Raw genomic sequence first — 55,506 nt, 5'->3', positions numbered from 1 at the left:
CGAATTCCTCGGCGCAAACGCTGCTGGCGATGTCGTCGCGAACAAAGTCTCGTTCTCACCAAACAACGATGGTAGCGCAGATGAAGCCTTCCCGATCATCTCGTTCCTCCGTAATGCGAAAAAAGTCGAGTACTCGATTCTTGACCGCAACAAAGCAACGCTTCAGAAGCTCGATACGCAAACGGACGTCGTCAAGAACTACTATGATAGTGGTTCAGAGGACGGATACACACCAGTCACAAGCGCTGCTTGGGACGGAACGATCAACGGGAAACCGGTCAAGGATGGTCTTTACTACTATAAAGTCAAATCCGTGATCGATTATCCGAATGCAAAATGGCAGTCGAACCTCTTCCCAGTCTATGTCGATACGAAAAAACCAGCCGCAACCGTGAAATGGGATGCGTCGAAATCAACGCTCTCATGGACAGCAGGTGACCAAGGAACAGGTGTCGCGTCATACGATATCCTCGTCAATGGTAAGAGTGTCTTGAAACAGCCGCTTGCTGCAACAGAAAAAGCGTACACGTTGACGGATCTTCCAGAGCGCGCGAAGATTGCCTTCGTCGTGAAGGATTATGCAGGAAACAGTGTGAAAAAAGACGTCAACACGACAGGTGTCGATAAAGCGGTACCGAACGTTCAAATCGATACACCGGTCGCACTTGGTCTTGCGACATCAAAAGTCATCAACATCGCAGGTCACGTCTCTGATGAATCAGGCATCAAATCGTTCAAAATCAACGGAAAATCCGTTAAATTGCGTTTCGATGCAGCCCAGCAAAACTATGCCTTCAGCCACGACGTGACGTACACGACGGATGGCGTCAAGTCATTCAAGGTCGAAGCGTATGATGGTAAAGGAAACCGTGTGGCGTTCAGTCGTCAAGTCATCATCGACACAGAATTACCGACGATTCGCGTCACTGCACCAAAAACCGTTTCAAGCAAAACAAAAACAGCCGAGATGAAGATCGTTCTTCGCGATAACTACAGCGAATTACGCTTTGACTTCAACGGTAGCGCGGAATACCGCCGGGCGTTCAAAGAGCCGTACGAGATGAAAGCCTTCAAAAAGACAATCACGAAAAAAGTGACGCTCAAGAAGGGGAAAAACACGTACAACTTGAAACTGAAGGACCTCGGTGGACACGTTGTTACGAAAACGGTCGTCATCACGAAAAAATAAGGAACAAAAGATGAAGTCAGGCGGAAATCCGTCTGGCTTTTCTTGCGTGCCGAAGCGCCTTGAAGGGTTTATGAGATGAGAAGAGGGGGAATTTTAAGAACAGAAACAAGTCAGAGGGGGAACAACCATGAATCCGTTCACGACCTTAATCGCCTTCATTGTAGGGTGTCTCGTCTTATATCTCGGTATCCGCGACAAAAACGGTTGGCTGATCGGTGTCGCGATGATACCGCTCGCGATCGTTGCCTATAGCGTCATCTATCTGATCATTCAGGTCAGTGCGTAGTCTTCATGGAAAACGTCTTACCCTAAGCGGTAGGACGTCTTTTTTTTCGAAAATCGTACTACAGATGAAACCAATCTAGTAAAATGTAAGTATATGACAGTATAGAGAGGTGGATGATCATGGAACACGTACATACACAAACGGATGCATTGGCAGCGCTGTACGAAGAGATGCATCAGAAGACGAAGACCGTCATGTGGGTCATGCTTGCAGCATTCTTAGCGCTCAGTAATACACTCGAGAAACCAATCTACGCGATGATCGTCCCGTTATTGTATTTTGGCTATGACATGTTACTACAACGGAAGCGGTTCGCGCTTGTCGCGGAATACACATCAAAGGATTCAGCAAGACGGCTCTATCAGGTGCATGTGTTGATTGGCATCTTACAGTACGGAGCACTCGCCGGTCTGATCGTTTGGGCAGTCGATCGCCCGAATACATCTTTCTTGATCGGTCTCGTCATCGTCGTCATTCCGTTCTACTGGCTCTGTCGAAAAACGTTAGAGTTCATCTCACGAAAGATTGATCCAACGTATATCACGGAAAAAGAAATTCACAAAGCGCGCTAAGGGAGAAGAGGCTATGCAAACGGCTCGTGAAGAACGTCTACAAAAACTTGCGCTCGCGTACCGGGATGTCGAGTGGCTCGGCACACGCTGGTACTGGAACGTGCTCTTATTCATAACAGTCGGTATCCTGATCGAGTGGACCGACATCCCCTTGTTGATTTTGACGATTCCAGCCCTTTTTCTCGGCTCTGATTTTCGCTACCAACTAAAAAAACGAAAAATTTTAGACGGCTACATCTCAAAAGCGCAGGTCCGTCGCCAATTTTTACTACGCATTGGTAGTCACGTCCTGCTGTACGCGATCTTAACGATCGTCATCACCCAGACGATCGAAGGACCGTTTTGGCAGATGCTTGTGGCAATTTTTACGATTTTAACACCGCTCTATTTCATCAGCGAATGGATCATCCGACGCGACGGAGCGCGTGATCCCGATTATATCAGTGACGGAGAAGTAGCCCGCTTCGTCAGACAGAAAGGAACATCGCAATGGAACACCTATTCGAGCGACAAGCACGTCTGAATGTAATGAAACGTCCGGTGCGTGTCGTCGCCTATTTCTTTTTGATTCCTGGACTAATTTTTGCGATACCCGCTTGGTTTGTGCCGGCGATTGCATCCGTCTTTTTCCCAATCATGCTCTTTTGTCTTTGCGCGACGGCAGTCGCTCGAGAAATCGTCCGGCTACGACTCATGAAGTCGTATTTAACAACGACTATCTATCAACAGACTGTTCAAAAAGTAGCTCGTCTGACAATCATCGGTTATGTTGTTGCGTGGCTAATTGCCGTCGTCATGCTGTCGATTCCAAGTGCCCCTGGTTATTTATTTGTCATCTTCCTCTTTTGGGTTGGGGGAGTCAGTTTCAGTGTCAATCGAATGAATTGGACAGCAAAACAAATCGATCCGGCGTACGTGACGATGGGTGAAATCGAACGTGCGTGGTGGAAACGATAAAATCAAAAAATCCGCATCAATCAGCGAAAAAGAAGCTGTTTGATGCGGATTTTTGATTATTTCTTCAACAGTAGATAAATGAAGTACGGTGCTCCAATCAAGGCGACGACAATCCCAGCCGGTACGCCGTCTGGTCCCGCGATGTTGCGTCCAATCGTATCAGCGAACGCAAGCAACCAGCCGCCGAGTAAGAGGGCAATCGGCAGAAAGAACTGATGCCGTGGTCCGACGAGGGCGCGGGCGATATGCGGCGCCATCAGACCGATGAAGGAAATTCCACCGGTGACAGAGACGGCAGCAGCGGCAAGCGCGACGGCTGTCAACAAGAGTTGGATCCGTTCTTTTTCAATCGCGACGCCAACACCGATTGCGACCGGTTCATTCAAGGCAAGCAGATTGAGCTTATTCGCCTTATAGAATGTCAGTGGAATCAAGACGAGTAACCACGGTAAGAGTGAGTAAACGAAAATCCAGTCCGTTCCCCAGATGTTACCGGCAAGCCATTTGGCGATGAAGTCGACCTTCTCGCGACGCGTCGATGAAATCAGGATGACCATGATTCCGGAGAGCGCCATCGAGAAGCCGACACCCGTTAAGATCAAGCGAATCGGTTGGAGTCCTTGGACACGGTCGTACGAGAACAGGTAGATCGCTGTCGCGGTGACGAGTGCACCGAAGAAGGCAGCGATCGGTAACAGATAGATGAATGACCCGACATCGGTCGGGAAGTACAGGAAGAACAAGGCGACGGCGACGCCAGCTCCCGTATTGATGCCGATGATACCAGGATCAGCGAGTTCATTGCGGGTGATTCCTTGGAGAATCGCACCGGATAAGGCGAGTGCCATTCCTGCCATGACGGTGATGAGCAGTCGGGGCAAGCGGAGCGAATACAGGACGAACTCCTCTTTGAATGATCCGTTTCCAAGTAACGTCGGCAGTAAACGATCATACGACAGGGAAGCAGGTCCAAGACCGATGCTGACGACGAGTGTTGCGATCAATAGTGCCAGTAACGTCCAAAACGTCAGTTGCTGGCGACGGCGTAAACGAGATTCCATCATGAGAAAGCACGCCCTCCTTTCCGAACGATCAAGAGGAAGAATGGTAGCCCGAGCATCGAGACGATTGCGATGACCGGCGTCTCATAGGGCGCGTACAGCGTCCGTCCGATCGTATCGGCAAGCAACATGAACGTCGCACCAAAGATCGCAGTCATCGGCAGGATGAACCGATAGTCCGTCCCGACGATCGCGCGGACGATATGCGGAATCATCAGCCCGATGAACGCCATGTTACCGACGAGTGCTACGGCAGCACCGGCAAGCAGGATGACGACGACGTAAAGCACCGCTTTGATCCGCTGGATGTTCTGTCCGAGTCCGAGCGCGACTTCTTCCGAAAGACTGAGGATCGTCAATTGCCGCGAGAAAATAAACGCAATCACGATTCCAATTGCGATGACCGGCGCGATGATTTGCAGTTGTCCCCATGTCGACCCGACGAGTCCCCCGGACGTCCATTGTGAGACATCTTGGGCAATCTTGAAGTAAATCCCGATCCCTTCCGCAATCGCGTACAGAAACGCTGAGATTGCGGAACCGGCAAGGACGATCCGGAGCGGAGAGAAGCCGCCTTTTTTCGAAGCGCCGATTCCAAAGACAAGTGCTGCCCCGAGTGCTGCTCCGACGAAACACGCGATCATGATCCCGAAGTAGTCAATTTTCGGAAAAAGGACGATGACGAGCGCCAGTGCCGCATTTGCTCCTGCCGTCAGACCGAGCAGACCAGGATCGGCGAGGGGATTACGTGTCATCGCCTGCATGATGGCGCCAGAGACACCGAGTGCCGCTCCAACGAGGATTGCTGCCAGTTCCCGTGGCAAGCGGATTTCTTGGACGATTTTTGCTTTTTCATTCAACGGTCCGAACGTCAAAGCGTTCCAGACTTCGCGCGTCGTCGTATCGGCGGCACCGAACGTCATCGCGATCCAGAACATCCCGAAAAAGAGGACGAGACCGAGTGTGATTTTAATGCCGAACGGAATTCGACCAGCTGACATGAATGTCGCCTCCATTTCTGATTCAGTGAGTGAGCCGCAAAAAAAGGGAGGGATCCCGCAGGTTCCCTCCCTTATTCATTATGCGCCAAGGAAACTTTTCTTGAAGAACTCGAGTTGACGTTCGAGTGTGAGCGGATCGTTGAAGTAGAACTCCTTCGAATCGACTTCGAAGACACGATCGTTTTTGACGGCTGGAATGTTCTTGAACGTATCCGTTTTCGTGAATGAGTTGTCCGCTTCCGCACTCTTACTGAAGACGAGGTAGTCGCCTGCGTATTCAGGAAGGACTTCTGGTGACAACGCGTAGTATCCGTCTTTTAATGCCATCTTCGTGACTTTATCCGGCATTTTCAATTTCATTTCCTGATAGAGAATCTCTGTTCCACGACCCCAGTTATCGCCGAAGACGTAGAGTTGTTTATCGAAGCTTTCGATGACAGACACAGTAGCATCTTCACCGATTTTTGCTTTGATGTCTTTACCGGCAGCAGCAGCGCGTGTTTTGAAGTCTTTGACCCAGTCGCGTGCTTCTTGCTCTTTATTGAGCAATTTACCGATTTCGATGTGTTGCGTCAAGTAGTCGACTTTTCCGTATGTGTACGTGACCGTCGGAGCAATCTTTTTGATTTTATCGAGGTTTTTCGTTGTCGAGTAGCCGATGATCAAGTCGGGTTCGAGTTCGATAATTTTTTCAACGTTCTCTTCCGATACTTCCGTGACATCTTTGAGCTTGTCGAACTTCGGATTCGCTTTTGACCACGAATCGACACCAACGACAGGTACGTCGAGTGCCATGACGTTGCCGGCAAAACCAGCGAGGACGACGACACGTTTTGGATTAGCCGGAACTTTAATGTCACCATTCTCCGATTTGTACGTGATCGTCTCGTTTTTCGACCCAGATGCTGCATTGTCCTTCTTCTCTGTATTGCCACACGCTGCGATGACGAGCGTGAGAATGAGTAGAACCGGTAAAAGTAGTTTCTTCATGATTCAATCTCCCTTGATTAAGTTGTAGGTGATACACATCGGCTTGTTCGTCCGCGGATCGCGTCCGATTTCAGCATCGATATGGAATACTTCTTGTAAGACGTCTTTTGCGATGACTTCCTCACACGTTCCGGCTTTGACAACTTCACCGTTTTTCATGGCGATGATATAGTCGGCGAACCGTGCCGCTTGATTCAAATCATGCAGGACCATGACGATCGTCCGTCCTTCGGTCCGGTTGAGATGTTCGAGCAGTTCGAGCACCTCGAGTTGGTGGGCGAGATCAAGATAAGTCGTCGGCTCATCGAGGAAGATGATGTCCGTCTCTTGGGCGAGTGCCATCGCAATCCAGACCCGTTGACGTTGACCACCCGACAGCGCATCGACCGGACGGTGTTTGAATGCCATCGTATCCGTTGCTTCGAGTGCCCAATCGATGATCTCGTAATCGTGTTTCGTCAAGCGTCCGAATCCTTTTTGGTACGGGAAACGACCGTATGAGACGAGCTCTGCGACCGTCAGACCACTTGCGCTTTCTGGAGTTTGTGGCAGAATAGCCATCTTCCGGGCAAGTAGCTTCGTACTTTCCTTGGCGATATCGAGACCATCGAGCAATGCACGTCCTGATTGATGAGGAATGATCCGTGTCATCGCTTTCAATAAAGTCGATTTGCCACATCCATTCGCCCCAATGATCGTCGTGATTTGTCGATCGGGAATTTGGACGGACAAGTCTTTGACGATGGGACGATCACCGTAGCCGATATTGATTTCTTCTGTTGCTAGACGTACCATACGCGACGACTCCTTCGTTGTTCTCTCCGTTTTCAATGATAATGATTATCACTATCGTCTCATTAACCATACCAGTCCTGTAAAAACGCTGTCAACATTTTTTCTTGTGTTCAAGAGATGTTCACGTTATCATGAGGTAGTGAGAATGATAATCAATCGTAATCAAAGACGAGGAGTGAGTGAGATGAGGGAACAGGAGTTGTTCGACGTAACAATCATCGGCGGAGGACCTGCAGGGTTATATTCGACGTTCTATAGTGGTCTTCGGGGCATGAAGACGAAATTGATCGAGTATCAAGCAGAACTCGGAGGAAAATTGCACGTTTATCCGGAAAAGATGATCTGGGACGTCGGCGGACAACCACCGATCACTGGTGAAAAACTCATGGCTCAACTCGTCGAACAAGGACTGACGTTCCAACCGACTGTTCAATTGAATGAAAAGATCATCTCGATCGCAAAAGACGTCTTCGGCAACTTCGTCTTAGAAGCAGAATCGGGTCGGATCCATTATTCGAAGACGGTCATCGTCGCGGTCGGCGGCGGCATCCTCAATCCACAAAAATTAAAAGTCGAGGGCGCGGAGCGCTTTGAAGTGTCGAACTTGAACTATACGGTCAAATCGATTGAACGCTTTAAAGGAAAGACCGTCATCGTCTCAGGTGGTGGGAACTCGGCCATCGACTGGGCGAACGAGCTCGAACCGGTCGCGAAAAAAGTCTACGTCACGTATCGCCGGGATTGTTTCTCGGGGCACGAGGCGCAAGTTGACCAGCTCGTCAAAAGTTCTGCGGTCTGTCTCCTCAACACGACGATTCACAAGCTGATCGCAAGTCCTGATCATCAACGGATTGCATCGGTCGAATTGATCGACTGTCAAACAGAGGAAATCGTCGAGATTCCAATTGATGAAGTCATCATCAATCACGGCTACGAGCAGGACGCGGCACTGCTTGACGCGTGTGACCTCGATATCGCACGGGTCGATGACTTCTATATCGCAGGGAACGCGGCGAGCGAGTCGAGTGTACCGGGTCTATATGCTGCCGGAGATATTCTTTCACACGACGGGAAGGTTCACTTGATCTCAGGTGCCTTCCAAGATGCAGCGAACGCTGTCAATCGGGCGAAACGCTTCATCGAACCGAAAGCGCCAAAAGTGGCGATGGTCTCGTCACACAACGAAGTCTTTAAAAAACGCAATCGGGCGTTGATTGAGGAACGCGTCAATCAACAATCTTGAATAATGTTTAAACGTCCAAAATGCTTGGAAACAAGCGGATTTTGGACGTTTTTTTGTATGAATTTCATTTTTGTACTATAACAGAACGATTTGACAACGTACTGTATTTAGGACAAAATTCTACTTATGTTCCACTACATGTAGGATACAAGTAAGATGGATGTATAAGGAGGAAGGGTATGACAACTACGAAACGTAAGCCAATTGGCCTTGCCTGGCAAATTTTAATCGGCTTGATTCTCGGGATCACAGTCGGTGGTGTATTTTATGGGAATCCCCATGTCGCGGAGTGGCTTAAGCCAATCGGTGACATCTTTATCCGGATGATGAAAATGATCGTCGTTCCGATCGTCTTCACGACGATCGTCCTCGGTGTCTCATCAGTCGGTAGTCCGAAAAGTCTCGGACGTCTTGGTGTCAAAACGCTCGGTTACTTCACGATCGTGACGATGATCGCCATCTTCACGGGGCTGTTCGCAGCCAATCTCGTTGAACCGGGTGCTGGTATTAACATGTCGACACTTGATAAAACGGACATCTCGACGTATGTCGAAACGGAAGAGACGACACAAGATGCAGGACTCGTCGACAAAATCGTCAACATTGTTCCGACGAACATCTTGGACGCGATGGTCCGCGGTGATATGCTTGCCATCATTTTCTTCTCGGTCTTATTCGGACTCGGTGTCGGTTTTGCAGGAGAGAAGGGCCAACCGGTCGTTCGTTTCTTTGAAGGCGTCGCAGCAGCGATGTTCAACCTCGTTAACATCGTCATGAAATTCGCGCCGATCGGTGTCTTCGCCTTGATCGGTGTCACGGTCTCGACGTTCGGGATTGAATCGCTCGGTTCATTGTTTAAACTGATTGCGACGTTATACGTCACAGCGCTTCTCTTCATGGTCATCGTCTTCGGTGCCATCATGAAATGGGTTGGTATTCGGGTATCTGATTTCACGCGTATCTTTAAGGATGAGCTCTTGCTGACGTATTCGACGGCGTCGTCTGAGACGGTACTGCCACGGATCATGGAAAAACTCGAGAAGATGGGTGTTCCGAAATCAATCGTTAGCTTCGTCGTACCGACGGGTTATTCGTTTAACCTTGATGGATCTGCGCTTTATCAAGCGCTCGCAGCCTTGTTCATCGCACAGATGTACGGGATTGATCTCTCGATCGGAACACAGCTGACGCTTGTCTTCGTCTTAATGCTGACATCAAAAGGGATGGCTGCCGTTCCTGGCGTCTCATTCGTCGTTTTACTCGCAACACTCGGTACGGTCGGTATCCCGGCAGAAGGACTTGCCTTCATCGCGGGGATTGACCGAATCATGGATATGATGCGCTCGGTCGTCAACGTCACAGGAAACACGCTCGCTTCACTCGTCATCGCGAAGTGGGAAGGTGTCCTTGACGAAGACCAACTCGAGACGTTCATGTCGACAGAAGGTAAAAAAGACGACGTCCGCAGTGCGTGACTATCGTAAATACAAGGAAGGACTGAATCGTCAGTCCTTCTTTTTTTCGTCCTTGAAAATAGATTAAAGTCGATTGTTTTTAAATAAAATCCCTTATTTTTGATTATAGTTAAAATTATGTTGAATATTATTAATTATAAAGTTAATATTATTGATATAATCATAGGGGAGAGGCGATAGGATGGAAACGGTAGGAATCGTCATTGGTATTGTCACAGTCTGTATCGTACAATTTTACTTAGCACGGCGAGGAAGAGTCTGGAGCCTCATCATTCCAGCGATCATCATTGGGCTCGGAATTTACTGGTATTTCGGAACAGGACCACACTCAGCGGATCGAAAATCGGTGATTCGGATGGGAACATTTGCCGGTATATGTTTGATGATCTCAATGGCTGAGATGGGTGTCGACACGCGCCGCAAGCAACTGAAGCGTGAAAAAGAACGAATGGAGATTCAAGATTTGTAAGAGAAGTGAGGGAACACGATGGAACGACAAGACGTGCCCGCTTGGGTACTGGCACTCGAACAGGAACATCTCGAGTTCATCCGGAAGTTCGTCTTGAGCTCCGGTTCATTGAAGGATATGGCAACGGCTTATCAAGTATCCTACCCGACCGTCCGGGCGAAGTTGAACCAGTTGATCGAGCGGATTGATTCGGTGCAGCAGGAAGATGTCGAATTCGTCAACATGATCAAGAACTTGGTCTTAGATGAACGGTTGAGTCTCGATGTGGCGAAGACGATCATCGATTCCTACCGTAAAGGTCAAGCGAAAGAATAAACCAAAAAACGAGATTTCCGCATGACGGAAATCTCGTTTTTTTTATTGCTTGTCGTTCTTTTTGTCCTGTTCCTTCTTGATCATCTTCTTTGCTGCTGCGCGGAAGCGGAAGATCAAGTAGAGACGGTAGAAGTCGATTGCGGCAAACAACGTCAGGAGGATTGTCCAGAAGTTGAAGACCGTTCCCGCTTCGACCGAGTTGTTGTAGGCAAGGAACATGAAGAGAACACCGAATATGGCATAGAACACTGCCATGAAGTTCGAGCTTTGACGCATGAAAACACGACCTTTCGTAAATTAAGACATCGCGTAGATGGCGAGTACGACGATTCCGTTGTTAAAGACATGGATGGCGATCGGAGCAATGATCCGGCGCGTCTTGACGAAGACGAGCGAGAAGACGAAGCTCATCGCGACATAGATTAAAAATTTGTTGTCTAGGTGGATCAGTCCGAACAAGGCACCCGTCAAGATGAAGCTGAAGAAGAAACCGAGCTTCGAGGAGAGATTGCCGAACATGATGTGCCGGAACAAGAACTCTTCCATGATCGGTCCGAGCAGGACGACCATGACTTGCAGGAGTGGGATGACTTGAATCGCTTGAATGATCTGATCCGTATTTTGCGATTTCGCGACATTCTCGATCCCGCCTGCCATCCAGGCATCGATCAAGTTGACGCCGATCAAGAGCGCATAGAGGAGCACGATCCCGATCCCGATCCATTTCAACGTATCCATCGGATCGGTTTGACGTCCTTCTGCCTTCCACTTCTGCCAATCGGGACGCAGGCAGTAGTAGGAGACGATGACAGCAACCGTAAAGCCGATCGCAAGCCACCAACCGGCGACGTCAGCAATGACGTTCTTCGGAAGGAAATACTGGAACGAACCCGGAACCAATTGGACGATCAGATAGATGATGATCGGGATGACGTGACGCTTTTGCCACTTCTCCGCCATCACGAAAGGCAGACTGATTGGATTTTTCATCGTACAGGACACAACTCCTTTGTAATGAAGGTACTGTCCCGATTGTAACAAACAAACGGTCCGGGCGCACGATTGACGATGATTCAAAGGTGTCGATTTCGGGAAAACGGATAAAGGTTCAGGCTTGAATTCAGGAGAGAAAGCGTATAAGATAAAAATATGTTAGCACTCAACGAAAGTGAGTGCTAAAAAACAGTCATTTTCAAGGAGGATGTTTCGCATGTTAAAACCACTTGGTGATCGCATCGTGATCGAAGTCGTTAAAAAAGAAGAAACAACACTCGGAGGAATCGTTCTTCCTGGGTCAGCGAAAGAAAAACCACAAGAGGGTAAAGTCGTCGCTGTCGGTACAGGCCGTGTGACAGAGCAAGGCGTACGTGTACCACTTGAAGTGAGTGTCGGAGATCACGTCATCTATGCACAATATGCCGGTTCGGAAGTCAAAGTCGACGGCAATGAATACTTAATTTTACGCGAAAGCGATATTTTGGCAGTAGCCGAGTAATCCAGTCAATCATCTATAAGGGGGATTTCAGTCATGGCAAAAGAGATTTTATTCAGTGAAGAAGCACGTCGGGCAATGCTCCGCGGGGTCGATGCATTAGCGGATGCAGTCAAAGTCACGATCGGACCAAAAGGACGTAACGTCGTCCTCGAGCGGAAGTTCGGTTCACCACTCATCACGAATGATGGTGTGACAATCGCGAAAGAAATCGAACTCGAAGATCACTTCGAGAACATGGGCGCAAAACTCGTCGCAGAAGTTGCCTCAAAAACGAACGAGATCGCAGGGGATGGTACGACAACAGCGACAGTCCTCGCTCAAGCGATGATTCGCGAAGGGCTCAAAAACGTCACAGCGGGCGCAAACCCGATGGTCATCCGTAAAGGAATCGAAAAAGCGGTGCGTCGCGCCGTCGAAGAGTTGCACACGATTGCTAAACCGATTGAAGGTAAAGAAGCAATCGCCCAAGTCGCAGCAATCTCAGCAGCGGACGAAGAAGTCGGTCAATTGATTGCAGAAGCGATGGAACGTGTCGGTCAAGATGGTGTCATCACGATCGAAGAATCACGTGGCTTCACGACAGAACTCGACGTCGTCGAAGGGATGCAGTTCGACCGTGGTTACGCGTCACCATACATGATCACAGATTCAGATAAGATGGAAGCGGTCCTTGAGAACCCGTATATCCTCGTCACGGACAAAAAGATCTCGAACATCCAAGAGATTCTTCCAGTCCTCGAGCAAGTCGTTCAACAAAACAAACCACTCCTCATTATCGCAGAAGACGTTGAAGGTGAAGCACTTGCGACACTCGTCGTCAACAAGCTCCGTGGTACGTTCAACGCGGTAGCAGTCAAAGCACCAGGCTTTGGTGACCGTCGTAAAGCGATGCTTGAGGATATCTCAATCGTCACAGGCGCAGAATTGATCACAGAAGACCTCGGTCTTGATCTGAAAGAAACACAAATCACGCAACTCGGTCGCGCGTCGAAAGTCGTCGTCTCAAAAGACAACACGACAATCGTCGAAGGTCACGGACACGGGGATTCGATCGAAGCACGTGTCGGTACGATCCGTGCGCAAATCGAAGAAACGACAAGTGACTTCGATCGTGAGAAATTACAAGAGCGTCTTGCGAAACTCGCAGGCGGCGTAGCAGTCGTCAAAGTCGGGGCAGCAACGGAGACAGAACTCAAAGAACGTAAGCTTCGGATCGAAGATGCTCTTAACGCGACACGCGCAGCGGTTGAAGAAGGCATCGTAGCAGGAGGGGGAACAGCCCTCATTCACGTCACGAAAGCCGTCGAATCGATTCTGTCGGTCTCAACAGGCGACGAAGCGACAGGCGTCAACATCGTTCTTCGCGCACTCGAAGCACCACTTCGTCAAATTGCGGAAAACGCAGGTCAAGAAGGTTCAGTCATCGTCGAGCGTCTCAAGCATGAAGCGCCAGGAATGGGCTACAATGCGGCAACAGATGAGTATGTCGACATGATCGAGACAGGAATCGTCGATCCAGCGAAAGTAACGCGTTCAGCACTTCAAAACGCGGCGTCGGTTTCAGCGATGTTCTTGACGACAGAAGCTGTCATCGCCGATAAACCAGAACCAGCCGGATCTGCTCCTGCAATGCCTGATATGGGCGGCATGGGTGGAATGGGCGGAATGATGTAAGACATTTCATCTATAAGTACCGAATCCTAGTAAGTAGGGTTCGGTACTTTTTGTTTGCGATAGTATACTTAATAGTTGAAAGAATTACATAAACAGTACTCGTCATTTTAGAAATAAAGATAACGAGAGAGGAGACGTCAAGTGAATGAAATTTTAAAAGGTATAGTAACATCGGGTACGCTCATAGTCGCAATCGGCGCTCAAAATGCGTTCGTTCTTAAACAGGGTTTAATGAAAAACAATATTTTTTGGGTAGCGCTAGTATGTTTCTTATGCGATGTGTTATTGATGTGTACGGGCGTACTGGGAGTTGGTACCGTCATTAAGAATAATACGTTTGCAAATGTTGGTCTTGCGATTGTCGGAGGACTATTTCTTCTCTTGTATGGATTTAAATCTTTTCGTAGTGCATTTTCGTCATCACATACAATGGATGTTTCAACAGATTCTAAAATCATGCCCATTCACAAAACGATCTTACTCACATTAGCAATCACACTTTTAAATCCACATGTCTACTTAGATACGGTGGTCGTCATCGGTGGTATTGCTGGGACTTTGACGTTTGATCAAAAAGTCAATTTCTTAATCGGAGCCTTGATTGCCTCATTTGTCTGGTTTTTTGGATTAGGATATGGATCGAGATGGCTCATTCCTGTGTTTAAACAACCAAAAGCGTGGAAAGTATTAGATTTTGGAATAGGATGCTTAATGTTCTGGCTATCGTATCAATTAATTCAGTTTGCTTTAGAACAAAGTTAAAAAGATATTTAAAGGGTTAAGGAGCAACTACAAGATATGAAGGACGATGAGATTTTATATTTAGTTGAACAGATGTCTGATGAAGAATACCTCTATCATGAAGAAGTGAAGTGCTATACGAACGAAGGCTCACCATCCGACTTGGCTTATGAAAGAGTCCATCATTTTAGGGACGCGAATATGCTTCCGATATTGAAAACTTTACTCGACAAAGTGAAACAAGCAGAACAAAAAAAACATCTTTATTTTATGATTGGAACGATTGGTGTGAATTCGGGAGATGTTCGTGCAGGGATGTTATTGCTTGAAAAACTGGAGCAAGAGACAAAGCCGAGTCTTCTCGAAAGCATTTTGGAAGAACTAGCAAAACAACAATGCATTCCTGATACAGAACGAATTGTGAAATATATAGACGATTCTCGGTCGTCTGTTCGAGAAGCTGCGATTCGAGCATTGCGAGCCTGTCGAGATGAGATAGCAGAAGATGTGCTAATTCGTTTGATTACGACATCAAGTAACTCTTTTGATATCATGAGTGCTAATTTTGTTTTAGCCACGATTGGAACAGAACGAGCCGTTCCTTATCTGATTCCTTTATTGGATCATTCTCGAGGAGACGTGAGGCATTCGGCTCTAGCTGCGCTAAGTGAACTTGGAAATGGATCAGATCTTTCAATATTTTTGCATGGACTAAAAGATCGATCCGGCACGGTGAGAGAGTATGCGTTAGTCGCAATCGAGCGACATGGTGATGAAGTAGCGATTGAACCGGTGATCAAACGTGTACAAACATTATTGAAGCGAACGCGACAAATACAAACAGATGAAGTCCTAATCGCTCTTCGATTTTTATATCGATATCAGCATTCCCATCACGCGATTCCTAAACTATTTCATTGGATCATTCAAACAAAAAGAGAAGTCTTGTTCGACGAAGAATGGCAATGGCTTGAAGACCATTTTACTTGCTATTGATGGACTCGTAGAAGCATAGAGAGAGCTGGTGATAAACAAACAAGCCTAACTTCTCACTGGACGTGAAGAAAGTCAGGCTTGTTTATTTTTACGAAAATGAGACACGATGTCATTATTTCAGCTCATTCTCTTCAATAATCTTATCCGACAGCTTTAACTGCTCACTCACATCCTTTACCTGATTGCGACAAAACTTGATCTCGACTTTTTTTTCCGTTGAGACGTCATAACAGGTGCCTTCACCGGATGCTTTCGTCAAATCCGCTTCATAATAATAGTCCTTGTAGCGGAACAAACCATCGCGGAAGCCAGTCAGATTCGGTTTGTCGTCGACGAGTGATTGTCCCATCATATAGGACGTTTTGAGATTCAATAAGTCAATGATCGTTGGTGCGATATCGATCTGTCCGCCATTTTCTTTCATGACCCGACCGGTTTGCTGGTCGGGTTTTTTGATGAAGAGCGGGATGCGGCGCTCGAGTTCAAAAGCAGCAACCGGAGACGAGACATCCGCTTTTTTGCGCATCTCGCTTCCTTCATTGACGAGTCCACTATCGTGATCACCATAAAAGATGACGAGGGACTGGTCCCAGAGATCCCGTTGTTTCAACTCGTCGATCATCTTTCCGACACCGGTATCGACGTAATGGACAGTCTGGTAATACCGTTTCAACATCGGATCCTTATATCCGGACAAATCAAGCGTCTGATCTTCCTTGTCGATCTCATACGGTGTATGACTCGTCAGCGCGACTAAAAACGAGAAGAACGGTTCTTGTAACGTCTCCATATGATCAATCGATTCGAGGAAGAACTGTTGATCGTTCAGTGCCATGCCGATTTTCTTCTCTTTTGAATAATCCTTTTGGCTGAAAAAGTGCTTAAAACCGATATTCTGATAGACATCGTCACGATTCCAGAAGCCTTTTTCGTAGGCATGCATCGCTGCCGTATCGTACCCGTTTTTCTCAAGTAATGCAGGGAGCGGCTCGAATTCATTCGTCGGATATTGCGTATAGACAGAGCCTGATTTCAATGGATAAAGTGAGGTGTTCGTGATGAACTCAGCGTCCGAAGTTCGTCCTTCATGCGTCTGGTGATAGAGCGACGAGAAGTAGAGCGATTCCTTCTTCAATTGATTTAGGTTCGGCGTCACTTCTTCACCGTTGATGGTTTGGTCGATGACTGAACCCTGGAATGACTCGAGCTGTACCAAAATGATATTCGGTGTCTGCTTCGGACCTGTTGGATTCGTCTGTTGCTTTTGATTGATGCGCTGTTGCTCCTGTGCCGTCAGTCTGTCGCCGGGTCGTCCGGTCACGCCTTTGAACACATCCCACCCGTGATAGCCCCAAAAGCCAAACAGGTAGTAGTCACGCATATCGGAGATCGTTGCCGTCGGTTGACGATCTTCCGTTAGCGTCCGGTACGTCAGCAGTGAGGCAGACAAGACGATGCCACTGATTGCGAGTAGTCGGGCTGTCCGGCGGCGTGTTTGCGTCGTCGTCACCTCCGGTCGTTTGCGGAAAATAAAGAGCAGTAGTACGAAAATCAAACTATCGGCAAACAAGAGGAAGTCTTGCGGTACGATCAAGGCGGTGAAGCCGCTACTGACGTCACTCATCTGCGTCATCTGTGAAAGGAGTGAGACGGAGAGGAAGTCCTCGAAGTAACGGTAGTACCACATGTCGGAAGCCAGTAGAAAACTGTGCGCGAGCAGTAGGCCGAGCCAGACCCAGCGGCGTTTATTCCACGGAATCAGTAACGTCCAGCTCGACAGGATCAGCATCCCGGCCAGGTTCATGAGTGTTAAATGGAGCGAAAGATCGGTCTTTGTAAAGTAACTAAACAGCATGAACTTCAGCATGCCGAGTAATAGATAAAGGGTGTAGCGAATCGCCATGGTCAGTACTCCTTACGTGTGTCGTCACACGTTCTTTACCCTAAACGTTTGATGGTGGAACGCCCAGATGTGGACAGACATGTTCGCTCGTTCCATGATGTAGTCGAAAAATTGGTCTATATTTCCTCTTGAATTCAAACAATTGACGTTAATTTGCGCAGAAAGCGGGAATAGAAAGCGTGTACGTCCATCGTCCGTCACTGTCTTTTAAAAAAGGAGCGAAGTCATGTCAAACGTGAAACTAGCGGTCATCTATTACAGCGCAACCGGAACGAACCATCAACTTGCCTCATGGGCAAAAGAAGCGGGAGAAGCGGCAGGGGCGGAAGTCCGTCTTGCGAAAATCAAGGAGACAGCCCCAGCAGAAGCGATTGCTTCGAACCCATTGTGGCAAAAGCATGCGGATGCCACACGTGATATCGAAGAAGCGACACCGGATCTACTCGACTGGGCAGATGCGATCATCTTTAGCGTCCCGACACGTTACGGTCATGTCCCAGGACAATTCCAACAGTTCCTCGACACGACAGGCGGACTGTGGGCACAAGGCAAACTCGTCAATAAAGTAGTCAGTGCGATGTCGTCGGCACAGAATCCGCATGGCGGTCAGGAAGCGACAGTTCTCGCAGTTTATACGACGATGTTCCACTGGGGTGCGATCGTTGCAGCACCAGGTTATTCAGATCCTGTCTTGTTCGCAGCGGGCGGAAATCCATATGGTACATCGGTCACTGTCGACCAAGACGGCAACATGGTCGAATCCGTCGAACCAGCCGTGCGCCATCAAGCGAAACGGACGGTTGAAGTGGCAAGCCGTCTCAACTCATAACATTACCTAATTCAAAAAGCGCCGGAATGCGTATTCGCATTCTGGCGCTTTTTCGTATGCATCATGTATGTTGTGTCAGTGGAAGTTCGACCGTAAACGTCGAGCCTTGTCCTTCGACCGATTCGACATGGATTTCTCCCTCATGTCCACGCGCAATTTCGCGACAAATCGAGAGCCCAAGACCAGTACCGCCGATTTGACGAGTGTCCGAATTGTCGACACGATAGAATTTTTGGAACAAGTTACTCATCGCAGAAGCAGGAATCCCGATACCCTCATCTTGAATCGCGACGGTGACACGTGACGCGTGTCGCGTCAGTTGGATATCGATCGTTCCACCAGCTGGTGAGTATTTGATCGCATTGTTGATCAGGTTACTGAACAATTGACGAATCTTCTTCGCATCCCCTTCGACGATCAGCGGTTCGACGTTTCGGAATATTTCAATCGCGTGGGAAGAAGACGACAGGCTATGCAACTGTTTCAAATCACGAATCATCGCGACGATATCGAACGGTGCCATCTCATATTCCTGACGGTTTGCTTCCATCCGTTGCAGGTCGAGGAAGTCATTGATCAACAGCGAGAGGCGTTCTGTTTCCGAATGGACCGCTTCGAGATACTTCTTCTGTCGTTTCGGTGGCAGGTCACGCTGAATCATCAGCTCAGTAAAGCCATAGATCGACGAGAGTGGTGTACGCAGTTCGTGTGAGATCGTCGAGACGAGTTCGTTTTTGATCCGGTCAATCTCGACTTCATTCGTCACGTCACGTAAGACGAGTAGAATCCCGCGGAACTGTCCACCATAATGAATGCTCTCGGAGTACGTCTTGATGAAGCGTCGCTCGTGATCGATCGAGAAGGTGATTCCTTCACCGATTTCTCGTTTCACGAACGTCTTTTTCAAGTAACGTTCGAATTCCGGTAGTTGGTCGACGCGATGCTTGAGTTGGACGACGGACGGAGTGATGTTCATCAGTCCGTTTTCATCGATACTGTCATCAACCGGATGGTCAAACAGATCGAGCAATGGTCGGTTGATCAATTGAATATCGCCTTCGGGTTCGATATAGACGATCGATTCACGGATCGAGTTCAACAGTCGCGCCGTTTTTTCCCGTTCGCGTTCAATCTCGTCGAACGTCCGCATCCGTAAGAGTGATAACGCTAGCTGACGCGCGAAGGCAGCGAGTTCTTCCTGCTCGTAACGATCAAACCGATCCTGATCGCGGGACAAGAAGATATAGGCGATGATCTCATTTTGACTCGGATCAAGAACCGGTGTGACGGCGCGTGCGACTTCGTCCTCGAACTGTGTATGCGGTCGTTTATCTTGTCGCGACTCACGCAATAACGGCTCAATCGTTGGCATCCAATCCTCGACTGTGAGCGGTGTCTGTGGATAAAAGACGATATCGATGACTTTTGTTCCTTCTTTAAAAATCAGTGCGCCTTGATCAGACTGCGTGATCTCAACCATCTTTTGGATGACAGAAGGATAAGCACTGATGCTATCGCGCGACGCCAGTGTTTCGGTCAATTGGTTCCGTAGGCGTAAATGAGATTCGTTCCGTTGCGTCAGTTTCAACGCATCTGCGAGATTAACGTTCGTTGACATCAATTGGTGTTTATTTTCAATCAAGGCTGTCGCCATCTGATGGAACGATTTACTCAATTCACCGATCTCGTCAGCACGGTTGAGCGGAATCAACGGTAACGTATGCTCACCACTTGCAAGGAGCTTGCTCTCCTTGCTGAGAAGGTGGATTTGTCGCGTCGTCCGTTCGATGAACGGGCGGACGATCAGCAAGATAACAAGGAACAATACGAGCAGATTGACGAGCCAAATCCACTCAGCATACTTTGTCTGGGTGACAAGTTGTTCTTTTGCACCGAGTTCTTTCGCGCGAAGACTACTCCGATAGTTCGTGAATGTGCTCTCCATCGTGTTGACACTTTTACGCATCGTCTCACTGTTTGAGGCATTCATCTTGAATTTCCGATTCGGATCCCGTGGTACTTGTGGCATCATCGCCTTCAGACTTGGCATCTGCAAGAAACGTTCGTCAATCTTTCCTTCTTGTTTTGCTTGGACATATTTAATTAAGCTTGGCATGACGAAATTGGTATAAGAATTATAGAGCGAACGAATATCAGACGCATAGATTTGATCCGCCTTGTAGAGACGATTTTTCTCAAACCAAGCCGTCTGTTGTTCGAGTGAGGCTTTTTTTTCATCAATCACGTCGAGCACGGCATCGTCACCGAAGACGATATAACCCCGCATCTCGTATTGAAGGGACTGCCAATCGTCCCAAAGTTTTGTCGCTCGATCTTCGCGCAAGCTGATCGCATCGAGCTCTTGTTTCGCATCCGTGACTTGGTGGTTCGTGTAAAAATAAGCAGCCAGGGAAGAGATCGATAGTGTAATAAGAATGAGATAAAACGACGACATGATCTGTCGGCTGATCTTTTGATTGAACCATTTTCGCATATGGATTATGGATGCTCCTTTGTCTATGTGAGTCAAGCGTCGATTAGATGTATTACGTTGGAATATTTGTTACCGTAATCGTACATTTTTTAGACGAATAAATATAGTCATAATGCTTAAAATATCTTCAAAGTAAGAGATACAGGTTCACAAAGAAAACTTAGAACGACAAAAAAGCAGGACGGGATTTTACTCCCAACCTGCTCCGATGCCCATTAATGATGTTCGACGACGATCTTCCCAATCATTTTTCCGCTCTCGACGAGACGGTGTGCTTCTTTCAGATTGTCAGCGTTCATGCCGATTAACGTCTGTGTCACCGTCGTCTCAAGTGTATGCTCTTCGATCCATGCTGCGACTTGCGTCAGAATCTCATGTTGGCGGATCATGTCCTCTGTCGCAAACAGCGGACGCGTGAACATGAACTCCCAAACGAACGTCGCACTCTTTTGTTGGAGCGCACTTAAATCGAGTTTTTGATCCGTCTCGACGATGCTACAGATTTTTCCTTGTGGTGCAATCACATCAACCATTGCCTCAAAATGTTGGTCCGTCGCATTGAGACAGAAGATATAGTCGACGTATTTGTAACCGAGGGCTTCCAGCTGAGGACGGAATGCCTCGTGGTGATTGATCGTATGATGGGCACCGTGTTCCTTCGCCCAATCGATCGTCTCGTCGCGTGACGCCGTTCCGATGACAGTCAGTCCAACGTGATTTGCGAGTTGTGTCGCGATTGAACCGACACCACCAGCAGCTCCGATGATGAGGATCGTCTTCTCGAGATTCGACTTAGCATCAAACGTCAATCCGAGACGATCGGTCAATGCTTCATAGGCTGTCAGCGTCGTCAACGGGAGAGCAGCGGCTTCGCTGAACGTCAACCGTTCCGGCTTTTTGGCGACGATTCGTTCATCAACGAGTTGGAAGTCACTGTTTGACCCGGGGCGCTGAATCGCACCGGCGTAATACACTTCATCACCGACTTGGAAGAGGGAGGCATCATCGCCGACTTCAACGACGACTCCGGCTGCATCGTAACCGATGACCTTCGGGGCGTCTTCGTCTTTCCCGTGAGCACGGACTTTCGTATCGACCGGGTTGACGGAGACGGCTTTGATCTCAACTAAGAGATCGTGTCCCGTTGCTTCCGGGCGTGGTAGTTCCAGGTCAATCAGACTTTCGTGTTCCGTTAGTGGTAAGTGTCGGTGGAAACCGACAGCGGACATGTTCGACATCGACAATCATCCTTTCCAGATAGGAATCTCTTCTCTCCATCTGTTCCACGCTCGCTTCGTCTTAAAACCAGTTGCGAAACTTTGAAAACGGATTCCCCTTCTGTCGTCAACGGAAGAATGCTGGATAGATATGGTAGCATATGAGAGTAGCTATTATTTTTTGAGAAGGAGCGATTTTGTATGTATGACGTCATCTCTCTACCGGCAGGACCGACTCAAGTCACGATTGAACGTTACCTCGTCCATGCCCACCCGCACCCCCGTCCGTATCGACCCGCGCGTTTGATTGCCTTACGTCAAAGTGGTGGCGTCATGCATCGACTGTATCGCACGGAGCGGGAAATCGTGCTCTCTCCGCACGAGGCACTCGCCCCACAAGTCCAGCGGCTCTCGTTCTCGCAACAGGAGCGTGTCCTTGCGTATATCGAAGAACGTCGCGCGAGCTTCGGTTTTGATGAAGGGGAGGAATACAAGTTTTACTTACTCGAAGTGGCATATGAGCTTCGTCACCTGCCACGAACGGATCGACCGATTCGGGCACATACGTACTATCAACTGGATGAGCTGTTGTCGGGTCGACCGCTTGTCTTACGAGCCAAACAGAGGGAGGAAATGAAATGAAACGCATTCAACAGATTGGAATTCCAGTGAAGGATATTAAGCGTAGTACAGCATTTTATCGGGATGTGTTGCAATTATCTGTCCTATTTGAACTCGAGACGATGGTTTTCCTTCAGTGTGGGAATATTCGATTGATGTTAACTTTGCCAGAGACAGAGGCATTCGATCATCCGAGTTCCGTTATATATTTTGAGGTTGATTCGTTGCAAGTAGAATATAAGCGGATGCAAGAACAAGGTGTCGTTTTTCTCGGAGAACCACACATGATCACGCGTTCCGATAGGGAAGAGACGTGGATGGCGTTCTTTAAGGATTCGGAACAAAATACGATGGCATTGACGGCGCAAGTTGCTGTGACGGTCTAAACGAAATAGCCTGCTTCAGATCACATGGTTCGTGACAAGAAGCAGGCTATTTTTAAAGCGCTGGCGTCGGCGTCGGTGTGACACCAGTCTTCGCGTACGCTTGATCGATGGCAGTCCGGATTTCTTTGACGGAGCTACCTTTTTGATAAGCGACGATTGACTGTGCCGCGATATCGAGACACGTACCACATGTAATGCCGTGCGTCGTCCAGGTCGTGGAACTAGCAGTCTGCTCTTCGATGAAGCAGTCATAGTTGCTTGTATGACCAGCAGATTCACCGCAACCGCAATAACAAGGCATCTTCTTCAAGAGATCAGGATGTTTAGCGACGGAGCGGTAAATCGTTTGGATCGACTCATCCTGTTCGTTCAGAAAAGCGGGTAACGTGTCTGGTCCCGCGGTCTTCTCGAGTTGATCACCAACACCGTGGCTGGCATGGTCAGCATGATCTCCGTGATTCGTCTGTTCTGTCTTCGGAGCACCCGTTTGATCAGCTGTTCCGCATGCAGCGAGCAACAGGCTGATACTGAGGGGAAAGGCGTAACGATATAGTCGTGTTTGCATAATGTGCCTCTCTTTCATCGTCTTACCTTCATTATAAGGAAAGACGTATCGAGAAGGCGTGACGATTTGTTGACGCTTACTTGGCGAGTGCTTCCGTGATCGTCTCGATGTTTGCTTGCATCATGCTGTAGTAAGTGTCGCCATCCTTACCCGGTGCACCGAGTGAGTCAGTGAAGAGAGTACCACCGATCGGAACACCAGTCTCCCTTGAGACGGTTTCCATGCTCCGCCGATCGACGCTCGTTTCGACGAACAGGACAGGGATATCTTGCTCCTTGATCGTATCGACGATCCGGCGGACTTGAGCCGGAGTTCCTTGATTATCTGAGTTAATCTCCCAAATATAATCCGCTTTGACGTCATAGGCAGTTCCGAAGTATTTGAAGGCTCCTTCGCTCGTGACGAGATGACGTTCTGCTTTCGGAATAGCGGCAAACTGCTGTTTCGCTTCCTGATCAAGCGTCTGCAATTTTTTGATATAGGCATCGGCATTTTTTTCGTAGTCGGCTTTGTGCTTCGGATCTTCCTTGATTAATGCCTGCTTGACGTTTTCGACGTAGCGAATCCCATTGCTTACGTCGAGCCACGCATGCGGATCAGTCTCCGATTCTTTGCCCTTCGTCGTCAGGTATTTCGGTTCGACGCCTTTGCTTAAACGATAGACGGGCGCGTCAGATGCGTCTTTGCCAGTCGTTGCCCGGAGTTTATCGAACCACGCACCGCCGGCTTCCAGGTTCAACCCGTTGTAGAAGACGACGTCAGCATTTGCCATCGCTTGTACGTCTGCTGGAAGTGGATCATACTCGTGCGGGTTTGCCCCGATCTTGACCATGCTGTGGACATCGACATGTTCACCACCGACCTCACGTGCGAGGTCAGCGAGAATCGAATATGTCGCAACGACCTTCAGCTTCCCGTTATCTTCTGCTGGTGTCGAACAAGCAGCAAGCAAGACCGTGCTGAGGAGGACGAACAGAAAAAGTTTTACTTTCATACAGTAGACTCCTTTCGTTTCCGGTGACGCATCAGACCGTGACGTGGTGAGAAGACGAAGACGAGTGCGAACAACGTCGTCGCGACGAGGACGATCGACGCACCGGAAGATAGATTATAGATGAAGCTGAAATACAGTCCGACGATGGCGGACAGCGTACCGAATCCTGCCGCTAGGAACAGCATCCTTGAGAGACGGTTCGTCAGTAAATACGCGGTCGCTGCTGGTGTGATCAGCATCGCGACGACGAGGATGATGCCGACGGTCTGAAGTGAAGCGACGGTGACGAGTGTTAGTAACGTCATCAGTCCGTAATGAATCCAACGCGTCGATAGTCCATAGGCTTGCGCCATCGTCGGATCAAACGAGCTGATCAGCAACTCTTTGTAGAACAAGAAGATTCCACCGAGGACGATCAATCCGATGATGACGGTCATCCACATGTCGCTCGGACGGACCGCGAGGACGTTACCAAACAGAATGTGATAGAGATCACTACTGCTACGCAAGAACGAAATCAGGATGATCCCGAGGGCGAAGGCGGATGTGAACATGATTCCGATTGCCGTATCGTTCTTGATGCGACTGTTCTGGCTAACGAAGCCGATTCCGAGTGCAGTCACGAGTCCTGTGACAACGGCGCCGATCAGGAAGTTGATCCCGAGTAGGTAGGAAATCGCAACACCAGGTAAAACGGCGTGCGAGATCGCGTCCCCCATCAACGACATTCCGCGAAGGATGATGAAACAACCGATCACACCACAGATGATGCCGACCATGATGGCGGTGATCATCGCTTTTTGTAAGAACTCATACTGAAGTAATGCCTCGATGAACGTCATCCTTGTCCCTCCTTGCGTCGTTCGAATAAAGGTAAGCCATACGCTGGTTCGAGCCATTCCGGTGTCAAGATATCAGCCGGTGGACCGACAGCGATCAGTTGTTTGTTCAACAGCATCAATGTGTCGAAGTAGTCCTCTGCTTTATGCAAATCATGGTGGACGACGACGATCGTCCGCCCTTCGGCTCGAAGGGTCCGTAAGAGTTCGATGATCATCTGCTCACTCGCAACATCGATGCCGACGAACGGTTCGTCCAGCAATAGTAGCTCTGCTTCTTGGGCAAGGGCGCGCGCTAGAAAGACCCGTTGTTGCTGTCCACCTGACAGTTCACCGATTTGGCGTTCGGCATGATTGGACATACCGACGCGTTCGAGGCATTCCATCGCGAACGCTTTTTGGGTCTTCGATGGTCGTTTGAATAAGCCGAGCTTCGGATAACAGCCCATCAACACGACATCCTGCACACGAACCGGGAAGTCCCAATCAATTGCACTTCGTTGCGGGACGTAAGCGACGCGTGACCGGACGTCTTCGAGTGATTGGTCGAGCACGCGTAACTGCTCGATCCGAGCCGGGATCAGACCGAGGATGGCTTTTAAGAATGTGGATTTACCAGCACCGTTCGGTCCGATGATGCCAATCAACGAAGCGACCGGAAGACGAACGGATACTCCGTCGAGTGCATGGGTATCAAAATAAGAGACGGTGAGACGATCAACGTCAAGGGCGTACATGAATGATCACTCCTTTGGTTTTGTGGTATATAGAAGGAAAGTTTCCTTAGGGCAAAAAATAAAGTAAAAATTTTAACTCCAATCACTGGAAAAAGATTCGGTCTACAAATAATGTTTCCTTAAGGCAAACTTTAAAGCCATAGGAAACAGATGTCAACTGTTTTTCGATATCGATCGCGAATCAACTCGTGCTAAGATGAAAAGGCAGAATACAGGGGGTGAGGAGATTGCGTCAGACAGCAGAACAACAATGGAAGTGGCTCTTGCTCGATGCGCTCGCGAAGGAAAAGCGGGAGCAGGCACAGCAAGTCATCGAAGAGGTCTATCCGTATGATATCGCGCAAGTGTATGAAGAGTTGGGCGAAGACGATCAGGCACGACTCCTCGACTATCTCGATCACGAGCGATTGGCGGATGTCCTCGAGGAGCTCGAAGGGGAGCAACGTCTCGCCGTCTTACGCCGTTTAGACGTCGAGCGTGCCGGGCACGTCCTCGATTTAATGGAAAACGATGATGTCGCGGATGTACTTGAGGAACTGGGACCGGAAGAGACCGACCGTTTGCTTGGTAGCATGCGGACGGACGAGGCACTGATCGTCCGCAATCTCTTGACGTATCCACCGGAAACGGCCGGGCGCTTGATGACGAACCGGTTCATCTGGGTCGGCGAGGATTTCACGGTCGGTGAGACGGTCGAGAAGATGCGCGACTACATCGAATACTCGGAGACAATCAACTACGTCTACGTCGTCAATCAACTCAGTGAACTCGTTGGGGTCATCTCATACCGGGATGTCATCTTAGCTGAAAACACGGAACGGATCAGTGACGTCATGGAGACGAAGGTGATCCGGGTCGCGGCAGAGACCGATCAGGAAGAAGTCGCGCAACTGTTCGAACGCTATGATCTCGTCTCGTTACCCGTCGTCGAGGGCGACATTCTCGTCGGATTGATCACGGTCGATGATGCGCTTGACGTCTTACGGGAAGAAGCAAACGAAGACATCGAGAAACTCTCGGCATCCGGTAAATCGATTGATTTCGAGACGAAGCCGTGGATTGCTGCGACCCGTCGCTTACCGTGGCTCGTCTTGCTACTGTTCATCGGGCTCGTCTCCGGATCAATCATCAGTCAGTTCGAAGAGACGCTCTCAAAAGTCGTCGCGCTCGCCTTCTTCATGCCGATGATTGCTGGTATGACCGGAAATACCGGTACCCAATCGCTCGCGGTCGTCGTCCGCGGATTGATCACGCGTGAAGTCGATAAGCGGGTCGCGACTCGATTAATCCTGCGAGAACTCTGGGTTGGTTTAATCATTGGTATCATTTGTGGCATCTTGATCGCCGTCATCGCCTACGTCTGGCAAGGGAGTGCCGTCTTAGGACTTGTCGTCGGCAGCTCGCTCGTCATCACGTTGATCTTTGGGACACTTGCTGGAACAATCATTCCGCTCATCTTACATCGTCTAAAGATTGACCCGGCAATCGCATCCGGACCATTGATCACGACGTTGAACGATATCTTGTCGCTCCTCGTCTACTTCGGGATCGCCACGGCATTCATTAGCCGCTTGATGTAAAAAACCGAACCGATTCATCTTCGTCAAGAGGAAGGGAATCGGTTCGGTTTTTTCATGTGTGATCATTCGTCGTGCGAATCCAGATCGCGAGTGGACCAACGTCGTCAAAGCCGGCTTCAAGCGCTGTGATCAGGTGATCGCCATACTCGTAACCGACGAGCGATTGACCGGGAAAATGTGCTGAACTCAAACGTGCGATATCATCCCATAAGCGTTCGTCGAGGTAATCGGAGTTGACGTACGTTAGTCCGGTCGTCACTTGATTCGAGTAGGCAATGCAACTTGCTTGTTGCGCCTCTGAATAGAAGAAGCGGACAGCGGGATGTTGCCATAACGTTGTGGGCAGCTCCGGTGTTGCCTGGATAGCCTGGAAGCGAGCGAACTGATCGAGATCCGTCACGACGGACCAATCGACGGGAAGGGCACGGCGATCGAGTATGGCAGGGCGGGTCATCCATTCTGCTGTAAATAAATGACTGAGACCGGCACTCGAGAAATCATAGCTTGCCGTGCAGTCCTTGATGCTATAGACATCCGTGACACCAATTCGCTGATGGGGAAGCCGGACCATCAGTTCCGGATAATAGCTCGGTACGCTTCCTTGAGCGTGCCAGGTCGAATCAGTTTCCGTCACCCGGCAACCGGCTGACTCACAGACGAGGCGACACCAATCGAAATTATTTTGGATGGCAGCTTGGCGCATGGATCATTCCCCCTTATTCATCCTCCGGTTGTTTAATCAGGACATACGATAACGTGGCAATCAGTGTTAAGAACAACCCGCAGCCAATCGTGATGTATGCCATCGTAAAGACCTTACCGAGCGTCGTCGTCGGAACGAATGTTGGATGCCCAACCGTACTTAGTGTCGTGATACAAAAGTAAAGTGCATCCACCAGCGATAGATTTTCTTCCGTGCTATAGAAAATCGTCCCGGAGACGAGCGTCAACAGGCAGAGAATCAATAGACCACGAAAGTAAGATAAGTGAAAGGCGCGGCGCAATCCCTTGAATAAACGTGAAAAAATCGTCAGTACAGAAATCATGGAATCTCTCCTTTAGGATCGTTGCGTCGAGTCCATCGTATCATGAATGAAATAATCGTTCTTTCCGGCATGTTTGACGCGGTACATCGCTTGGTCAGCATGCTGAATCAGCGTGTCGAGATCGACGCCATGATTGGGTGAGTAACTAAGTCCGATGCTCGTTCGGATTTCAATGGTTTCTTCAGCGAACCGGTAAGGGTTGTCTTGCAAGTACGTCAACAGATTCGCAGCATAGGCATGGAGCGTAGCGACAGACGGATGACGATAGAGTAAGAAGAATTCGTCGCCACCGACACGGGCAGCGAACCCATTCTGTTCCGCATGGTGTTCTAGAAGGCGAGCGATATGAATCAAGAAGGCGTCACCGATTTGATGTCCATACGTATCGTTGATGGTTTTGAAACCGTCGAGATCGACGACGATGATCGCAATATGATCAAGCTCGAGTAACTCTTGTGCCGCACGTTCGTAAAAGCTTCGGCGATTCGCAATCTTCGTCAACGGATCGTGGTAGGCGAAGAAACGAATCGTCTGCTCCGCTTCCTTGAAGGACTGGATATCACGAATCAATAACATCCCGTGCAGTTCCTGTTCGATGAAGACGAAATCGGCATCCATGACGACGTAGCGTTCTTGCTGTCGCGCTGTCAAAATCTTCGTTTCGAATTCGTTGAACTTACGTTGCGATAAAAAGTGTGTCATATAATGCAGCGACCAATCGGCTTGTTTTTTATCCGGTAAGTAGGTCGAAAACGTACATGCCGTTAAGTCATCGGTCTCGAACAGACGATGAGCAGCTGGGTTGGCACTCTCAATTCGTCCGTCCCGGTCGAGCAGCAGGATTGCCGAAGGATTCAAATTGTAGAGCGTCGCGAAACGCTTCTGATAGGACGCGAGATAATCGAATCGGCGCATTGCGATTGCCAGTGCTCCTGCCCAGAACAAACCGCCATACATATAGGCATACGGTGGCATGATGCCGTAGAACGACCAGTAGCCGAAGACGATATCCCATACGAGAACGAGAATCGCGACACTGAGTAAGACGTTTATGATGCCACGACGTGCATCTTTCAAGTGTGTCCGTGCGTACACGAGCAGACCGATGACAAGGAGATGGAAGATGTTCCCGACCGTCATCGTCACTAGATATTGTGTGTTGAATTCAGGGTAGATGAACTGTCCGACCTGTGTGAATTGCTGACTGTTGATGACGTTCGTCTGGAATACGTATGTCGTCAGCACGACGCCCATCGGAAGATAGAAGATCCATGGGTACAATAAACGTGGCATTCGTTTCCACAAATTCGAGACGCGAAAGATGAAGTGGAGCGATGTACTGAAGACGATCAGACCAGCGTTTCCGAACCAGTAGGTCACGAATGCCGGACTAAATTCGATCGGGGAGGCATTCCGGAAAAATTCACCGAGGAATAACATCCCGTAAGCGAACGTGAATAAGCTAAGCAGTCGGTGTTGTGGACGTGATGGATTGCGTAAAAATATATCAATCGACATGTAGAACATGATGAAGGTCGGAATCAGATAGACGATTGTAAAAAGAAACAAGGATGGCATGGCGTTCCGCCCTTCTAGATAATTTTTAGGTAGATAGTCTCAGTATAGTGGGCGAAGATTGCTGAGGCGGATTGAAATTTCAAAAAAAGGGGAATCAGTCGAGATTTAATGTTAGTCGTCGTATTTTGGCGATCCCTTCGAGACCTGACGGATCATGATGTGTCTTATGGGCGACGAAATGTTCATCGGCTTCCGTCGTCCGGATTCGTAACGGACGTTCGTCACGATGGACGACCTCGAAGATCACCTCAGCCAGAGCTTCTGCCGATTGGCGATCGGCATGTCGCGTCCGATACGTCTGCAAATAAGCCGTGATGATCGGTTTGAAGTCGTCTTCGTGTAAGCCACCCGTCCGTTCAAGTTGATCGAGAACCGTTGCGGTAAAGTTCGTCTCGACGGCGGCTGGTTCAATCAGGGTGACGTCGATGTTGAAGTATGGTTTATAGTAGGTCGCAAGACTTTCGAACAGCCCTTCGATCGCGAACTTACTGGCACAATACAGTTCATTCATCGGTTGACCGACGAGACCACTGACGCTTGAAGTCGCGAGTAAGTGACTACCGTCCGGTGCTTGTTTGAGTAGGGGAAGGCAGGCTTCGATCGTCCGGATGACACCGAAGACATTCGTTTCGAAGAGTTGCTTGATTTCATAACTCGTCGCTTGACCGAGTGCGCGCAGTAAACCATGACCGGCATTGCAGAACACGACGTCGAGATGATCGACCTCCTGTTCAATTTGACGAACGGCTGCTTTCACGCTTGTTTCATCCGTCACATCGAGCGGCAAGAAGGTGAGCGTCGGCAACGACACGGTCATTTCGTCTGGACTCCGGACACCAGCGTAGACGAACCATCCGGCGTCTGCGAATCGCCGCGCCGTCGCAAGACCGATACCGGAAGAAGCACCCGTGATCAAGATCGTTTGCATATCAATTCCTCCGTTCTGAAAGTATTTGTCTTCTATTATTTACCCGAATTACCGTTGAACTATTTGCATTAAAATTGCATATTGTAATGAAAAAACTTAATATAAAGAAAAAGGAGGCAGGAATCGATGGGGCAAATCGAACGGTTGCAACAGATGCGGGAATGGATCAAGACGAGTCCTGAAATTTCGCTCGATCAATTGATGCAGGAGTATCAGATTTCACGAGACACTGCACGTCGTGACGTCATCGTCCTCGAACAAGAAGGGGAGATCATTCGCGTTAAAAATGGATTAGTCCGTGCTGGTGGAACACTTGCATATGAACAGCGGACAGAGAAACCAGAAAAACGGCGGATCGGGCAGCGTGCAGCGCGTCACGTCCAAGCGAACGATCGCTTATTGCTCGATGCTGCAACGACGGTATCTGAGATGGCACGAGCACTTCCGCCTTATCCACTACAAGTCATCACGAACTCCCTCGACATCGCAGACTATGTCGGAGCTCGCACGGATATTGAGCTGTACGTCACGGGAGGACGTTTCGACCGGCATGCGCGAAGCTTGAGTGGGATCAAGACGGCAGACGACATCCTGAATTATCAAGTCGATTGTGTGTTTCTTGGAGCATGTGGATTGACGGAAGAAGGACTTTTTGCGGAACAACTCGAAGAAGCGGTCGTAAAGAAAGCGATGATTCGAAGTGCGACCCGTGTCATCGTCCTCGCAGACCATACGAAATTCAATAAGCGTTTTTTGCATAAGGTCTGTGATTGGGAACAAATCGATGTGCTCGTTACCGATCAAGTTCCAGACGCAACGTGGCAAGAACGACTAGATCATTATCATGTCAATCTCGACGTGACAGAGGAGGAAACAACATGAACCCGATTCAAACGACGCTCGTCGGATTCGGCTTTTCAGCGGTGACGTTCCACGTTCCGTTCTTACAGGCATTACCGGCATTTGAAGTGACACAAGTCGTCTCCAGTCGACCGGAACAGGTAGCACAACATTTCAGTAAGGCGACGGTCGTCGCGACACTTGCTGAAGCCTTGCAGGATGAGAACACGGAACTCGTCATCATCACGACACCAACGGCACTCCATTTCGAAATGGCAAAACAAGCAATTGAAGCAAAGAAGCACGTCCTACTCGAAAAGCCGGCCGTCGTGACGATCGAAGAAGCACTGGCGCTGCAAACGTTAGCAAAACAACACGGCGTTCAAGTCGCCGTCTATCAAAACCGTCGTTTTGACGGTGACTTCCTGACACTTGAACAATTGATGGAAATGAACGAGATCGGCGACTGGCAAGTCATCGAATCACGCTTTGATCGCTATCGCCCGGTCGTTCGGGAACGCTGGCGTGAACAAGCGGGAAGTGGCGCCGGCATTCTGTTTGATCTCGGCTCACACTTACTCGATCAAGCACTCGCCTTGTTCGGAGAACCGGATGCACTGACGGGCGACGTCTACCTGCAACGTGACGGTGCTGTCGTTGATGACGGTTTCCATATCACGCTACATTATGGTACACGTCGTGTCATCCTTCGTTCGACGTCCTTCATCCAAGGACCAACGCCACGTTTTGAGTTTCATGCGACGCGCGGCAGTTACATTAAATACGGAATGGACCCGCAAGAAGGACGGCTTGCGAAAGGTCATCCGGTGAACGAACAGCTCGGTGAAGATGAAGTAGATTCCTATGGTTACCTCCAGATCGCCGATCAGCCAGTCGAGCGTCTCGCGACACTTCCAGGCATTTATGCGACGTTTTATGAACAGTTGGCGGAGGGACTTCGCGGAGGACGAGTACCTGTCGATTTACGTGACGCGGAAAAAACGATGCGCTTGATTGAAGCGGTGCGCATCAGCAGTGATGAAGGACGACGCCTCTTACGAAAGGAATGGGATGCATGGAAGAATTGAAGGTGTTGCTGGCGGAAGAGGACGAACTCGTCTTAACGTCCTTGACGAATACGGAAGCGATTGGGATGGGACATGAATTGATCGGACGGGCGATGAAGGAGAACTTATCGATTGCAGTTGAAATCAAACGGAACGGGCAGCGTTTATATTACGCGGCGCTCGACGGTACGGCACCGGATCAGGAAGAGTGGATCCGCCGGAAATCGAACGTCGTCTTGCGGCATGGCTATAGCTCGCTCTACATGCGTCGGTATAATGAAAGTAAACATCGCTCGTACCACTCGATGTATGCCGTTTCGCCAGCTGATTATGCCGATGCCGGTGGATCGTTCCCGATTCGGATCGAAGGAGTCGGTGTCGTCGGTACGATCACCGTTTCCGGTCTATCGCAGGAAGCGGATCATCGCCTCGCGACGGAAGCGTTGCGCTTACTTAAGAGACAACAGCTGGGGCAATAAGGTATTTATAAAACACAAGTGTTGATTCTCGTGCAAGACTTCGCTTTCCGCGGGCGGAAGGCGAGCCTCCTCGCCGCATTCGCGCCTACGGGGTCTCACCCATTCCGCTTTTCCCGCAGGAGTCTTCGTCTTGCACGTTCATCAACGGATCGTTCGACACGAAAAAACCGAAATGCTGAAGTAGATCCACTTCAGCATTTCGGTTTTTTTATGTTCTATTTGATAGATCATGAGAAACAGTCGGACTCACGTTGTTCACGCGACTCCTACAGGAAAAAGCGCAAGATATTGCGCTGTCAGAGACAAACAAGACCCGTGTGGGCTGTCACTGACAGCCGAGACTGGCTTGTGTCTCGCCTGAGGAAAGCGCGTGAACGAATCGTGAGGACAATCGTCACGATGCGATCGAATCAGATGAAGCGGACACGTCTTTGCGTGTGTTCCCGCGATAGACGAAGTAAAGCGCAGCAAGCATCGCAAGCAGACCAAGCAGACGTTTTTCGTCGAGCGGAACGACGACGCCACCGAACGCACCGATGTGATCAATGACCATACCTGCTGCGAGTTGACCGATGACGGTCGCGATACTAGCTGCCGTGACACCGATTTGCGGGACAGCAAGAATCGTCAGGAAGAGATAACTGACGCCGAACAGGACGGCACTGAGTTGCCAACGTGGTGCTTCAAGCAAGAGCAAGACGTTCCCTTGACCGAAGAACAGGATGGCGAGTGCGAGAATCAGCATTCCGGTGAAGAACGTCAGGAACGTACTTTCCAGAGCCCCTGCCTTTTGACTGAAGGCACCGTTGATCGATGACTGCGCACTCAGCATCACGCCGCCGAGTAATGTAAAACCGAGTAATAGAATATTCACGAGCGAACCTCCTTAAAAGATAAGAAATAGAGCGACGAGCATCAAAGCAGAAGCTGTCAGCTTGTCACGATTGATTGGACGTTTCGGACTACCGAGCCAGCCGTAATGTTCAATGACCATGCTGGCGATCATTTGTCCGATGATGACACTGATCATGGCGAGACCGACACCAACGAGCGGGATGCTGATGATCAAGATCGTCAAGTAGATACTACCGAGTAGACCACCGAGCAAGGTCCATTTCGGTGCGCGGAATGTATAGCCGAGTGAACCTTTTCCGAAGAAGAGGACGATCAGCCCGATGATGATCGTACCGGCGAAGAAATTATAAAAGCTACTTTCGAGTTTTCCGACGAAGTTCCCGAGTTCACCATAGATGGCCTCTTCGACACTTAAAGCGATACCCGCAAGTAACGCGAGTACGTAATACACGATTTTCAACAGAATTCATCCTTTCACGAATCTAAATATCGAGAAATGTCGATATGTAAGGCAAGGAGAACGGATCAAAGTTCTCCTTTGAGGTACGCTGCGAGCTCCTGGATTTTTTCTTCATTTCGCCGGTAATACGTCCATTTGCCGTGACGTTCGGATTCGAGCAATCCGACTTTTTGCAACATCGCAAGATATTGGGAGACGGTCGATTGAGATAAGTTCGCCTTCTCTTGGATATCTCCGACGCAAATGCCTCCCTTGTCCGACAGATTCGTCGCGAGATGGGCCGTCGGCTTATTGAAATGAGTCTCGGGATCCTTGAGCCAGCGTAAGATATCAAGACGTACCTCGTTTGATAATGCCTTGAATAGATCCACTTGATTTGTCATACGCTTAAACTAATCGATGATTATCGATATGTCAATCCAAGACACTTAAGGTTGGACGAATGCATGCTTTAAAAGTCGATGTGTCACCTTAGTTGCCGTATACGGCTCAAAACCAAATCGTTCATAAAATGTACTGGCATCGTCTGTATAGAGCCAGAGCTCGGAATACGTCAACAGCGCTTCTGGGATGATTTTCTCAAGCAGTTGCGTACCGACACCGTGATGTCGCATTTCCGGTAAGACATAGACATGACGAATCCGACCGACGTCGTTCGTGTCGGTTTGTTTCATATAACCCCCGCACGCAATGACGTGACCGGAGAGCGACAAAACGACGAACATTGCTTCTCCGTCTTCTCGATACGTTTCATTTCGGCGTTCACGTAGCATCCGTTCGATGAAGGGATAGCCTTCCTGTGTACTCTTTGATAAGATTGGTAACCAGTTGAAGTCATCAAAATCGTTGACTCGTTCGATTGTCATCTCCATCTGTCATTCCTCCTTCTTCTCCCTTGGATATTCCTTTTTCGGGAGTAGGAAAAACACGAATCGAGAATCAATTCGAGCTTTTTTTAAATAGAGACTGGATTTTTAAAAGCTGTTTTGCGTATAATGAGAAGTAATGGATTGAACGCAAATGAAAGGAAGTGGCCGTCACAATGAGCCTCAGCCGTTTAAGTAAAGAAGAGATTACTGATCTTTCGCTGATCGAATTCGTCAACGAAATGTTGCAAGAAGCTGGCGAACAGCCAATCACGTTCGATGACATCACGTCAGAAATCGAAAAGTACCATACGTTTACAGATGAAGAAGACAAGTTCGAGAAACTTGCTCAACTCTATACAGACATGAACATCGATGGAAACTTCGTCAACGTCGGAGCGAACCGTTGGTCACTCCGCGCTTGGTATCCGTTCGATAAGTCGGATGAGGATCTCGTCATCGAAGCGCGTCAACGTGGAGAACTCGATGAGTTTGAAGAAGAGTTCAACTATGATGCAGAAGAAGATGAGTTCGAAACGATCGAAGACGATCTCGATACATTCGCGAAGACAGCGGACTATGATTCAGCTGACGACAGCGAAGACGATGATACGTTCAAAAAAGTCGCAGCCATCGATGATCTCGATGATGATCTCGATGAAGAAGACTTAGAAGACTTCGAAGAAGAAGAGGAAGTCTAAGCACGATCAACCACAACTGTACAGCTGCTATTTCCCTATAGAAATGGCAGTTTTTTCGTTGACGGCTGACGAACGAGCACGGAAATTTTTCTTTGAAAAATTAGGCTTGACGAAGTTTTCCGAATGACGTAAGTTAGTCATGGGCTTCTTTAAGCAACGTGCTTATTTCAGCAAAAGTGTCTCCTATTCCAATGGGGGCACTTTTGCTTTTTTGTTTTTACCACCTCTGTATTGTTGAGATGTGAATTAGAGAAGGGAGCAAGATTTAACATGACAAAGTATATTTTCGTAACAGGTGGCGTCGTATCGTCACTCGGTAAAGGGATCACCGCTGCATCGCTCGCTCGTCTCTTGAAAAACCGTGGCCTCAATGTCACGATCCAAAAATTCGACCCGTACATCAACATCGACCCAGGTACGATGAGCCCGTATCAACACGGGGAAGTGTTCGTTACGGATGATGGCGCAGAGACAGACCTTGACCTTGGTCACTACGAGCGTTTCATCGACATCAACTTGAGCCAGAACGCGAACGTCACGTCTGGACGTATCTACTCGACGATCCTCAAGAAGGAACGCCGTGGCGACTACAACGGTGGAACGGTCCAAGTCATTCCGCACATCACGAACGAAATCAAGGATCGCGTCTTCCGTGCTGGAAAAGAAACGGGCGCTGACGTCGTCATCACAGAGATTGGTGGAACAGTAGGGGATATCGAATCGCTTCCGTTCATCGAAGCCATTCGTCAGGTGAAAAACGATATCGGGAAAGAAAACGTCATGTACGTTCACTGTACGCTCGTTCCGTATCTTGCAGCGGCAGGTGAGCTCAAGACGAAACCGACACAACACAGTGTCAAAGAACTCCGTAGCTACGGTATTCAACCAGATATCATCGTCTTACGTGCGGAGCACCCAGTCCCACAAGAGATGAAAGATAAAATTGCTCTCTTCTGTGATACACGTCCAGAAGCAGTCATCGAAGCACAAGATGCATCGACACTCTACGAAGTACCACTCAACTTGCAACGTCAAGGCATGGACCAACTCGTCTGTGACTACTTCAAGTTCGATACACCAGCTGCCGACATGACGGCTTGGAAACAACTCGTTCACACAGTGACGCACCTCGAGAAGACGACGAAGATTGCACTCGTCGGGAAATACGTCGAATTGCGTGATGCGTACATCTCGGTCGCAGAAGCATTGAAACACGCTGGATTTGCCTTCAACAGTGACATCGAAATCGACTGGATCAACGCAGAAGACGTGACGCGTGAAAACGTCAACGAATTGCTTGGTTCAGCAGACGGCATCCTCGTTCCTGGTGGATTCGGAGAACGCGGCATCGAAGGAAAAATCGAAGCGACACGTTTCGCACGTGAAAACAACGTACCGTTCTTCGGTATCTGTCTCGGGATGCAACTCGCGACAGTCGAATTCGCACGTAATGTCCTCAACCTTGAAGGCGCACACTCAGCGGAAATCGACCCAGCGACACCATACCCGATCATCGACTTGTTGCCAGAACAAAAAGACATCGAGGATCTCGGTGGTACGCTCCGTCTCGGACTTTACCCATGTAAACTCGAAGACGGAACGAAAGCACGTGCCGCGTATTCAAGCGAGCTCGTCTACGAACGTCACCGTCACCGTTATGAGTTCGGTAACGAATTCCGCGAGCAGTTCGAAGCAAACGGCATGGTCTTCTCAGGTACGAGCCCAGACGGTCGTCTCGTTGAGATCATTGAGATTCCAGAACACAAATGGTTCGTCGCGTGTCAGTTCCACCCAGAATTGATCTCACGTCCAGAACGTCCACAAGCGCTCTTCCATGACTTCATCCAAGCATCACTCGGTGAGTAAGTTGTATCCAAATAAACCTGTCTTCTTCAAGAAGACGGGTTTATTTTCATTTATTCCTATCGTCAAAATACATATCTGCTATAATGGTAGCGGATTCATTCCTACAAATTTTAGATAGAGGGGGGAATATCATTGATTCCGAAGTATAAACATGTCGCTGAACAAATCGAGATCGAGATCAATGAGCACGTCTATCAACATACGAACAAACTGTTGACGGAAGACGAATACGCCCAAAAATTCGATGTCAGCCGGAACACGATCCGGAAGGCGATCGAGATTCTCGTCAATAAAGGATACGTTTACCAAGTACAAGGGAGCGGTGTCTTCGTCCGCGATCATTATAAGAGTGATTACGTCAATCTCGAAAAGCTACAAGGATTGACGAGCGACTTCAGCGGACGGAAGGTCGAGACGCGCGTTCTCGCTTTCGAACAGACGAAGGCAGACGAAGAAGTCGCGGAACGCATGAAATGTCCAGTCGGTACACCGGTCTATTACGTCAAACGACTGCGTCTCGTCGATGATCACCCGTTTTCGATCGAAGCGTCCTATTTCCGGAAAAATCTCGTCATGTATCTCGATGAGAATATCGTTCAAAAATCGATCTACACGTATTTACGCAATGATCAAAATCTGTCGATCGGATTTGCGGATCGCGTCATCTATGCCGATTACTTGAATAGCAGTGACGCCGAGTTGCTTGGATTAAAAGAGAACGATCCATCCTTACTCGTCGACAATACAGTCTATTTGACGAATGGGAAAATCTTCGACGTCTCGCGAGCGACGCATCATTTCCGCCACGTGAAGATGCTGAAGGTCTCGAATATTAAATAAGAAGGAAACACACGAAGCGAATTTCGTGTGTTTTTTTATTTAAATTTTTTAAAAAGAAAGGGTTTACACGTTATGAAAGCGCATGCTATTATCGAAATGTATAATTTGTACCTATGAATTTAAGTTATCCATACAACAAAGGAGAGACAGCATGACTTCTGAAACGATTGAAATTACCCCGGAAGATATTTTTGGATTGATCGCCTTGTCGGGCGACGCCAAAGCAAGCTACCACCAAGCGATGTTACTGATGCAAGAAGGTAAAGTCGAAGAGGCACAAGCGGCTGTTGCAGAAGGTGACGCGACACTCAAGGATGCCCATAGCATTCAGACGAAATTCGTCACACTCGAAGCACAAGGCAAGACAGCAACCGTCGGCGTCCTGATGGTACACGCGCAGGATCACCTTATGAACACGATCCTCGTCAAGGAAATGCTCGGATATATGATGAACATGCAAAACGAAATCAACCAATTGAAGGGAATGGATCAAAAATGATGAAAATCGGACTCTTTTGTGCGGCAGGTATGTCGACGAGTATGTTAGTAGAAAAAATGAAAGCGGTTTCCTCAGAGCGCGGCTTAGAAGCGGACATCGCAGCATATCCGGAATCAGAGATGGAAACATACGTCAACGAACTCGATGTCGCTCTCCTCGGACCACAGGTGAAATACCTTCTCGCAAAAGGAAAACAGATTTGTGAACCAAAAGGTGTGCCAATCGATGTCATCAACACGATCGATTACGGCATGATGAACGGAACGAAAGTACTCGACCAAGCAATCAAACTCGCAAACAAATAAGAGGTGAAGATGATGAAAATGCCAAAAGATTTTCTATTCGGCGCTGCTTCTGCTTCTTATCAAGTAGAGGGTGCTTGGAACGTAGACGGAAAAGGCGTCTCGAACTGGGATGTCTTCTCGAAGATTCCTGGAAAGACGTTTGAAGCGACGAACGGGGATGTCGCAATCGATCATTACCACCGTTACAAAGAAGATATCGGTCTGATGGCCGAGATGGGTCTTGAATCGTATCGCTTCTCGATCTCATGGCCACGCATCTTCCCGAACGGCACAGGTGAAGTGAATGAAAAAGGACTTGAGTTCTATAACAACGTGATCGATGAGTGCCTTAAGCACGGGATCGTTCCGTTCGTGACACTTTATCACTGGGATTTACCACAAGTCCTTGAAGAACAAGGCGGCTGGCGTAGTCCTGAAACAGCAGATGCCTTCGTGCGTTTTGCGAAGACTTGTTTCGAAGCGTTCGGCGATCGTGTCCGCAACTGGATTACCTTCAACGAGACGGTCATTTTCTGTTCGCTCGGCTACTTGACGGGCGCACACCCACCCGGCATCACAGGCGATGCAAAAGCGTACTTCCAAACGACTCACAACGTCTTCGTCGCTCACGCTCGCGCAGTCGAAGCGTTCAAGGAAGCGGAATATGAAGGAGAAATCGGCATCACCCACGTCTTCAACCCGGCATTCAGCATCGATGAAGCGCCAGAGAACAAACAGGCCGAAGTACATGCGAATGAATACGCGACACACTGGTTCTATGATCCGATTTTAAAGGGTGATTACCCAGCATATGTCGTGAAAGATTTAGAAAAGCAGGGCTTGTTGCCGGAATGGACAGAAGAAGAGCTCGATCTCTTGAAACGGACAGCACCGCTGAACGACTTCATCGGACTGAACTACTATTGTCCACAACGTGTCATGAAGAATGATTCGGCGCTCGTCATGGCAGGTGGCCGCGAAAACTCAACCGGACGCCCTGGGAACCCATCGTTCGATGGCGTCTATAAGACAGTCTTGATGGACGATAAAGTCTACACGAAGTGGGGCTGGGAAATCGCACCGGATGCCTTCCTTGAAGGAATGCGGATGCTCCAAGCACGATACGGCGATATCAAAATCTACATCACAGAGAACGGTCTCGGTGACGAGGATCCGATCGTCGGCGAAGAAATCATGGATACACCACGAATCGAGTACATCGAAAGTCATCTTCGCGCCGTCAAGCGTGCTGTCGAAGAGGGCATCAATGTCTCTGGTTATTATGCATGGTCCGTCATCGACCTACTCAGCTGGTTGAACGGATATAAAAAGCAGTACGGATTCATCTATGTCGATCATACGAATGGTTTGGCACGGAAGAAGAAACAGTCGTTCCATTGGTATCAGGAAATCATCGCGACACGTGCTGCTGAACTATAAGGAGGAGTCGGAATGAACCGATTAGAAACCGTATTTGAAAAAGTCACTCCTGCCTTCGCACGATTCGCGAACGCCAAGCCTGTCCTTGCGATCAAGGACGGCTTCATCTTAACGATGCCGATGACGATCATCGGCTCGTTATTCCTACTGATTCTCGCGTTACCAATCCCAGGCTGGGAGAAGTTCATGACGGGCCTATTCGGTGCCGACTGGACATTACCGCTGACTCAGGTCGTCGGTGCAACGTTTGATATCCTCGCATTGATCGGTGTTTTCGGTATTGCCTACTCCTATGTAAAAAACGAGAAGATCGAAGGGGTTCCAGCCGGGATTCTCGGAATCATCGCCTTCTTGATCATCACACAATCATCCGTTCTGTCGAAGTCAGGGGAAGTCGTCACGGGTGTCGTACCGAAAGTATGGACGGGCGGACAAGGGGTCCTTGCCTCGATCGTCGTCGGACTCGTCGTCGGTTTCATCTACTCGCAATTCATCAAGCGGGGCATCCGAATTAAGATGCCAGACGGTGTACCACCGGGCGTTTCGAACTCGTTCTCGGCACTTATTCCGGGACTTGCGATCATCACGTTGTCTGTCGTCACGTTTGCCATCTTCCAAGCATTCGCTGACCGGACGTTCACGGAAGTCGTCTATGACGTCTTGCAAGCACCGATTCAAAACTTGACGGATACGCTCGCAGGAGCAGTCTTGATCATGATCTTGATGTCTGTCATGTGGTGGTGCGGGATTCACGGTGCAGCGATCATCATGGGAATCATGGGACCGTTGCTGACAGCGAATGCTTTGCAAAACCAAGCGATCATCGACTCCGGGAAAGAACTTGTCGTCGGTGACAACGCGAAGATCGTTACGATTCAGTTTCTCGATGTCTTTACGAAACTCGGCGGAACAGGAATTACGGTCGGCTTCATCATCGCGACGTTGATCGTCGCCCGCTCGGCTCACTTGAAGCAGCTCGGGAAGCTGTCACTTGCGCCAAGTTTGTTCAACATCAACGAACCGGTCATCTTCGGGATGCCGATCGTCTTCAACCCGATTATGTTCGTTCCGTTCGTCATCGTACCAGCGATTGCATCCTTCATGGTCTACTTCTCGATCCTATGGGGTTGGGTCGAGCCATTTAATGCGCTTCAAGTACCATGGACGACACCACCCGTCATCTCTGGCTTCTTGATCAGCGGCTGGCAGGGTGCCTTGCTCCAGCTGGCGACGATTGCGATGTCGGTCGCAATCTATCTACCGTTTGTCCGCATGCAGGATCAGCTGTCTTACGGTGAAGAACTAAAAGCACAAGAAGAACATGCTTCGGCATGATCAAAAAAAGGAAGCGCGAATGGCGCTTCCTTTAAGACTGAAGACAGAGTGCAATTTTTCTCTAACGAGAAGGATTGCGCTTTTTTTGTTCGTTTCGAATCGTTTTCCTGGGACAAGCATCGCGCCGCTTCGCTGCAAGGTCGCTCTTGCTTGTTTTTCCCTAGGAAGCGATGCCGAGTGAACAAAGCGCTTCTGTGATCCTTCGGTATAAAAAGAATGACGCGTTACACGCCACTCCTGCAGGAATAAGCGCAATTTTGCGCTGTCAGAGACAAACAAGCCCGGTTTCCTGCTCGAATGGAGCGGGAAAACGGGCTTGTGTCTCGCCTGAGGAAAGGGCGTGAAAAGACGCGTCATTTTTTGAGTCAGTCCTTTTTGTATAACGGTCATGAACGGTTTCGCTTTGATTCAATGAAGATCGTAAGCTTAGTTAGACGCAGACACGTATCCAGTGAGCTTTATATTATAGAAGAAAAACGTCAATCCCACTCTTCCGTCATCTCTTGTAGTTGCGTCAAGATATGCGTCAAGAGGAACGCGCAAAGGGCAAGACTTGGCAGTCCGTGACGTGAACCGTCCTCTGCCGGAAGCAGTCCTTTATTGAACTTCAATGCGAGCGGAGCAATCGAACGCTCGAGCGTTTCCGTCACATCACTGAGTGTGACGATTGCATAAGGCGTATGCCATGCGTCGTAACGAGCAAGAGAAGCGAGGAGATCCGAGCGCTCCGTATCCGGCGTGAAGATCAAGACACGATCGACAGCATGCAAGGTCTTTCGATCCTTGATCTTCGTAACGCGTTTCATCTGGTCCGGTCCTTCTGAGAGCATCGGATAGAGTCCTTCACATTCACCATAAGCGTCGACATAGACCGTACCTTCTCCGACGAGCGCCTGTGCGAGTAGACGGACGACATCGAATAGTTCGTCTTCCTGTTTTGCGAGCGTTTGCAATTTTCCGTTGAACTGTGTAGCTAAGATTTTCATCATTTTTCTTCATCCTTTCTATGTTTCTCTCAAGGACAGTATAAAGCAAGTTTTGCTTTAGTGTAGAATGGAAATAACTAGAGGGGGAGTGGCAAAGATGAAAGGCAGATTGTTGATCGTCGAGGATGAGCCGGGAATCCGGAACTTGCTTGCACAATTGTTCCGGGCAGAAGGGTATGAAACGGACGTCGCCGTCGATGGAGAGGAAGCGATCGTCTACTTACAGGAAACGGCATACGATCTATTGTTGATGGATGTCAACATGCCGGGGCGGACCGGGATCGAGGTATTACGTCATCAGGACCGGATCGGACGACGTGTCCGGACGATCTTAATGACGGCACTCGGTGAAAAAGAAGCGATGGAAGAAGCGAAACGATTAGGGGTCGTCGCCTTCTTCGGGAAGCCATTTGACATCTTTGAATTAAAAAAAGAAGTGACTGTGCAAATTTCTCACGATGTAAGCGGTTAATCCTTCACGTCGCCGTCACAAACCAAAAAACCGAGCGAAATGCTGTACGTTCCGATGAATCAGTATGTTATAATCAGTCTGAAATTGCACGAGTTCGTGTAAGCAGCGATCAAAACAGAGGAGGATGTCATTATGCCATTAGTATCTATGACAGACATGTTAAACAAAGCTCTCGAAGGTAAGTATGCAGTAGGTCAATTCAACATCAACAACCTCGAGTGGACACAAGCGATTCTCGGTGCGGCTCAAGAAGAGCAGTCACCAGTCATCCTTGGAGTATCTGAAGGTGCAGCACGCCACATGGGCGGATTCTACACTGTCGTGAAAATGGTTGAAGGTCTCGTACACGACATGAAAATCACAGTTCCAGTTGCAATCCACCTCGACCACGGTTCGAGCGTTGAAAAATGTAAAGAAGCGATCGACGCTGGATTTACATCTGTCATGATCGATGATTCACACAGCCCGATCGACACAAACATCGAAACAACAAAAGCAGTTGTTGAATACGCTCACGCTAAAGGCGTTTCAGTAGAAGCGGAAGTTGGTACAGTTGGCGGACAAGAAGACGACGTCATCGGTGATGTCATGTACGCGAAACTTGACGAGTGTGTACGCATCGTCAAAGAAACTGGAATCGACACGCTTGCTCCTGCACTCGGTTCTGTTCACGGACCATACAAAGGTGAACCAAACCTCGGATTCAAAGAGATGGAAGAAATCCGTGACGCTACAAACCTCCCACTCGTTCTTCACGGTGGAACTGGAATTCCGACACACGATATCGAAAAAGCGATCTCACTCGGAACTTCAAAAATCAACGTTAACACAGAGAACCAAATCTCATTCGCGAAAGTCGTTCGTGAAGTGTTAGCTGAGAAACCAGAAGCATATGACCCACGCGTATTCATCGCACCAGGTCGTGAAGCAATCAAACAAACTGTCATCGGTAAGATGCGTGAGTTCGGTTCAAGCAACAAAGCTTAATCGACTCCTCTTTAAAGTGCGGTAGACTTCGGTCTACCGTGCTTTTTTCATATCATGTGAACGCGTATTCAATGGAAAACAGTAGGACTTCTCGTGAAAAAAACCTATAATAGAGTCGTAAGCGATTTCAAGGGATGAAAGGGGAACGAGAAAGATGAGATTTTTCATTGACACAGCAAACGTAGAGGACATCAAGAAAGCACATAAAATGGGGATTTTAGATGGTGTCACGACGAATCCGTCGCTCGTCGCTAAGGAAGGCGTTGATTTCCATACACGACTTCGTGAAATTTGTGAAATCGTCGGGGACGTCTCTGTCAGCGCTGAAGTCATCGCGCTTGATGCAGAAGGAATGATTCGTGAAGGGAAGGAACTTGCCCAAATCGCACCGAACATTACGGTTAAGGTTCCAATGACTCCGGCCGGACTCGAGGCGGTCGCAGCACTTTCAAAAGAGAAGATCACGACGAACGTCACATTGATCTTCAACCCGAACCAAGCATTACTCGCAGCCCGTGCTGGTGCGACATACGTATCACCATTCCTCGGTCGTCTAGATGATATCGGACAAGATGGAATGGGGCTCGTCGAGACAATTGCTCAAATTTTCGTCGTACATGATATTCCGACACAAATCATCGCAGCATCGGTCCGGAATCCGGTTCACGTCACGAACGCTGCTCTTGCGGGCGCAGACATCGCGACGATTCCATTCTCGGTCATCGAGTCACTCACACACCACCCACTCACGACGCAAGGAATTGAAAAGTTCCTCGCCGACTGGGAAAAAACGCAGCAATAATCGTAGCGAAGAGAAAGGTTGATGGAACGTGGACATTTTGCATATCGTAGGGCAACAACGCCTAGAAGGAACCGTATCAATCAGTGGTTCGAAGCAAAGCGCCATCCCGTGTCTTGCTGCAGCCCTCCTGACGGATCAGACGGTCGTTCTGGAAGGCGTGCCGGAGATTGGCGACGTCGCGACGATGATCGAGATTTTGGAGACGCTCGGCGCGGTCGTGACACGTCAAGGCGATATGGTGACGATTGATCCAAGTCGGGTCGAATCGATGCCGTTGACTGGTGCGGAGACGCGCAAGTTACGCGGATCGATCTACCTCATGAGCGTTCTGGCAGCCAGATTCAAACAAGGAGTCGTCGGTCTGCCTGGAGGTTATGCCATCGGACCACGACCGATTGATTTACACATCAAAGCACTAGAGCGTCTCGGTGTTTCTGTACGTAACGAGCAAGGCGTCCATTACATGCGCGTCGATCGTCTCGTCGGCAACCGGATTTACCTCGATCTCCCGTCATTCGGTGCAACGATCAGTGCGTTACTCGTCGCTGTCTTCGCTGAAGGAACGACTGTCATCGAAAACGCTGCCTATGACCCGGAAGTCATCGACGTCAGTACGATGTTGACGAACATGGGGGCAAGCGTCAAAGGGGCAGGAACGGACGAGATTCGAATCAAGGGCGTATCGCAACTAAGTGGTTGCCGGCATACCTTGATTCCGGACCGCATGGAGGCAGGAACGTTCTTGACGATGGGGGCGGCACTTGGACGCGTCACCGTCGATAACGTCATTCCGCTTCATCTCGAGAGCGTCATCCAAAAACTCGAACGGTACGGTGCGTTGATCGAAGCAACGGATGATTCCGTCACGGCGACGTTTCAGGAGGCGAAGCCGGTCGATATTCGTGTCTTCCACTACGGTGGATTCCCGAGCGACTTACAGCCTGTCATCTCGGCAGCGTTGTTGCAAGCGAAGGGAGCGAGTATCGTCGTCGATAAGTTGTACCCACAACGTTTCCGGCACGTGCAGGAGTTACGACGCTTGAACGCTCGAATCACGCATGAAGACGCCTCAATCATCATTCGTGGTGGAGAAACCTTACTTGGTACGGAAATCGAGGCACCGGACCCACGCGGTGGCGCAGCACTTGTCTTGGCGGGACTTCTCGCTTCAGGGGAGACGACGTTGCACCACGCAGAAATGCTTGACCAGAGTTACGAACGATTTGATCAGAAGTTGAAGGAACTAGGCGCCCTCGTATGGCGTGAAACGATTTGACCGATTTGTAACAAGGGAGAGGGGACATACACATGGAGAGAAGTCTATCAATGGAACTTGTACGCGTCACGGAGGCAGCAGCGCTTGCCTCTGCGCGTTGGATGGGAAAAGGATTGAAGAACGAAGCGGATGATGCGGCAACAAGCGCAATGCGTGACGTCTTCGATACGATTCCGATGAAAGGAACCGTCGTCATCGGGGAAGGCGAGATGGATGAAGCACCGATGCTTTACATTGGAGAAAAGCTAGGAAATGGGTATGGACCACGACTCGACGTCGCTGTCGATCCGCTTGAAGGAACGAACATCGTCGCAAAAGGAACATGGGGCGCGCTTGCTGTCCTCGCGGTCGCGGATGCAGGAGATTTACTCCATGCACCGGACATGTACATGGATAAGATCGCAGTTGGTCCGGAAGCAGCAGGACACATTAGTCTGGATGCGACGATCGAAGAAAACATCGCAGCCGTCGCGAAGGCAAAGAACAAAGAAATCGAAGACGTCGTCGTCTCGATCCTGGATCGTGAACGTCACGAAGAAATCATTCAACGAATTCGGGCAACAGGGGCACGGATTCGCTTGATCGGTGACGGTGACGTTGCTGGTGCGATCAACACGGCGTTCCCGCATACAGGGATTGATATCTTGCTCGGTTCAGGTGGAGCACCGGAAGGCGTTCTTGCTGCCGTTGCCTTGAAATGTCTCGGTGGTGAACTCCAAGGACGCTTGTTACCAGCAGACGAGGCTGAGATCGAGCGTTGTAAGAAGATGGGCATCGAAGATCCGTCGAAGATCCTCATGATGGATGATCTCGTTGCAGGAGATGACTGTATCTTTGCTGCGACAGGCGTCACGGACAGCGAATTGATGAAAGGTGTTCAGTTCACGGCGCAGGGCGGTCAGACACACTCTGTCGTCATGCGTGCGAAATCAGGAACGGTTCGTTTTGTCGAGGGTATCCACTCGTTCAAGAAGAAACCGAAGCTTGTCATTAAGTAAAACAGGATGACTCCTCAAACAGGACGTCTGAATCCACATAAAAAGAGTTGGCGTTGCGGATGATTTCCGGAACGCCAACTCTTTTTTGATATGTTTCTAGGAATCAAGACGTTCATCCTCAACTCCTACAGGAAAAGGAAACGTGCTAACGTTTCCGTCAGGGTAAGGGAAGACCCGGCATTTCGCACAAGTTGCGAGATGTCGCGGCTTACCTCCCGCCTGAGGAAAGGGAGGATATGAACGTTGAGTGATAAATAAATCATTATTTGACGATTACCGCGGACGCTGGACTTCTCCTGCTTGTCGGGTGACGTACCGACGCGGTAGAAAACGCGTCGAAAAGATGTACCAGGCATTCCCGAAGCCAGGCACGATGAACGTTTTTCCCTTCATATAGCCGCGGTAGGCGATACGCGCTACCGTCGGGGCATCCATGACACCAGGTCGCAAGAACAAGCGTGATTGTTCGAGGTTTGCTGCCGATTCAAATCCGGTATGTGTCGCACCCGGACAGACGACGCTCACTTGAATCCCGTCTGGTGCGAGCTCTTCCGTCAAGCCTTCCGAGAAATGAAGGACATAGGCTTTCGTTGCGTAATAGACACTGAGCCATGGTCCGCCTTCAAATGCAGCCGTTGACGCGAGATGGACGATACGTCCTTTGATTCCGTGTTCTTTCATCCGTGAGGCATAGACCTTCGTCACATGTGTCAATGCTTCGATATTCAAGGCAATCATCCGGGACTCGTCTTCAAACGAGGTCTCAAGGAAGGAACCAAAGACGCCGATTCCAGCATTGTTGATGACGCAGTCGACCGGAATCTGTTTCGTTGCCCGAAACAGTGCCAGACGATGCGTCCGCTTCGTTAAGTCATACGGAAAGACGGTTGCCGTTCCCCCGAGTCGCTCGACATGGAATTTCGTTTCGAAGAGTGCTGTCGCATCGCGTCCGACGAGCAGAACGTGATCCCCTTGTCGTGCATGCAGATAAGCGAATTCACGACCAAGACCTCTTGAAGCACCTGTGATTAAGACATGCATCCTATTTCCTCCTTATGAATGAGATGAAAAAAAGCGATCGAGCCAATGCTCAACCGCTTTGAGATGATGAATTATAGGTAAGATCCTGCGCCGACAAGGCGTGAACCCCAGTACCCTGATTTGAAGCTTGAGTATTTAACGCCACCTGTTTCTGAGTTGACCATGCTTGACTTGCTTGTTGCGATCCCAACGTGCTGAATGCCGCTACCGTGTGAGAAGAAGACAAGATCTCCTGGTTGTACTTTTGAAACACTGACTTTCTTAGAAGAAGAATATTGTGAAGAAGACGTACGTGGCAATGTTTTACCAGCCGCTTTCTTGTACACGTAGCTTGTGAAACCAGAGCAGTCGAATCCACGAGTCGTTGTTCCACCCCATACATAAGGTGTACCTTTATGTTTTGCTGCTTCGTTCAGGATTTTCGTCCGTTTAGAAGAAGAGCTTGTTGATTTTTTAGCGCTAGAAGATGATTTGTATGTCTTTGTGTACTGTGAGTAGACATAGCGTGTTTTACCGCCGTATGAGATTTTTGTCCAGCTGCCTGATTTGCCTTTGTATGTAAAGACTTGACCAGCGTTGACTTTCCCGACGATGCTTGCTTTCGTAGAAGGTGCTGTCCGAACACGAAGACCGTTGTCCGTGATCTTGACTTTCGTGACTGTCGCTGCTTCAACTTTACCTGTACCCACTGATGTAAAACCTGAAACCACTAAGGCTGCCGTCGCGATCGATGCTAGAAAACGTTTCATGTTAAGAATTCCTCCGTTTAAATGTAGTGTGTTGCGTCCGTAAGTTATATGATGAAATCATTAAGTGTGTGATTAAGCAGTCTACCTTACAACTGTGTAAGAATTTTGTCTGCAGGAATATCTTAGCACGAGCACACTTGAAAACGTTTTTTCAGTTAGAAGACAAAACAGATGCTTTTGTAACATAACTGAAATAATATCCTTGAATATTACAAAGTAAGAAACGCAGAGGATTGTTAACGACGAATTCAAAAAAATATGATACCTTTAGTTCACGAATAAAATTACATACCTCCTGATGTATGTATGGAAGTATGCTGAATGCAGTTGAATTTATAAAGAATAGGTGAAGAACATGCCAACAACTGATAAAAAAGATAAACCAGAACGTTCCTATACACTGGCTCAATTGAGCCAACTGACATTAAAAGAACTCTATGAAATCGCAAAGACGAAGAATGTCCCACAATACCGGGAAGCCCGTAAACGCGAGTTGATGTTCAAGATTTTAAAAGCACAGGCTGAATCGACTGGTCTTTATTTCCTCGAAGGGGTACTCGAAGTCATCCCTGGCAACCCACAAATGCAAAACGATGGTGGCTTTGGCTTCCTTCGTCCTATCAATTATTCCCAATCCTCTGAAGATATTTATATCGCAGCATCTCAAATCCGACGCTTTAATCTACGTAATGGTGATGTCGTCACAGGTAAAGTCCGTCCGCCGAAGGAAAACGAACGGTTCCAAGGATTACTTAGCGTGGAAGCCGTCAACGGTGAAGCACCGGATACAGCCCGTAACCGTCTATTCTTCCCGGCACTGACACCGATCTATCCGGATCGTCTGATGCGACTTGAGACAGAACCACGCCATCTATCCGTTCGTGTCATGGATATGATCGCACCGGTTGGGTTTGGTCAACGTGGTTTGATCGTCGCACCGCCAAAAGCAGGGAAGACATCACTCCTCAAAGAAATCGCAAACTCGATTCAGGAGAATCATCCGGATGTCGAACTGATCATTCTCTTGATTGATGAGCGTCCTGAGGAAGTAACAGATATTGAGCGCTCGGTTCCGGGAGCAGATGTTGTCAGCTCGACGTTTGACGAAACACCAGACAACCACGTCCGGATTTCTGAGCTTGTCCTCGAGCGTGCGATGCGACTCGTCGAACACAAGAAGGATGTCGTCATCTTGATGGATTCGATCACACGTCTAACACGGGCCTATAACTTAACGGTACCACAAAGCGGTCGGACGCTCTCAGGGGGAATTGACCCGGCTGCGTTCCATAAGCCGAAACGGTTCTTTGGGGCAGCGCGAAACATCGAACACGGTGGTAGTTTAACGATTCTTGCGACAGCACTCGTTGAGACAGGATCACGCATGGATGACGTTATCTATGAGGAATTCAAAGGGACGGGTAACATGGAGTTGCATCTCGATCGTAAGTTATCAGAGCGTCGGATCTTCCCAGCGATCGACATTCGGAAGTCGGGTACACGGAAGGAAGAACTCTTGCTTCCGAAAGAGCAACTCGATGCGCTTTGGACGATTCGTCGGACGATGAACGAGTCGAACGAATTCGTTGATACGTTCCTACGGAAGATTCGCGATACGAAAAATAATGAGGAATTTTTCGTCGAACTCGAGAAGGAAAAGAAGAAGGCGGTCCGACGCGCACCGGTAAAACCGCGTACCGTCAAGAAGGAAACGACGACGGAAAAATAACTATTGCGACGCGCAAAAAAATCGTTTAGTATAGGAAGGTAACTTACTCTGGCTCAGCAAATGAACCAGGGCGGAAGGAGAGAAATCAACCATGAAACAAGGAATTCACCCTAACTACAACAAAGTAGTATTTATGGATTCAACGACTGAGTACAAATTCTTAAGCGGTTCTACTCGTTCTTCGAACGAAACGATCACTTGGGAAGATGGTAACGAGTACCCACTCATCCGTGTGGATGTGTCTTCAGACTCGCACCCATTCTACACAGGTCGTCAAAAGTTCAACGCGGCAGATGGTCGTGTCGATCGCTTCAACAAAAAATACGGCCGCAAGTAATCACTTGTCGGTTCTTAAAAAAACAGCCTGCCTCCATTATGGAAGCAGGCTGTTTTTGTATAGACTGAATTGTGAACGATACGCGAGATAGGTCTTCAAGACGAAGGAGAAGGCGATTCCACCGGCAATTCCGATTAAATACGGCATGACTTCCGGATGTGCCAAGATATAGTCCATGACTTTGTGGAACGAGAGGTGACGACCGACGAAGTAGCCGGCGCCTAAGAACACGCTGATCCAAATCAACGCACCTGTATACGCATAACTCGCAAACACGCGAAACGGCATTTTCGAGACACCTGCAAAAAAGGCAGAGAGTTGGCGGAGACCAGGTATGTAGTAACCGATGATCAAGACCGATTTTCCGTAACGACGAAATCCGGCTTCAGCGGAAAGAATATGCTTTTCTGAGATACGCATTTTCGGCCCGACGCGGTGTAATAGCGGCATACCGAGTTTTAATCCGAGTAAATAGCTGATCGTCATCCCGATACAACTGCCGGCGTAAGCGGCGAGGATCGTACCGACGAGTGGTAGATTGCCTTGATGCATCCAAAAACCGGACAGGACGAGCAGGGTCTCATCAGGAACCGGCAATCCCACGATACCACCTGCGAGAAGGACGGAGAGACCAAGGGCACCATATTGGTGCAGGATGTCATGTAAGAGATGATGAATCGGGGACACCTTCTTTCGTGAAAGTCTTCTTCTTCAGTGTACAGGAAATAGGGGACGGTTGGAATGAAAGGACAAAAATTCTAGGTAAAGAAAAAATGAATTTTGATTTCCGGAAGTCAACCCTTTTTCTCGATACCGTTTCGGGCTATACTCGTTAAAGTGACTATTTTTAGAGGACGGTGTCGGACGATGATGCATGTAATAAATCAGTACGGCTGGATCGAAGTAATTTGTGGCAGTATGTTTTCCGGGAAATCGGAAGAGTTGATTCGTCGTGTCAGACGGGCGCAGTACGGCAAACTGCCCGTTCAAGTATTCAAGCCGGCAATCGACGACCGGTACCATGAAGAGCATGTCGTCTCTCATATCGGCAACTCCGTCGTGGCGATTCCGATGGCGACGAGTCGCGATCTCTACGCAGCAGTAGCAGAGGAAACACAAATCGTCGGAATCGATGAAGTTCAATTCTTTGATGATGAGATCGTACAAGTCATCGAAGCACTTGCACAAGACGGAAAACGCGTCATTTGTGCAGGCCTTGATCAAGATTTCCGGGCAGAGCCATTCGGCAAGATGCCGGAATTACTGGCGCGCGCAGAATTCGTGACGAAGCTGCAAGCCATCTGTCTTTCGTGTGGTGATCCGGCTTCCCGGACACAACGGTTGATTGATGGAAAACCAGCGAACTACGATGATCCGATCATCCTAGTGGGCGCTTCAGAATCGTATGAGCCACGGTGCCGCCATTGCCATGAGGTGCCTGGAAAGCCGAAGCCGCTCCAATCGGTGCAGCACCAAGAAAATTAAAAAAGACGTACCGATCGCGGTCGTCCTTTGATGTAACAGCTATTCGCTTTTAAGTGAATAGCTGTTTTTTTTATTATCCCGTTTCCTGTGAGAACCGGCTTGAGCGTTCGATAAAGCGGATCGTCTCACGAACGATCAAATCCTGATCATGATCGAGGGTCGCGACGTGGTACGAGTTCAGTAAACAGTAGCTTCGTTTATCATTCGTTCCGATGTGCTGATGCAGATAATCCGAGCTCGACGGCGGGACGACGTGATCGGTCGCCGAGTAGAGAATTAATGTCGGCAGAAGGATTGATCCTAAGCGTCCTTTCGTTTCATCCATCAGACGGACGAGTTCGAACGCACAACGACTTGGAACGAGGTCATAGATGATTTCGAAAGCAGACCGTTTGATGTCCGGTGCCCCTTCCGGTAAGTACTGTGGACCGTCCTCGAACGAAAGTGCTTCATAGGATGGAACGGAAAGTGCGGCATTGATCGTAATGATGCCGGCAAACGGAATGCCGTCAGCAGCGAGTGACAGTGCAAGCGTCGCACCCATCGATTGACCGATGACGAAGACTTGATCGCATGTTTCTTGTAAACGTTCATAGCCGTCTTGCAGGCTTTGCTTCCAACATCGAGCAGTCGATTGTTCAAACTCGCGGACGTTCGTTCCATGTCCGCGTAAGCGCGGGGCATAGACGGTAAAACCTTCAGCAGCGAATGCCTCACCGACGTCGCGGACACTTTGCGGAGTGGCATTAAAACCATGACAGATTAGAATACCGATCGGTCCACCTTGAAAATAAAACGCTTCAGCACCAGTCAATACAGGATAGTTCATCATTACTATTTTTCCTCCATTCATGAAAAAAACTCGTCGACGTCACTGCTTGGACGCCCACGAGTTTTTCACCGTATCATCCAAAGCCGCGCTTTGCTGGTCGGAGCACCTTACAGATTGCAGGTTGCCGTGAAGTCATAGAGCCAGGTCTCTCGTTCACTCTTGATAAATATCATATTGGAATTGTCGGATTAATCATTGAAACGATGGTAGCACGACCGAAAATGCCTTGTCAAATCGTTCTAGACGAATCGTGATTTATTCTTTCAGCTAACTCATAACTTATGACTCAATCGATATGCGCCAAATGGATTATTTTTGCAAAGTTGGTTGACTTTTAAAGGTTCGACCCGTAATGTAAAAATTAGTTTTACGACATAAGCAACAACGCAACAACACACATACGAATTTCATACCGCAATACTTATCCAGAGAGGTGGAGGGACTGGCCCTACGAAACCTCGGCAACAGACTCATTATGAGCACTGTGCCAATTCCATCAGACAGATGTCTGAGAGATGAGTGGAGTGGATTCTGCCACTGTGCGGATCCAGGTCTCTTCTTGTTTCTCAAGAAGGGACCTTTTTTGTTGAATGAAGGGGGAAAACGGAATGATTGCATTTCATCAAGTCAAAAAAACGTACGTCACGAAAGATCAGACGATTGCAGCGCTCGACGGTGTCGACCTGACGATCGAAAAAGGTAAAATCTTTGGGGTCATCGGTTTTAGCGGTGCCGGAAAAAGTTCACTGCTCCGCTGTGTCAACCTGTTAGAACGACCGACGTCAGGAACGGTGACGGTCGATGGGGAAGATTTAACGCAACTGTCTCCGAAAAAATTACGCCAAGCAAAACAACGGATTGGAATGATCTTTCAGCACTTCAATCTGTTGAATGCGAACACGGTCTTTACGAATGTCGCAAAGCCACTCGTTCTCGCAGGCGTCAAGAAAGACGAGATTCGCCGCCGAGTGACAGAATTGCTCGATTTCGTCGATCTCGCGGACAAGGCGGATCATTATCCGGATCAATTGTCCGGTGGACAGAAACAGCGTGTTGGTATCGCCCGGGCACTCGCGACGCAACCTTCCGTCCTCTTATGTGACGAAGCGACATCAGCACTTGATCCCCAGACGACGCATCATATTCTCCAGTTATTAAAACGCATCAATGCCGAGTACGGGATTACGATTCTCTTGATCACCCACGAGATGGGCGTCATCCGGGAGATTTGCGACCGCGTCGCCGTTATCGAAGCTGGGAAGCTAATCGAATCGGGAACGGTCTTTGATGTCTTTTCAAGCCCG

General features: G+C 48.9%; 62 protein-coding genes and 2 riboswitches (2 of these 64 only partly in view). Of the genes, 36 read left to right on the top strand and 26 right to left on the bottom strand.

Going from position 1 to position 55,506, the window contains the following annotated elements; genetic code table 11:
• The 5 genes from B3G15_RS13345 to B3G15_RS13325 form a co-directional block, all read left to right on the top strand.
• Positions 1 to 1,189 carry the end of a S8 family serine peptidase gene (locus B3G15_RS13345; RefSeq protein ID WP_290721729.1) on the top strand. It extends 2,558 nt beyond the left edge of the window, so 1,189 of the gene's 3,747 nt are visible here — the last part of the coding sequence; its start codon lies off the left edge, out of view; the stop codon is at positions 1,187 to 1,189.
• A 127-nt stretch (positions 1,190 to 1,316) separates the two neighbouring features.
• The gene (locus B3G15_RS13340) at positions 1,317 to 1,475 is read left to right on the top strand and encodes a hypothetical protein (protein ID WP_014971497.1); all 159 of its coding nucleotides are present in this window, start codon (positions 1,317 to 1,319) and stop codon (positions 1,473 to 1,475) included.
• A gap of 119 nt (positions 1,476 to 1,594) precedes the next feature.
• Positions 1,595 to 2,047: a hypothetical protein gene (locus tag B3G15_RS13335; protein WP_290721725.1), complete on the top strand. Its 453-nt coding sequence runs from the start codon at positions 1,595 to 1,597 to the stop codon at positions 2,045 to 2,047.
• Positions 2,048 to 2,060: 13 nt separating this feature from the next.
• The gene (locus B3G15_RS13330; protein WP_290721724.1) at positions 2,061 to 2,570 is read left to right on the top strand and encodes a hypothetical protein; all 510 of its coding nucleotides are present in this window, start codon (positions 2,061 to 2,063) and stop codon (positions 2,568 to 2,570) included.
• On the top strand, positions 2,537 to 3,004 hold the full coding sequence (locus B3G15_RS13325; RefSeq protein ID WP_290721722.1) for a hypothetical protein: 468 nt from the start codon (positions 2,537 to 2,539) through the stop codon (positions 3,002 to 3,004). Before B3G15_RS13330 ends, B3G15_RS13325 begins: the two co-directional genes overlap by 34 nt.
• 56 nt (positions 3,005 to 3,060) lie before the next feature.
• Here the strand turns inward: B3G15_RS13325 and B3G15_RS13320 are convergent, their stop codons facing one another.
• The 4 genes from B3G15_RS13320 to B3G15_RS13305 all read right to left on the bottom strand — a co-directional run bounded on the left by B3G15_RS13320 (position 3,061) and on the right by B3G15_RS13305 (position 6,851).
• On the bottom strand, positions 3,061 to 4,068 hold the full coding sequence (locus B3G15_RS13320; RefSeq protein ID WP_023469597.1) for a FecCD family ABC transporter permease: 1,008 nt from the start codon (positions 4,066 to 4,068) through the stop codon (positions 3,061 to 3,063).
• The gene (locus B3G15_RS13315) at positions 4,065 to 5,066 is read right to left on the bottom strand and encodes a FecCD family ABC transporter permease (protein WP_214728435.1); all 1,002 of its coding nucleotides are present in this window, start codon (positions 5,064 to 5,066) and stop codon (positions 4,065 to 4,067) included. Before B3G15_RS13315 ends, B3G15_RS13320 begins: the two co-directional genes overlap by 4 nt.
• A gap of 78 nt (positions 5,067 to 5,144) precedes the next feature.
• Positions 5,145 to 6,056 carry an iron-hydroxamate ABC transporter substrate-binding protein gene (locus B3G15_RS13310; protein WP_223040965.1) on the bottom strand — a complete coding sequence of 304 codons (912 nt, stop codon included), beginning with the start codon at positions 6,054 to 6,056 and terminating at the stop codon, positions 5,145 to 5,147.
• A 3-nt stretch (positions 6,057 to 6,059) separates the two neighbouring features.
• Entirely contained in the window at positions 6,060 to 6,851 is a 792-nt protein-coding gene (locus tag B3G15_RS13305) for an ABC transporter ATP-binding protein (protein WP_023469594.1), read from the bottom strand.
• Between the two features lie 184 nt (positions 6,852 to 7,035).
• On the opposite strand from B3G15_RS13305, the gene B3G15_RS13300 reads away from it, so the two are divergent.
• The 4 genes from B3G15_RS13300 (at position 7,036) to B3G15_RS13285 (ending at position 10,353) form a co-directional block, all read left to right on the top strand.
• Positions 7,036 to 8,094, top strand: a complete 1,059-nt coding sequence (locus B3G15_RS13300; RefSeq protein WP_290721718.1) for an NAD(P)/FAD-dependent oxidoreductase — start codon at positions 7,036 to 7,038, stop codon at positions 8,092 to 8,094.
• A gap of 179 nt (positions 8,095 to 8,273) precedes the next feature.
• Positions 8,274 to 9,569 (top strand): cation:dicarboxylate symporter family transporter, encoded by a 1,296-nt coding sequence (locus tag B3G15_RS13295; protein WP_047394356.1) that lies wholly within the window; start codon positions 8,274 to 8,276, stop codon positions 9,567 to 9,569.
• Between the two features lie 181 nt (positions 9,570 to 9,750).
• Entirely contained in the window at positions 9,751 to 10,038 is a 288-nt protein-coding gene (locus tag B3G15_RS13290) for a hypothetical protein (RefSeq protein ID WP_214724223.1), read from the top strand.
• 18 nt (positions 10,039 to 10,056) lie between these two features.
• Positions 10,057 to 10,353, top strand: coding sequence for a DUF2089 family protein (locus B3G15_RS13285; RefSeq protein WP_023469590.1), 297 nt, complete (start codon positions 10,057 to 10,059; stop codon positions 10,351 to 10,353).
• 42 nt (positions 10,354 to 10,395) lie between these two features.
• Here the strand turns inward: B3G15_RS13285 and B3G15_RS13280 are convergent, their stop codons facing one another.
• The gene (locus B3G15_RS13280; RefSeq protein WP_050678863.1) at positions 10,396 to 10,629 is read right to left on the bottom strand and encodes a DUF4305 domain-containing protein; all 234 of its coding nucleotides are present in this window, start codon (positions 10,627 to 10,629) and stop codon (positions 10,396 to 10,398) included.
• 21 nt (positions 10,630 to 10,650) lie between these two features.
• A complete protein-coding gene (locus B3G15_RS13275; protein ID WP_133207865.1) occupies positions 10,651 to 11,343 on the bottom strand; it encodes a CPBP family intramembrane glutamic endopeptidase in 693 nt (230 codons plus the stop codon).
• 220 nt (positions 11,344 to 11,563) lie between these two features.
• On the opposite strand from B3G15_RS13275, the gene groES reads away from it, so the two are divergent.
• The 4 genes from groES to B3G15_RS13255 all read left to right on the top strand — a co-directional run bounded on the left by groES (position 11,564) and on the right by B3G15_RS13255 (position 15,259).
• Positions 11,564 to 11,848: a co-chaperone GroES gene (groES, locus tag B3G15_RS13270; protein WP_023469587.1), complete on the top strand. Its 285-nt coding sequence runs from the start codon at positions 11,564 to 11,566 to the stop codon at positions 11,846 to 11,848.
• A gap of 33 nt (positions 11,849 to 11,881) precedes the next feature.
• Positions 11,882 to 13,522, top strand: coding sequence for a chaperonin GroEL (groL, locus tag B3G15_RS13265; protein WP_029342811.1), 1,641 nt, complete (start codon positions 11,882 to 11,884; stop codon positions 13,520 to 13,522).
• A 141-nt stretch (positions 13,523 to 13,663) separates the two neighbouring features.
• Entirely contained in the window at positions 13,664 to 14,284 is a 621-nt protein-coding gene (locus tag B3G15_RS13260) for a LysE/ArgO family amino acid transporter (protein WP_023469585.1), read from the top strand.
• A gap of 36 nt (positions 14,285 to 14,320) precedes the next feature.
• On the top strand, positions 14,321 to 15,259 hold the full coding sequence (locus tag B3G15_RS13255; protein WP_290721715.1) for a HEAT repeat domain-containing protein: 939 nt from the start codon (positions 14,321 to 14,323) through the stop codon (positions 15,257 to 15,259).
• A gap of 112 nt (positions 15,260 to 15,371) precedes the next feature.
• On the opposite strand, the gene B3G15_RS13250 is transcribed toward B3G15_RS13255, so the two are convergent.
• A complete protein-coding gene (locus tag B3G15_RS13250; protein ID WP_290721714.1) occupies positions 15,372 to 17,162 on the bottom strand; it encodes an LTA synthase family protein in 1,791 nt (596 codons plus the stop codon).
• A gap of 226 nt (positions 17,163 to 17,388) precedes the next feature.
• Here B3G15_RS13250 and wrbA point away from each other — a divergent pair, with 226 nt between their 5' ends.
• Positions 17,389 to 17,991: an NAD(P)H:quinone oxidoreductase gene (wrbA, locus tag B3G15_RS13245; protein ID WP_023469582.1), complete on the top strand. Its 603-nt coding sequence runs from the start codon at positions 17,389 to 17,391 to the stop codon at positions 17,989 to 17,991.
• A 61-nt stretch (positions 17,992 to 18,052) separates the two neighbouring features.
• Here wrbA and B3G15_RS13240 read toward each other — a convergent pair whose 3' ends face one another.
• Positions 18,053 to 20,485, bottom strand: coding sequence for a HAMP domain-containing sensor histidine kinase (locus B3G15_RS13240; RefSeq protein WP_290721713.1), 2,433 nt, complete (start codon positions 20,483 to 20,485; stop codon positions 18,053 to 18,055).
• Between the two features lie 215 nt (positions 20,486 to 20,700).
• Entirely contained in the window at positions 20,701 to 21,714 is a 1,014-nt protein-coding gene (locus tag B3G15_RS13235) for a zinc-binding alcohol dehydrogenase family protein (RefSeq protein WP_290721757.1), read from the bottom strand.
• Positions 21,715 to 21,903: 189 nt separating this feature from the next.
• On the opposite strand from B3G15_RS13235, the gene B3G15_RS13230 reads away from it, so the two are divergent.
• Entirely contained in the window at positions 21,904 to 22,344 is a 441-nt protein-coding gene (locus B3G15_RS13230; protein WP_195864325.1) for a hypothetical protein, read from the top strand.
• A complete protein-coding gene (locus tag B3G15_RS13225; RefSeq protein ID WP_290721711.1) occupies positions 22,341 to 22,709 on the top strand; it encodes a VOC family protein in 369 nt (122 codons plus the stop codon). Before B3G15_RS13230 ends, B3G15_RS13225 begins: the two co-directional genes overlap by 4 nt.
• A 52-nt stretch (positions 22,710 to 22,761) precedes the next feature.
• On the opposite strand, the gene B3G15_RS13220 is transcribed toward B3G15_RS13225, so the two are convergent.
• From B3G15_RS13220 to B3G15_RS13205, 4 genes are all read right to left on the bottom strand, one after another.
• Positions 22,762 to 23,274: a PCYCGC motif-containing (lipo)protein gene (locus B3G15_RS13220; RefSeq protein ID WP_290721709.1), complete on the bottom strand. Its 513-nt coding sequence runs from the start codon at positions 23,272 to 23,274 to the stop codon at positions 22,762 to 22,764.
• A gap of 76 nt (positions 23,275 to 23,350) precedes the next feature.
• Positions 23,351 to 24,268: a metal ABC transporter substrate-binding protein gene (locus tag B3G15_RS13215; protein WP_290721708.1), complete on the bottom strand. Its 918-nt coding sequence runs from the start codon at positions 24,266 to 24,268 to the stop codon at positions 23,351 to 23,353.
• On the bottom strand, positions 24,265 to 25,110 hold the full coding sequence (locus B3G15_RS13210; RefSeq protein ID WP_290721706.1) for a metal ABC transporter permease: 846 nt from the start codon (positions 25,108 to 25,110) through the stop codon (positions 24,265 to 24,267). Before B3G15_RS13210 ends, B3G15_RS13215 begins: the two co-directional genes overlap by 4 nt.
• Positions 25,107 to 25,844, bottom strand: coding sequence for a metal ABC transporter ATP-binding protein (locus tag B3G15_RS13205; RefSeq protein ID WP_064299209.1), 738 nt, complete (start codon positions 25,842 to 25,844; stop codon positions 25,107 to 25,109). Before B3G15_RS13205 ends, B3G15_RS13210 begins: the two co-directional genes overlap by 4 nt.
• 227 nt (positions 25,845 to 26,071) lie before the next feature.
• Between B3G15_RS13205 and mgtE the strand changes: the two genes are divergently transcribed.
• Positions 26,072 to 27,424 carry a magnesium transporter gene (gene mgtE / locus B3G15_RS13200; RefSeq protein WP_058264504.1) on the top strand — a complete coding sequence of 451 codons (1,353 nt, stop codon included), beginning with the start codon at positions 26,072 to 26,074 and terminating at the stop codon, positions 27,422 to 27,424.
• Positions 27,425 to 27,476: 52 nt separating this feature from the next.
• Here mgtE and B3G15_RS13195 read toward each other — a convergent pair whose 3' ends face one another.
• The 4 genes from B3G15_RS13195 to B3G15_RS13180 all read right to left on the bottom strand — a co-directional run bounded on the left by B3G15_RS13195 (position 27,477) and on the right by B3G15_RS13180 (position 30,976).
• Positions 27,477 to 28,127, bottom strand: a complete 651-nt coding sequence (locus B3G15_RS13195; protein ID WP_214771777.1) for a hypothetical protein — start codon at positions 28,125 to 28,127, stop codon at positions 27,477 to 27,479.
• 13 nt (positions 28,128 to 28,140) lie between these two features.
• The gene (locus B3G15_RS13190; protein WP_214771774.1) at positions 28,141 to 28,470 is read right to left on the bottom strand and encodes a potassium channel family protein; all 330 of its coding nucleotides are present in this window, start codon (positions 28,468 to 28,470) and stop codon (positions 28,141 to 28,143) included.
• A gap of 12 nt (positions 28,471 to 28,482) precedes the next feature.
• Positions 28,483 to 30,048 carry a sensor domain-containing diguanylate cyclase gene (locus tag B3G15_RS13185; protein ID WP_290721702.1) on the bottom strand — a complete coding sequence of 522 codons (1,566 nt, stop codon included), beginning with the start codon at positions 30,046 to 30,048 and terminating at the stop codon, positions 28,483 to 28,485.
• Between the two features lie 94 nt (positions 30,049 to 30,142).
• Complete coding sequence (locus B3G15_RS13180; protein ID WP_214771758.1) at positions 30,143 to 30,976, bottom strand: SDR family oxidoreductase; 834 nt, start codon at positions 30,974 to 30,976, stop codon at positions 30,143 to 30,145.
• A 126-nt stretch (positions 30,977 to 31,102) separates the two neighbouring features.
• On the opposite strand from B3G15_RS13180, the gene B3G15_RS13175 reads away from it, so the two are divergent.
• The 3 genes from B3G15_RS13175 to B3G15_RS13165 are packed head-to-tail and all read left to right on the top strand — an operon-like array spanning position 31,103 to position 33,362.
• The gene (locus tag B3G15_RS13175) at positions 31,103 to 31,858 is read left to right on the top strand and encodes a DeoR/GlpR family DNA-binding transcription regulator (RefSeq protein ID WP_023469569.1); all 756 of its coding nucleotides are present in this window, start codon (positions 31,103 to 31,105) and stop codon (positions 31,856 to 31,858) included.
• Positions 31,855 to 32,904, top strand: coding sequence for a Gfo/Idh/MocA family oxidoreductase (locus B3G15_RS13170; protein WP_290721699.1), 1,050 nt, complete (start codon positions 31,855 to 31,857; stop codon positions 32,902 to 32,904). The genes B3G15_RS13175 and B3G15_RS13170 overlap by 4 nt, the downstream gene beginning before the upstream one ends.
• Positions 32,892 to 33,362 carry a heme-degrading domain-containing protein gene (locus B3G15_RS13165; protein ID WP_023469567.1) on the top strand — a complete coding sequence of 157 codons (471 nt, stop codon included), beginning with the start codon at positions 32,892 to 32,894 and terminating at the stop codon, positions 33,360 to 33,362. Before B3G15_RS13170 ends, B3G15_RS13165 begins: the two co-directional genes overlap by 13 nt.
• 394 nt (positions 33,363 to 33,756) lie before the next feature.
• Here the strand turns inward: B3G15_RS13165 and B3G15_RS13160 are convergent, their stop codons facing one another.
• The 4 genes from B3G15_RS13160 to B3G15_RS13145 form a co-directional block, all read right to left on the bottom strand.
• Entirely contained in the window at positions 33,757 to 34,236 is a 480-nt protein-coding gene (locus B3G15_RS13160) for a DMT family transporter (protein ID WP_290721697.1), read from the bottom strand.
• 12 nt (positions 34,237 to 34,248) lie between these two features.
• A complete protein-coding gene (locus tag B3G15_RS13155) occupies positions 34,249 to 34,677 on the bottom strand; it encodes a DMT family transporter (protein WP_290721695.1) in 429 nt (142 codons plus the stop codon).
• Between the two features lie 65 nt (positions 34,678 to 34,742).
• On the bottom strand, positions 34,743 to 35,060 hold the full coding sequence (locus B3G15_RS13150) for an ArsR/SmtB family transcription factor (protein ID WP_023469564.1): 318 nt from the start codon (positions 35,058 to 35,060) through the stop codon (positions 34,743 to 34,745).
• A gap of 45 nt (positions 35,061 to 35,105) precedes the next feature.
• Entirely contained in the window at positions 35,106 to 35,549 is a 444-nt protein-coding gene (locus tag B3G15_RS13145; RefSeq protein ID WP_058264510.1) for a GNAT family N-acetyltransferase, read from the bottom strand.
• Between the two features lie 170 nt (positions 35,550 to 35,719).
• Between B3G15_RS13145 and rpoE the strand changes: the two genes are divergently transcribed.
• The 7 genes from rpoE (at position 35,720) to B3G15_RS13110 (ending at position 42,508) form a co-directional block, all read left to right on the top strand.
• Positions 35,720 to 36,244 carry a DNA-directed RNA polymerase subunit delta gene (gene rpoE, locus B3G15_RS13140; protein WP_023469562.1) on the top strand — a complete coding sequence of 175 codons (525 nt, stop codon included), beginning with the start codon at positions 35,720 to 35,722 and terminating at the stop codon, positions 36,242 to 36,244.
• Positions 36,245 to 36,514: 270 nt separating this feature from the next.
• On the top strand, positions 36,515 to 38,110 hold the full coding sequence (locus B3G15_RS13135) for a CTP synthase (RefSeq protein ID WP_023469561.1): 1,596 nt from the start codon (positions 36,515 to 36,517) through the stop codon (positions 38,108 to 38,110).
• A gap of 132 nt (positions 38,111 to 38,242) precedes the next feature.
• Positions 38,243 to 38,950, top strand: coding sequence for a GntR family transcriptional regulator (locus tag B3G15_RS13130; RefSeq protein WP_023469560.1), 708 nt, complete (start codon positions 38,243 to 38,245; stop codon positions 38,948 to 38,950).
• A gap of 151 nt (positions 38,951 to 39,101) precedes the next feature.
• Positions 39,102 to 39,449: a PTS lactose/cellobiose transporter subunit IIA gene (locus B3G15_RS13125; RefSeq protein WP_286949541.1), complete on the top strand. Its 348-nt coding sequence runs from the start codon at positions 39,102 to 39,104 to the stop codon at positions 39,447 to 39,449.
• Entirely contained in the window at positions 39,446 to 39,754 is a 309-nt protein-coding gene (locus B3G15_RS13120; RefSeq protein WP_290721689.1) for a PTS sugar transporter subunit IIB, read from the top strand. Before B3G15_RS13125 ends, B3G15_RS13120 begins: the two co-directional genes overlap by 4 nt.
• Positions 39,755 to 39,766: 12 nt before the next feature.
• Positions 39,767 to 41,173 (top strand): GH1 family beta-glucosidase, encoded by a 1,407-nt coding sequence (locus B3G15_RS13115; protein WP_290721756.1) that lies wholly within the window; start codon positions 39,767 to 39,769, stop codon positions 41,171 to 41,173.
• Positions 41,174 to 41,185: 12 nt separating this feature from the next.
• Positions 41,186 to 42,508, top strand: a complete 1,323-nt coding sequence (locus B3G15_RS13110) for a PTS sugar transporter subunit IIC (RefSeq protein WP_214858474.1) — start codon at positions 41,186 to 41,188, stop codon at positions 42,506 to 42,508.
• A gap of 479 nt (positions 42,509 to 42,987) precedes the next feature.
• Here the strand turns inward: B3G15_RS13110 and B3G15_RS13105 are convergent, their stop codons facing one another.
• Positions 42,988 to 43,497 carry a DUF2529 family protein gene (locus B3G15_RS13105; RefSeq protein WP_035395788.1) on the bottom strand — a complete coding sequence of 170 codons (510 nt, stop codon included), beginning with the start codon at positions 43,495 to 43,497 and terminating at the stop codon, positions 42,988 to 42,990.
• A gap of 94 nt (positions 43,498 to 43,591) precedes the next feature.
• Here B3G15_RS13105 and B3G15_RS13100 point away from each other — a divergent pair, with 94 nt between their 5' ends.
• The 5 genes from B3G15_RS13100 (at position 43,592) to glpX (ending at position 48,029) form a co-directional block, all read left to right on the top strand.
• Entirely contained in the window at positions 43,592 to 43,966 is a 375-nt protein-coding gene (locus B3G15_RS13100) for a response regulator (protein ID WP_035395791.1), read from the top strand.
• A gap of 132 nt (positions 43,967 to 44,098) precedes the next feature.
• A complete protein-coding gene (gene fba / locus B3G15_RS13095; RefSeq protein WP_058704156.1) occupies positions 44,099 to 44,953 on the top strand; it encodes a class II fructose-1,6-bisphosphate aldolase in 855 nt (284 codons plus the stop codon).
• Positions 44,954 to 45,107: 154 nt separating this feature from the next.
• Positions 45,108 to 45,755, top strand: coding sequence for a fructose-6-phosphate aldolase (gene fsa, locus B3G15_RS13090; RefSeq protein WP_023469552.1), 648 nt, complete (start codon positions 45,108 to 45,110; stop codon positions 45,753 to 45,755).
• A 28-nt stretch (positions 45,756 to 45,783) separates the two neighbouring features.
• Positions 45,784 to 47,031 (top strand): UDP-N-acetylglucosamine 1-carboxyvinyltransferase, encoded by a 1,248-nt coding sequence (gene murA / locus B3G15_RS13085; protein WP_290721683.1) that lies wholly within the window; start codon positions 45,784 to 45,786, stop codon positions 47,029 to 47,031.
• Between the two features lie 32 nt (positions 47,032 to 47,063).
• Positions 47,064 to 48,029, top strand: a complete 966-nt coding sequence (gene glpX, locus B3G15_RS13080) for a class II fructose-bisphosphatase (RefSeq protein ID WP_064299220.1) — start codon at positions 47,064 to 47,066, stop codon at positions 48,027 to 48,029.
• A 273-nt stretch (positions 48,030 to 48,302) separates the two neighbouring features.
• Here glpX and B3G15_RS13075 read toward each other — a convergent pair whose 3' ends face one another.
• Both B3G15_RS13075 and B3G15_RS13070 read right to left on the bottom strand, forming a co-directional pair.
• Positions 48,303 to 49,070: an SDR family NAD(P)-dependent oxidoreductase gene (locus B3G15_RS13075; protein ID WP_290721680.1), complete on the bottom strand. Its 768-nt coding sequence runs from the start codon at positions 49,068 to 49,070 to the stop codon at positions 48,303 to 48,305.
• A gap of 71 nt (positions 49,071 to 49,141) precedes the next feature.
• On the bottom strand, positions 49,142 to 49,819 hold the full coding sequence (locus B3G15_RS13070; RefSeq protein ID WP_058704154.1) for a C40 family peptidase: 678 nt from the start codon (positions 49,817 to 49,819) through the stop codon (positions 49,142 to 49,144).
• A gap of 355 nt (positions 49,820 to 50,174) precedes the next feature.
• Here B3G15_RS13070 and rho point away from each other — a divergent pair, with 355 nt between their 5' ends.
• Positions 50,175 to 51,548 (top strand): transcription termination factor Rho, encoded by a 1,374-nt coding sequence (gene rho / locus B3G15_RS13065; protein ID WP_290721676.1) that lies wholly within the window; start codon positions 50,175 to 50,177, stop codon positions 51,546 to 51,548.
• Positions 51,549 to 51,639: 91 nt separating this feature from the next.
• The gene (locus tag B3G15_RS13060; RefSeq protein ID WP_023469546.1) at positions 51,640 to 51,885 is read left to right on the top strand and encodes a type B 50S ribosomal protein L31; all 246 of its coding nucleotides are present in this window, start codon (positions 51,640 to 51,642) and stop codon (positions 51,883 to 51,885) included.
• A gap of 36 nt (positions 51,886 to 51,921) precedes the next feature.
• On the opposite strand, the gene B3G15_RS13055 is transcribed toward B3G15_RS13060, so the two are convergent.
• Positions 51,922 to 52,572 (bottom strand): DedA family protein, encoded by a 651-nt coding sequence (locus tag B3G15_RS13055; RefSeq protein WP_050676976.1) that lies wholly within the window; start codon positions 52,570 to 52,572, stop codon positions 51,922 to 51,924.
• Positions 52,573 to 52,755: 183 nt separating this feature from the next.
• Between B3G15_RS13055 and B3G15_RS13050 the strand changes: the two genes are divergently transcribed.
• A complete protein-coding gene (locus tag B3G15_RS13050; protein WP_029342777.1) occupies positions 52,756 to 53,370 on the top strand; it encodes a thymidine kinase in 615 nt (204 codons plus the stop codon).
• Between the two features lie 73 nt (positions 53,371 to 53,443).
• On the opposite strand, the gene B3G15_RS13045 is transcribed toward B3G15_RS13050, so the two are convergent.
• Complete coding sequence (locus tag B3G15_RS13045; protein WP_251133456.1) at positions 53,444 to 54,202, bottom strand: alpha/beta hydrolase; 759 nt, start codon at positions 54,200 to 54,202, stop codon at positions 53,444 to 53,446.
• Positions 54,203 to 54,269: 67 nt separating this feature from the next.
• Positions 54,270 to 54,371: riboswitch (SAM riboswitch) on the bottom strand.
• 249 nt (positions 54,372 to 54,620) lie between these two features.
• Positions 54,621 to 54,724: riboswitch (SAM riboswitch) on the top strand.
• Positions 54,725 to 54,810: 86 nt separating this feature from the next.
• Here B3G15_RS13045 and B3G15_RS13040 point away from each other — a divergent pair.
• A protein-coding gene (locus B3G15_RS13040; RefSeq protein WP_290721673.1) for a methionine ABC transporter ATP-binding protein crosses the window boundary here: on the top strand, positions 54,811 to 55,506 show its 5' portion. The gene runs 333 nt beyond the window's last position; only the first 696 of its 1,029 coding nucleotides appear in the window; the start codon lies at positions 54,811 to 54,813; its stop codon lies beyond the right edge, outside the window.

Source organism: Exiguobacterium sp. UBA1053 (assembly GCF_002316465.1).
GTDB lineage: Bacteria > Bacillota > Bacilli > Exiguobacteriales > Exiguobacteriaceae > Exiguobacterium_A > Exiguobacterium_A abrahamii.
This window is presented reverse-complemented; position numbering and strand designations above follow the sequence as displayed.

What these genes read in the sequence shown, in the direction of transcription:
- B3G15_RS13340 (WP_014971497.1), top strand. Translation starts at nt 1,317, where the DNA reads ATGAATCCGTTCACGACCTTAATCGCCTTCATTGTAGGGTGTCTCGTC.
- B3G15_RS13335 (WP_290721725.1), top strand. Translation starts at nt 1,595, where the DNA reads ATGGAACACGTACATACACAAACGGATGCATTGGCAGCGCTGTACGAA.
- B3G15_RS13330 (WP_290721724.1), top strand. Translation starts at nt 2,061, where the DNA reads ATGCAAACGGCTCGTGAAGAACGTCTACAAAAACTTGCGCTCGCGTAC.
- B3G15_RS13325 (WP_290721722.1), top strand. Translation starts at nt 2,537, where the DNA reads ATGGAACACCTATTCGAGCGACAAGCACGTCTGAATGTAATGAAACGT.
- B3G15_RS13320 (WP_023469597.1), bottom strand. Translation starts at nt 4,068, where the DNA reads ATGATGGAATCTCGTTTACGCCGTCGCCAGCAACTGACGTTTTGGACG.
- B3G15_RS13315 (WP_214728435.1), bottom strand. Translation starts at nt 5,066, where the DNA reads ATGTCAGCTGGTCGAATTCCGTTCGGCATTAAAATCACACTCGGTCTC.
- B3G15_RS13310 (WP_223040965.1), bottom strand. Translation starts at nt 6,056, where the DNA reads ATGAAGAAACTACTTTTACCGGTTCTACTCATTCTCACGCTCGTCATC.
- B3G15_RS13305 (WP_023469594.1), bottom strand. Translation starts at nt 6,851, where the DNA reads ATGGTACGTCTAGCAACAGAAGAAATCAATATCGGCTACGGTGATCGT.
- B3G15_RS13300 (WP_290721718.1), top strand. Translation starts at nt 7,036, where the DNA reads ATGAGGGAACAGGAGTTGTTCGACGTAACAATCATCGGCGGAGGACCT.
- B3G15_RS13295 (WP_047394356.1), top strand. Translation starts at nt 8,274, where the DNA reads ATGACAACTACGAAACGTAAGCCAATTGGCCTTGCCTGGCAAATTTTA.
- B3G15_RS13290 (WP_214724223.1), top strand. Translation starts at nt 9,751, where the DNA reads ATGGAAACGGTAGGAATCGTCATTGGTATTGTCACAGTCTGTATCGTA.
- B3G15_RS13285 (WP_023469590.1), top strand. Translation starts at nt 10,057, where the DNA reads ATGGAACGACAAGACGTGCCCGCTTGGGTACTGGCACTCGAACAGGAA.
- B3G15_RS13280 (WP_050678863.1), bottom strand. Translation starts at nt 10,629, where the DNA reads ATGCGTCAAAGCTCGAACTTCATGGCAGTGTTCTATGCCATATTCGGT.
- B3G15_RS13275 (WP_133207865.1), bottom strand. Translation starts at nt 11,343, where the DNA reads ATGAAAAATCCAATCAGTCTGCCTTTCGTGATGGCGGAGAAGTGGCAA.
- groES (WP_023469587.1), top strand. Translation starts at nt 11,564, where the DNA reads ATGTTAAAACCACTTGGTGATCGCATCGTGATCGAAGTCGTTAAAAAA.
- groL (WP_029342811.1), top strand. Translation starts at nt 11,882, where the DNA reads ATGGCAAAAGAGATTTTATTCAGTGAAGAAGCACGTCGGGCAATGCTC.
- B3G15_RS13255 (WP_290721715.1), top strand. Translation starts at nt 14,321, where the DNA reads ATGAAGGACGATGAGATTTTATATTTAGTTGAACAGATGTCTGATGAA.
- B3G15_RS13250 (WP_290721714.1), bottom strand. Translation starts at nt 17,162, where the DNA reads ATGGCGATTCGCTACACCCTTTATCTATTACTCGGCATGCTGAAGTTC.
- wrbA (WP_023469582.1), top strand. Translation starts at nt 17,389, where the DNA reads ATGTCAAACGTGAAACTAGCGGTCATCTATTACAGCGCAACCGGAACG.
- B3G15_RS13240 (WP_290721713.1), bottom strand. Translation starts at nt 20,485, where the DNA reads ATGCGAAAATGGTTCAATCAAAAGATCAGCCGACAGATCATGTCGTCG.
- B3G15_RS13235 (WP_290721757.1), bottom strand. Translation starts at nt 21,714, where the DNA reads ATGTCCGCTGTCGGTTTCCACCGACACTTACCACTAACGGAACACGAA.
- B3G15_RS13230 (WP_195864325.1), top strand. Translation starts at nt 21,904, where the DNA reads ATGTATGACGTCATCTCTCTACCGGCAGGACCGACTCAAGTCACGATT.
- B3G15_RS13225 (WP_290721711.1), top strand. Translation starts at nt 22,341, where the DNA reads ATGAAACGCATTCAACAGATTGGAATTCCAGTGAAGGATATTAAGCGT.
- B3G15_RS13220 (WP_290721709.1), bottom strand. Translation starts at nt 23,274, where the DNA reads ATGCAAACACGACTATATCGTTACGCCTTTCCCCTCAGTATCAGCCTG.
- B3G15_RS13215 (WP_290721708.1), bottom strand. Translation starts at nt 24,268, where the DNA reads ATGAAAGTAAAACTTTTTCTGTTCGTCCTCCTCAGCACGGTCTTGCTT.
- B3G15_RS13210 (WP_290721706.1), bottom strand. Translation starts at nt 25,110, where the DNA reads ATGACGTTCATCGAGGCATTACTTCAGTATGAGTTCTTACAAAAAGCG.
- B3G15_RS13205 (WP_064299209.1), bottom strand. Translation starts at nt 25,844, where the DNA reads ATGTACGCCCTTGACGTTGATCGTCTCACCGTCTCTTATTTTGATACC.
- B3G15_RS13195 (WP_214771777.1), bottom strand. Translation starts at nt 28,127, where the DNA reads ATGCGCCAAGCTGCCATCCAAAATAATTTCGATTGGTGTCGCCTCGTC.
- B3G15_RS13190 (WP_214771774.1), bottom strand. Translation starts at nt 28,470, where the DNA reads ATGATTTCTGTACTGACGATTTTTTCACGTTTATTCAAGGGATTGCGC.
- B3G15_RS13185 (WP_290721702.1), bottom strand. Translation starts at nt 30,048, where the DNA reads ATGCCATCCTTGTTTCTTTTTACAATCGTCTATCTGATTCCGACCTTC.
- B3G15_RS13180 (WP_214771758.1), bottom strand. Translation starts at nt 30,976, where the DNA reads ATGCAAACGATCTTGATCACGGGTGCTTCTTCCGGTATCGGTCTTGCG.
- B3G15_RS13175 (WP_023469569.1), top strand. Translation starts at nt 31,103, where the DNA reads ATGGGGCAAATCGAACGGTTGCAACAGATGCGGGAATGGATCAAGACG.
- B3G15_RS13170 (WP_290721699.1), top strand. Translation starts at nt 31,855, where the DNA reads ATGAACCCGATTCAAACGACGCTCGTCGGATTCGGCTTTTCAGCGGTG.
- B3G15_RS13165 (WP_023469567.1), top strand. Translation starts at nt 32,892, where the DNA reads ATGGAAGAATTGAAGGTGTTGCTGGCGGAAGAGGACGAACTCGTCTTA.
- B3G15_RS13150 (WP_023469564.1), bottom strand. Translation starts at nt 35,060, where the DNA reads ATGACAAATCAAGTGGATCTATTCAAGGCATTATCAAACGAGGTACGT.
- B3G15_RS13145 (WP_058264510.1), bottom strand. Translation starts at nt 35,549, where the DNA reads ATGGAGATGACAATCGAACGAGTCAACGATTTTGATGACTTCAACTGG.
- rpoE (WP_023469562.1), top strand. Translation starts at nt 35,720, where the DNA reads ATGAGCCTCAGCCGTTTAAGTAAAGAAGAGATTACTGATCTTTCGCTG.
- B3G15_RS13135 (WP_023469561.1), top strand. Translation starts at nt 36,515, where the DNA reads ATGACAAAGTATATTTTCGTAACAGGTGGCGTCGTATCGTCACTCGGT.
- B3G15_RS13125 (WP_286949541.1), top strand. Translation starts at nt 39,102, where the DNA reads ATGACTTCTGAAACGATTGAAATTACCCCGGAAGATATTTTTGGATTG.
- B3G15_RS13120 (WP_290721689.1), top strand. Translation starts at nt 39,446, where the DNA reads ATGATGAAAATCGGACTCTTTTGTGCGGCAGGTATGTCGACGAGTATG.
- B3G15_RS13115 (WP_290721756.1), top strand. Translation starts at nt 39,767, where the DNA reads ATGAAAATGCCAAAAGATTTTCTATTCGGCGCTGCTTCTGCTTCTTAT.
- B3G15_RS13110 (WP_214858474.1), top strand. Translation starts at nt 41,186, where the DNA reads ATGAACCGATTAGAAACCGTATTTGAAAAAGTCACTCCTGCCTTCGCA.
- B3G15_RS13105 (WP_035395788.1), bottom strand. Translation starts at nt 43,497, where the DNA reads ATGATGAAAATCTTAGCTACACAGTTCAACGGAAAATTGCAAACGCTC.
- B3G15_RS13100 (WP_035395791.1), top strand. Translation starts at nt 43,592, where the DNA reads ATGAAAGGCAGATTGTTGATCGTCGAGGATGAGCCGGGAATCCGGAAC.
- fba (WP_058704156.1), top strand. Translation starts at nt 44,099, where the DNA reads ATGCCATTAGTATCTATGACAGACATGTTAAACAAAGCTCTCGAAGGT.
- fsa (WP_023469552.1), top strand. Translation starts at nt 45,108, where the DNA reads ATGAGATTTTTCATTGACACAGCAAACGTAGAGGACATCAAGAAAGCA.
- glpX (WP_064299220.1), top strand. Translation starts at nt 47,064, where the DNA reads ATGGAGAGAAGTCTATCAATGGAACTTGTACGCGTCACGGAGGCAGCA.
- B3G15_RS13075 (WP_290721680.1), bottom strand. Translation starts at nt 49,070, where the DNA reads ATGCATGTCTTAATCACAGGTGCTTCAAGAGGTCTTGGTCGTGAATTC.
- B3G15_RS13070 (WP_058704154.1), bottom strand. Translation starts at nt 49,819, where the DNA reads ATGAAACGTTTTCTAGCATCGATCGCGACGGCAGCCTTAGTGGTTTCA.
- rho (WP_290721676.1), top strand. Translation starts at nt 50,175, where the DNA reads ATGCCAACAACTGATAAAAAAGATAAACCAGAACGTTCCTATACACTG.
- B3G15_RS13060 (WP_023469546.1), top strand. Translation starts at nt 51,640, where the DNA reads ATGAAACAAGGAATTCACCCTAACTACAACAAAGTAGTATTTATGGAT.
- B3G15_RS13050 (WP_029342777.1), top strand. Translation starts at nt 52,756, where the DNA reads ATGCATGTAATAAATCAGTACGGCTGGATCGAAGTAATTTGTGGCAGT.
- B3G15_RS13045 (WP_251133456.1), bottom strand. Translation starts at nt 54,202, where the DNA reads ATGATGAACTATCCTGTATTGACTGGTGCTGAAGCGTTTTATTTTCAA.